Source organism: Cupriavidus basilensis (genome assembly GCF_008801925.2).
Classification (GTDB): Bacteria; Pseudomonadota; Gammaproteobacteria; order Burkholderiales; family Burkholderiaceae; genus Cupriavidus; species Cupriavidus basilensis.
In genome coordinates this window covers 563840-621023 of sequence record NZ_CP062803.1, presented here as the reverse complement: position 1 = coordinate 621023, position 57184 = coordinate 563840, and the positions used below count along the sequence as shown (strand labels likewise).

General features: G+C 65.4%; 51 protein-coding genes (2 of these 51 cut by a window edge). 12 read left to right on the top strand and 39 right to left on the bottom strand.

Translation table 11 applies throughout. The annotated features are described in order from the left end of the window. The 4 genes in view from F7R26_RS02745 to F7R26_RS02730 are tightly spaced (at most 46 nt apart) and all read right to left on the bottom strand, a layout consistent with a single transcriptional unit that may run on beyond the window. Positions 1–545: the 5' portion of a DUF3025 domain-containing protein gene (locus F7R26_RS02745; RefSeq protein ID WP_150987975.1), read on the bottom strand. It extends 316 nt beyond the left edge of the window; the window shows 545 of its 861 coding nt (coding positions 1–545); its start codon is at positions 543–545; its stop codon lies off the left edge, out of view. 20 nt (positions 546–565) lie between these two features. Continuing rightward, positions 566–1600, bottom strand: a complete 1035-nt coding sequence (gene pyrC / locus F7R26_RS02740) for a dihydroorotase (RefSeq protein ID WP_150987972.1) — start codon at positions 1598–1600, stop codon at positions 566–568. A gap of 46 nt (positions 1601–1646) precedes the next feature. Next, a complete protein-coding gene (locus F7R26_RS02735) occupies positions 1647–2987 on the bottom strand; it encodes a glycerate kinase type-2 family protein (RefSeq protein WP_241754407.1) in 1341 nt (446 codons plus the stop codon). Beyond that, entirely contained in the window at positions 2984–4072 is a 1089-nt protein-coding gene (locus tag F7R26_RS02730) for a tartrate dehydrogenase (RefSeq protein ID WP_150987969.1), read from the bottom strand. Before F7R26_RS02730 ends, F7R26_RS02735 begins: the two co-directional genes overlap by 4 nt. A 130-nt stretch (positions 4073–4202) precedes the next feature. Between F7R26_RS02730 and F7R26_RS02725 the strand changes: the two genes are divergently transcribed. Continuing rightward, positions 4203–5033: a class II glutamine amidotransferase gene (locus tag F7R26_RS02725; RefSeq protein WP_043343649.1), complete on the top strand. Its 831-nt coding sequence runs from the start codon at positions 4203–4205 to the stop codon at positions 5031–5033. A gap of 94 nt (positions 5034–5127) precedes the next feature. On the opposite strand, the gene F7R26_RS02720 is transcribed toward F7R26_RS02725, so the two are convergent. The 6 genes from F7R26_RS02720 to F7R26_RS02695 all read right to left on the bottom strand — a co-directional run bounded on the left by F7R26_RS02720 (position 5128) and on the right by F7R26_RS02695 (position 11068). Further along, positions 5128–5862 carry an amino acid ABC transporter ATP-binding protein gene (locus F7R26_RS02720; RefSeq protein WP_150987966.1) on the bottom strand — a complete coding sequence of 245 codons (735 nt, stop codon included), beginning with the start codon at positions 5860–5862 and terminating at the stop codon, positions 5128–5130. Next, a complete protein-coding gene (gltK, locus tag F7R26_RS02715; RefSeq protein ID WP_150987963.1) occupies positions 5859–6542 on the bottom strand; it encodes a glutamate/aspartate ABC transporter permease GltK in 684 nt (227 codons plus the stop codon). Before gltK ends, F7R26_RS02720 begins: the two co-directional genes overlap by 4 nt. A gap of 11 nt (positions 6543–6553) precedes the next feature. Further along, positions 6554–7282, bottom strand: coding sequence for an amino acid ABC transporter permease (locus F7R26_RS02710; RefSeq protein WP_150987960.1), 729 nt, complete (start codon positions 7280–7282; stop codon positions 6554–6556). Between the two features lie 63 nt (positions 7283–7345). Beyond that, positions 7346–8245, bottom strand: coding sequence for a glutamate/aspartate ABC transporter substrate-binding protein (locus F7R26_RS02705; protein ID WP_150987958.1), 900 nt, complete (start codon positions 8243–8245; stop codon positions 7346–7348). Between the two features lie 366 nt (positions 8246–8611). Continuing rightward, the gene (locus tag F7R26_RS02700; RefSeq protein ID WP_150987955.1) at positions 8612–9919 is read right to left on the bottom strand and encodes a Glu/Leu/Phe/Val family dehydrogenase; all 1308 of its coding nucleotides are present in this window, start codon (positions 9917–9919) and stop codon (positions 8612–8614) included. 177 nt (positions 9920–10096) lie between these two features. Then, entirely contained in the window at positions 10097–11068 is a 972-nt protein-coding gene (locus F7R26_RS02695) for a LysR family transcriptional regulator (RefSeq protein ID WP_150987952.1), read from the bottom strand. A 174-nt stretch (positions 11069–11242) separates the two neighbouring features. Here F7R26_RS02695 and F7R26_RS02690 point away from each other — a divergent pair, with 174 nt between their 5' ends. Together F7R26_RS02690 and F7R26_RS02685 are read left to right on the top strand one after the other, a co-directional pair. Then, positions 11243–11836: a cysteine dioxygenase family protein gene (locus F7R26_RS02690; RefSeq protein WP_150987949.1), complete on the top strand. Its 594-nt coding sequence runs from the start codon at positions 11243–11245 to the stop codon at positions 11834–11836. Between the two features lie 60 nt (positions 11837–11896). After that, positions 11897–12355: an Lrp/AsnC family transcriptional regulator gene (locus F7R26_RS02685; RefSeq protein ID WP_043343633.1), complete on the top strand. Its 459-nt coding sequence runs from the start codon at positions 11897–11899 to the stop codon at positions 12353–12355. Positions 12356–13127: 772 nt separating this feature from the next. Here the strand turns inward: F7R26_RS02685 and F7R26_RS02680 are convergent. The 4 genes from F7R26_RS02680 to F7R26_RS02665 form a co-directional block, all read right to left on the bottom strand. After that, complete coding sequence (locus tag F7R26_RS02680; protein ID WP_150987941.1) at positions 13128–13913, bottom strand: ABC transporter permease; 786 nt, start codon at positions 13911–13913, stop codon at positions 13128–13130. A gap of 2 nt (positions 13914–13915) precedes the next feature. Continuing rightward, on the bottom strand, positions 13916–14779 hold the full coding sequence (locus F7R26_RS02675; RefSeq protein WP_150987939.1) for an ABC transporter ATP-binding protein: 864 nt from the start codon (positions 14777–14779) through the stop codon (positions 13916–13918). Continuing rightward, positions 14776–15909, bottom strand: coding sequence for an ABC transporter substrate-binding protein (locus F7R26_RS02670; RefSeq protein WP_193692119.1), 1134 nt, complete (start codon positions 15907–15909; stop codon positions 14776–14778). The genes F7R26_RS02675 and F7R26_RS02670 overlap by 4 nt, the downstream gene beginning before the upstream one ends. Before the next feature lie 185 nt (positions 15910–16094). Next, complete coding sequence (locus F7R26_RS02665; protein ID WP_150987937.1) at positions 16095–17990, bottom strand: ABCB family ABC transporter ATP-binding protein/permease; 1896 nt, start codon at positions 17988–17990, stop codon at positions 16095–16097. A gap of 205 nt (positions 17991–18195) precedes the next feature. On the opposite strand from F7R26_RS02665, the gene F7R26_RS02660 reads away from it, so the two are divergent. The 3 genes from F7R26_RS02660 (at position 18196) to F7R26_RS02650 (ending at position 21671) form a co-directional block, all read left to right on the top strand. Continuing rightward, on the top strand, positions 18196–18600 hold the full coding sequence (locus F7R26_RS02660; RefSeq protein WP_150987934.1) for an acyl-CoA thioesterase: 405 nt from the start codon (positions 18196–18198) through the stop codon (positions 18598–18600). A 162-nt stretch (positions 18601–18762) separates the two neighbouring features. After that, positions 18763–20964: a TonB-dependent receptor gene (locus F7R26_RS02655; RefSeq protein ID WP_150987931.1), complete on the top strand. Its 2202-nt coding sequence runs from the start codon at positions 18763–18765 to the stop codon at positions 20962–20964. A 23-nt stretch (positions 20965–20987) separates the two neighbouring features. Then, a complete protein-coding gene (locus F7R26_RS02650; protein ID WP_150987928.1) occupies positions 20988–21671 on the top strand; it encodes a Fe2+-dependent dioxygenase in 684 nt (227 codons plus the stop codon). 85 nt (positions 21672–21756) lie between these two features. Here the strand turns inward: F7R26_RS02650 and F7R26_RS02645 are convergent, their stop codons facing one another. The 7 genes from F7R26_RS02645 to clsB form a co-directional block, all read right to left on the bottom strand. Further along, positions 21757–22533 (bottom strand): enoyl-CoA hydratase, encoded by a 777-nt coding sequence (locus F7R26_RS02645; protein ID WP_150987926.1) that lies wholly within the window; start codon positions 22531–22533, stop codon positions 21757–21759. A gap of 54 nt (positions 22534–22587) precedes the next feature. Beyond that, a complete protein-coding gene (locus F7R26_RS02640; RefSeq protein ID WP_150987923.1) occupies positions 22588–23544 on the bottom strand; it encodes a DegV family protein in 957 nt (318 codons plus the stop codon). Between the two features lie 143 nt (positions 23545–23687). Further along, the gene (locus F7R26_RS02635) at positions 23688–24887 is read right to left on the bottom strand and encodes an acetyl-CoA C-acyltransferase (RefSeq protein ID WP_150987920.1); all 1200 of its coding nucleotides are present in this window, start codon (positions 24885–24887) and stop codon (positions 23688–23690) included. Between the two features lie 18 nt (positions 24888–24905). After that, a complete protein-coding gene (locus tag F7R26_RS02630; protein ID WP_150987917.1) occupies positions 24906–27332 on the bottom strand; it encodes a 3-hydroxyacyl-CoA dehydrogenase/enoyl-CoA hydratase family protein in 2427 nt (808 codons plus the stop codon). Between the two features lie 209 nt (positions 27333–27541). Next, positions 27542–29329, bottom strand: coding sequence for an acyl-CoA dehydrogenase C-terminal domain-containing protein (locus tag F7R26_RS02625; RefSeq protein ID WP_150987914.1), 1788 nt, complete (start codon positions 29327–29329; stop codon positions 27542–27544). A gap of 73 nt (positions 29330–29402) precedes the next feature. Beyond that, positions 29403–29993: a TetR/AcrR family transcriptional regulator gene (locus tag F7R26_RS02620; RefSeq protein ID WP_043343612.1), complete on the bottom strand. Its 591-nt coding sequence runs from the start codon at positions 29991–29993 to the stop codon at positions 29403–29405. A 369-nt stretch (positions 29994–30362) separates the two neighbouring features. Next, entirely contained in the window at positions 30363–31679 is a 1317-nt protein-coding gene (clsB, locus tag F7R26_RS02615) for a cardiolipin synthase ClsB (RefSeq protein ID WP_150987912.1), read from the bottom strand. On the opposite strand from clsB, the gene F7R26_RS02610 reads away from it, so the two are divergent. Beyond that, positions 31678–31824: a hypothetical protein gene (locus F7R26_RS02610; RefSeq protein ID WP_170301929.1), complete on the top strand. Its 147-nt coding sequence runs from the start codon at positions 31678–31680 to the stop codon at positions 31822–31824. The two genes, clsB and F7R26_RS02610, sit on opposite strands and share 2 nt — an antisense overlap. Beyond that, the gene (gene mobB / locus F7R26_RS02605; RefSeq protein ID WP_150987910.1) at positions 31821–32378 is read left to right on the top strand and encodes a molybdopterin-guanine dinucleotide biosynthesis protein B; all 558 of its coding nucleotides are present in this window, start codon (positions 31821–31823) and stop codon (positions 32376–32378) included. Before F7R26_RS02610 ends, mobB begins: the two co-directional genes overlap by 4 nt. On the opposite strand, the gene F7R26_RS02600 is transcribed toward mobB, so the two are convergent. Next, positions 32363–32962, bottom strand: a complete 600-nt coding sequence (locus F7R26_RS02600; protein WP_150987907.1) for a short chain dehydrogenase — start codon at positions 32960–32962, stop codon at positions 32363–32365. The genes mobB and F7R26_RS02600 overlap by 16 nt on opposite strands. A 135-nt stretch (positions 32963–33097) precedes the next feature. Here F7R26_RS02600 and F7R26_RS02595 point away from each other — a divergent pair, with 135 nt between their 5' ends. Continuing rightward, positions 33098–33979, top strand: a complete 882-nt coding sequence (locus tag F7R26_RS02595; protein ID WP_150987904.1) for a LysR family transcriptional regulator — start codon at positions 33098–33100, stop codon at positions 33977–33979. A gap of 9 nt (positions 33980–33988) precedes the next feature. Here the strand turns inward: F7R26_RS02595 and F7R26_RS02590 are convergent, their stop codons facing one another. The 7 genes from F7R26_RS02590 to F7R26_RS02560 form a co-directional block, all read right to left on the bottom strand. After that, positions 33989–34777, bottom strand: a complete 789-nt coding sequence (locus F7R26_RS02590; RefSeq protein WP_150987901.1) for an endonuclease/exonuclease/phosphatase family protein — start codon at positions 34775–34777, stop codon at positions 33989–33991. Continuing rightward, entirely contained in the window at positions 34774–35247 is a 474-nt protein-coding gene (gene nudB, locus F7R26_RS02585) for a dihydroneopterin triphosphate diphosphatase (protein ID WP_150987898.1), read from the bottom strand. Before nudB ends, F7R26_RS02590 begins: the two co-directional genes overlap by 4 nt. Positions 35248–35352: 105 nt before the next feature. After that, positions 35353–36243, bottom strand: coding sequence for a hypothetical protein (locus F7R26_RS02580; protein ID WP_150987894.1), 891 nt, complete (start codon positions 36241–36243; stop codon positions 35353–35355). Positions 36244–36458: 215 nt separating this feature from the next. Then, on the bottom strand, positions 36459–38264 hold the full coding sequence (gene aspS, locus F7R26_RS02575) for an aspartate--tRNA ligase (protein WP_150987891.1): 1806 nt from the start codon (positions 38262–38264) through the stop codon (positions 36459–36461). A gap of 43 nt (positions 38265–38307) precedes the next feature. Then, positions 38308–39006: a DUF502 domain-containing protein gene (locus F7R26_RS02570; RefSeq protein ID WP_150987888.1), complete on the bottom strand. Its 699-nt coding sequence runs from the start codon at positions 39004–39006 to the stop codon at positions 38308–38310. Between the two features lie 14 nt (positions 39007–39020). Then, a complete protein-coding gene (locus F7R26_RS02565) occupies positions 39021–39380 on the bottom strand; it encodes an FmdB family zinc ribbon protein (protein WP_150987884.1) in 360 nt (119 codons plus the stop codon). 199 nt (positions 39381–39579) lie between these two features. Continuing rightward, positions 39580–41016, bottom strand: a complete 1437-nt coding sequence (locus F7R26_RS02560; RefSeq protein ID WP_150987881.1) for a high affinity choline transporter 1 — start codon at positions 41014–41016, stop codon at positions 39580–39582. Between the two features lie 459 nt (positions 41017–41475). Here F7R26_RS02560 and F7R26_RS02555 point away from each other — a divergent pair, with 459 nt between their 5' ends. Then, positions 41476–42084: a hypothetical protein gene (locus tag F7R26_RS02555; RefSeq protein WP_150987875.1), complete on the top strand. Its 609-nt coding sequence runs from the start codon at positions 41476–41478 to the stop codon at positions 42082–42084. A gap of 35 nt (positions 42085–42119) precedes the next feature. Here the strand turns inward: F7R26_RS02555 and F7R26_RS02550 are convergent, their stop codons facing one another. The 10 genes from F7R26_RS02550 to F7R26_RS02505 form a co-directional block, all read right to left on the bottom strand. Beyond that, complete coding sequence (locus F7R26_RS02550) at positions 42120–42779, bottom strand: methyltransferase domain-containing protein (protein WP_170301928.1); 660 nt, start codon at positions 42777–42779, stop codon at positions 42120–42122. 57 nt (positions 42780–42836) lie between these two features. Beyond that, positions 42837–44414 carry a ubiquinone biosynthesis regulatory protein kinase UbiB gene (ubiB, locus tag F7R26_RS02545; protein ID WP_150987869.1) on the bottom strand — a complete coding sequence of 526 codons (1578 nt, stop codon included), beginning with the start codon at positions 44412–44414 and terminating at the stop codon, positions 42837–42839. Positions 44415–44518: 104 nt separating this feature from the next. Then, the gene (locus tag F7R26_RS02540; RefSeq protein WP_150987866.1) at positions 44519–45193 is read right to left on the bottom strand and encodes a ubiquinone biosynthesis accessory factor UbiJ; all 675 of its coding nucleotides are present in this window, start codon (positions 45191–45193) and stop codon (positions 44519–44521) included. Between the two features lie 792 nt (positions 45194–45985). Then, the gene (locus F7R26_RS02535) at positions 45986–47011 is read right to left on the bottom strand and encodes a Tim44 domain-containing protein (RefSeq protein ID WP_193692118.1); all 1026 of its coding nucleotides are present in this window, start codon (positions 47009–47011) and stop codon (positions 45986–45988) included. Positions 47012–47063: 52 nt separating this feature from the next. Continuing rightward, positions 47064–47795, bottom strand: coding sequence for a bifunctional demethylmenaquinone methyltransferase/2-methoxy-6-polyprenyl-1,4-benzoquinol methylase UbiE (gene ubiE / locus F7R26_RS02530; protein WP_150987860.1), 732 nt, complete (start codon positions 47793–47795; stop codon positions 47064–47066). Between the two features lie 44 nt (positions 47796–47839). Next, complete coding sequence (locus tag F7R26_RS02525; protein ID WP_150987857.1) at positions 47840–48253, bottom strand: gamma-butyrobetaine hydroxylase family protein; 414 nt, start codon at positions 48251–48253, stop codon at positions 47840–47842. Between the two features lie 52 nt (positions 48254–48305). Beyond that, positions 48306–50183, bottom strand: coding sequence for an ABC transporter ATP-binding protein/permease (locus F7R26_RS02520; protein ID WP_150987854.1), 1878 nt, complete (start codon positions 50181–50183; stop codon positions 48306–48308). Between the two features lie 159 nt (positions 50184–50342). Continuing rightward, entirely contained in the window at positions 50343–50777 is a 435-nt protein-coding gene (locus F7R26_RS02515; RefSeq protein WP_150987851.1) for an HIT family protein, read from the bottom strand. Positions 50778–50889: 112 nt separating this feature from the next. Beyond that, on the bottom strand, positions 50890–54864 hold the full coding sequence (locus tag F7R26_RS02510; RefSeq protein WP_150987849.1) for a DUF3683 domain-containing protein: 3975 nt from the start codon (positions 54862–54864) through the stop codon (positions 50890–50892). Between the two features lie 157 nt (positions 54865–55021). Further along, positions 55022–55600 (bottom strand): YqaA family protein, encoded by a 579-nt coding sequence (locus F7R26_RS02505; protein WP_150987846.1) that lies wholly within the window; start codon positions 55598–55600, stop codon positions 55022–55024. Positions 55601–55989: 389 nt separating this feature from the next. On the opposite strand from F7R26_RS02505, the gene F7R26_RS02500 reads away from it, so the two are divergent. Together F7R26_RS02500 and F7R26_RS02495 are read left to right on the top strand one after the other, a co-directional pair. Further along, on the top strand, positions 55990–56472 hold the full coding sequence (locus F7R26_RS02500) for a (2Fe-2S)-binding protein (RefSeq protein ID WP_150987844.1): 483 nt from the start codon (positions 55990–55992) through the stop codon (positions 56470–56472). Positions 56473–56482: 10 nt separating this feature from the next. Then, a protein-coding gene (locus tag F7R26_RS02495; RefSeq protein WP_150987841.1) for a xanthine dehydrogenase family protein molybdopterin-binding subunit crosses the window boundary here: on the top strand, positions 56483–57184 show its 5' portion. 1689 nt of this gene lie beyond the right edge of the window; 702 of the gene's 2391 nt are visible here — the first part of the coding sequence; it begins with the start codon at positions 56483–56485; its stop codon lies off the right edge, out of view.

Sequence of the window (57184 nt, the reverse complement as noted above, 5' to 3'; positions counted from 1 at the left end):
GCATGCTCGCTACCGTCCCAGACATCCCGCCGCGCCACGAACAGGTGCTCCCAGCCAAAACCGCGCAAGACGGACTCCAGGCCACTGTCGGCACTCAGGAACAGAATGGCGTTCTCGTCGAACAAGGTCGCGGCATCGCGCAGGCTGCCACGGCGGCCCTGCACGCCTGCCACCGCGATAGCGTGGGCCTGCAGCCGGTTCAGCACGCCTTTGGAACGGGGAAAATGCAGCCAGATGAGCGCATTGAAGAAATCGTGCAGGTTGTCGCGCGTCGGCACGGCGCCGGTGGCGTAAATATGTGCCTCGTAGGCCGTGCCGGCGGGCAATTCGGCTTGCGCAACGAAACGCAGCGGCACGCCGCGGGCATTGCGCAGCGCGCGCTGCGTGGCCACTTCGCTGAGGACGGCGCGCAGGTCGGCGCCGCCTCGCAGCGCGCTGTCCAGCGCGGAGCCGATGGTGGCGAACGGCCGGAACCAAGGTTGCGTCCAGTCGATCTGCGCCACCGCCGCAGCCAGCGCCAGCCGGACCTGGCTCTCTGCTTGCACTTCCACTTCGCCAGCGCGGCTTAGCGGGCCTTCCAATGCAGCGTTTCGCCGCCGCGCAGCGGCACCAGCGTGGTGTCGCCATAGGGCAGTTCGGCCGGCAGCTCCCACGCCTCGCGGACCAGGGTGAGCGTGCCGCTATTGCGCGGCAGGCCGTAGAACGCCGGGCCGTTGAAGCTGGCAAAGGCTTCCAGCTTGTCCAGCGCGCCGGCGGCTTCGAAGGCCTCGGCGTAGAGCTCCATGGCGTGCAGCCCGGTATAGCAGCCGGCGCAGCCGCAGGCATGCTCCTTCAGCCCGCGCGCGTGCGGCGCGCTGTCTGTGCCGAGGAAGAAGCGCTCACTGCCGGACACGGCCGCGGCCACCAGGGCTTCGCGGTGGGTCTCGCGCTTGAGCACCGGCAGGCAGTAATAGTGCGGGCGGATGCCGCCGGTGAAGATGGCGTTGCGGTTGTACAGCAGGTGATGCGCAGTGATGGTGGCGGCGACGGGACCTTGCGCGTCGCGCACGTACTCGGCCGCATCCTTGGTGGTGATGTGCTCGAACACCACCTTGAGCGCCGGGAAGTCGCGGCGCAGCGGCGTCATGACCTTGTCGATGAAGACGGCTTCGCGGTCGAAGATATCGATCGCCGGATCGGTCACTTCGCCGTGCACCAGCAGCGGCAGGCCCACGCGCTGCATGGCTTCCAGTGCTGCCGCGCAGTGGCGCAGGTCGGTCACGCCGGCATCGCTGTTGGTGGTGGCGCCGGCCGGATACAGCTTGACCCCGTGCACGAAGCCGCTGGCCTTGGCAGCGACGATTTCCTCGGCGGTGGTCTTGTCGGTCAGGTACAGCGTCATCAGCGGCTCGAACGCCATGCCCGCCGGCAGCGCGGCCAGGATGCGGTCGCGGTAGGCCGCGGCCTGCGCCACCGTGGTCACGGGCGGCTTCAGGTTGGGCATGATGATGGCGCGGGCGAACTGGCGGGCGGTGTCCGGCAGGACGGCGGCGAGGGCCGTGCCGTCGCGCAGGTGCAGGTGCCAGTCGTCCGGGCGGGTAATGGTGAGAGTCTGGGTCATGGCTTTCGGGGGCCGGCCGGCAGTCGCGGCTGGCGCTTATCAGGGATTACAGAATCAGGATGGCGCGGTAGTCATTCACATTGGTCCGCGTGGGGCCCGTCACCACGAGGTCGCCGGCGGCTTCGAAGAAGCCCCAGGCATCATGCGCGTCGAGCCGCGCGCGCGCCGGTGCACCGGCAGCCTGCGCACGCGCGAGCGTGGACGGGTCCAGCAACGCGCCGGCATTATCCTCGGAGCCGTCGATGCCGTCGGTGTCCGCCGCGATAGCGTACACATGTTCAACGCCATCCAGCTCCAGGGCGAGTGACAGCAGGAACTCCGAGCACCTTCCGCCACGGGGCTTTCCAGCCGCCCCGCTACCGCCCTGCGGCAACGTGACGGTGCATTCACCACCGGAAATCAGCACCACGGGCACCGCGAATGGCGCATTGTACGCGCGTATCTCACGCACCAGCGCGGCGTAGACCCGGGCAACTTCCTGGGCCTCGCCGGTCACCGTGTCGCCCAGCACCACCGGCTGGATGCCGCGTGCGCGGAAGTGATCCGCTGCCGCCATCAGGCTGCCGTGGGCGGTGGCGATCACACGATTCTCAACCCGCGCGAACAGTGGATCGCCAGGCTTGGGCGTTTCCGCCACTTCGCCGCGCGCGCCGCGCTCCAGGTGCGCCTGCACCACCGGCGGGACCGCCGCGCCGTAGCGGCGCAGGACCGCCAGGGCATCAGCGTAGGTACTGGCGTCTGGCACGGTAGGGCCGGAGGCGATGGCGCTGGGGTCGTCCCCGGCAACGTCGGACACGATCAGCGTGGTCACCGGCGCGCGGCAGGCCTGGGCGAGGCGCCCGCCCTGGATGCGCGACAGGTGCTTGCGCACGATATTCATGTCCGTAATGGGAGCGCCGCAGCGCAGCAACTCCTGCGTGGTGGCCTTGAGGTCCGCCATGGCGATGCCCTCGGCCGGCAGCGACAGCAGGCTGGAACCGCCGCCGGACACCAGCACGATCAGCCTGTCATCCGGCCCGAGCTCGCCCGCCCGAGCCAGGATCTCGGCCGCGGCGCGCTCGCCGGCCTCGTCCGGCACCGGGTGGCCGGCCTCTATCACGCGCACGTGTTCGGTCGGCAGGCCGTGGGCGTAGCGCGTCACCACCAGCCCGTCGAGCTGCACCGCGCTGTTCTGGCTGGCATACGCCCGCTCCACGGCCAGCGCCATCGAGGCCGCAGCCTTGCCGGCGCCTACCACCAGGGTACGCCCGCCAGCCTGGGGCGGCGGCAGGTGGTCCGCCACGATGCGCAGCGGATCCGCTGCCGCCACCGCGGCATGGAAGCTATCGAGCAGCAGGGCGCGCGCGTCGGCCGCGGTGGCCGGCAAAGGTTGGGCGGTCGTGCTCACAGCGCTTGCGCGATGGCCTGGCCGAGGTCCGCCGTGCCGGCCTTGCCGCCAATGTCGCGGGTCAGCGGGGCATGCTCCGGCCCGGCCGACAGCACCTTCTCGATGGCACCCAGCACGGCCGCGCCGGCTTCCGGCTGGCCCAGATGCTCCAGCATCATGGCGCCGCACCAGATCTGGCCAATCGGGTTGGCCACGCCGCGCCCGGCGATGTCCGGCGCGGAGCCGTGCACCGGCTCGAACAGGCTGGGGAAGGTGCGGTCCGGGTTGATATTGCCCGAGGGCGCGATGCCGATGGTGCCGGTGCAGGCCGGGCCCAGGTCGGACAGGATGTCGCCGAACAGGTTGCTGGCAACCACCACGTCGAACCAGTCTGGATGCTGGACGAAGTGCGCGGTGAGGATGTCGATGTGGTACTTATCCACCTTCACGCCGGGGTAGTGGGTAGCCATGGCCTCCACCCGCTCGTCCCAGTACGGCATGGTGATGGAGATGCCGTTGGACTTGGTGGCCGAGGTCAGATGCCTGGCCGGACGCTTTTGCGCCAGATCGAAGGCGAACTTGAGGATGCGGTCCACGCCCGTTCGCGTCATCACCGTTTCCTGGATCACCACCTCGCGGTCGGTGCCGGGGAACATGCGCCCGCCGATGCTGGAGTACTCGCCCTCGGTGTTCTCGCGCACCACGTAGAAATCGATGTCGCCCGGTTTGCGCGCATTGCCGTCGCGGTCCACCAGCGGGCTGCGGATGCCGGGCATCAGCCGCACCGGGCGCAGGTTGACATACTGGTCGAAAGAGCGCCGGAACTGCAACAGCGAGCCCCACAGCGAGACATGATCAGGCACCGCGTCCGGCCAGCCCACCGCGCCAAAGTAGATGGCGTCGTACTTGACCAGGGTGTCGAACCAGTCGTCCGGCAGCATCTTGCCGTGGCGTGCGTAGTAGTCGCAGCTGGAGAAGTCGAAGTGATCGAACTGCATGTCGATGCCGAACCGGCGCGCGGCGGCGTCCATCACGCGCAGGCCCTCAGGCATCACTTCAGTGCCGATGCCATCGCCGGGGATGACTGCGATCTTGTATTTGCTCATGTCTCGAGGGCCCGCTGAATGGTATTGAAATCGGGGAAAAACGCGCTGCGCTTGGCAGATAACCCGGGCAGGCCGGATAATGGAACATTCTATTGCAATCCGGCAGCCCGCTGCCGGTCCGGTGCCCGCCATGTGCCAGCTGCTCGGCATGAACTGCGCCACGCCGACCGACGTGACGTTCTCCTTTACCGGCTTCGCCGCCCGCGGCGGCGTCACGGATCACCATGCCGATGGCTTTGGCGTGGCGTTCTTCGAGGACAAGGCCTGCCGCCTGTTCATCGACAACCAGTCCGCCGGCACCTCGCCCGTGGCTGAGCTGGTCAAGCGCTACCCGATCAAGTCCAAGAACGTCATCTCCCATATCCGCAAGGCGACCCAGGGCACGGTGCGGCTGGAAAACTGCCATCCCTTCATGCGCGAGCTGTGGGGGCGGCACTGGATCTTCGCCCACAACGGCGACCTGAAGGACTTTTCGCCTTTCCTGTCGGGGGTCTACCAGCCGGTCGGCGACACCGATAGTGAACTCGCCTTCTGCACGCTGATGCAGGGGCTGCGCAAGCGCTTCCCCGGCTCGCAGCCGCCGCTCAACGAGCTGTGCCACGCGCTGGCGGACATCACGCGCGAGATCACGCAGCACGGCGTGTTCAACTACCTGCTGTCCAATGGCCAGGCCTTGTTCTCCCACTGCTCCACGCGCCTGTACTACATCGTGCGCCAGTGGCCCTTCTCCACCGCCCACCTGATCGATGCCGATCTGTCGATCGATTTCGCCCAGGTCACCACGCCCGACGACCGCGTGGCGGTGATCGCCACCGCGCCACTGACCGACAACGAAACCTGGACCGCCTTTGCGCCCGGCGAGCTGATGATGTTCGAGGAAGGCCGCTCGGTGATGACGCTGACCGTGCCGATCCCGCCGGAAGTCCAGGCCAAGAACGCGGCCAACAGCGCCTGCACCTGAACCATTGCGGGCAAGCCATGCAAAAAGGGACGCCGAGGCGTCCCTTTTTGCATCCTGCCTGCCGCCCATCCGCGCGGCGGGGCGGCGACCCGCATCAGTGATGCAGGATCTTCGACAGGAACTGCCTGGCCCGCTCGGAGCGCGCTTCGATATTGCCGAAGAACTCTTCCTTGGCGCAGTCCTCGACGATCTTGCCCTGGTCCATGAAGATCACGCGGTTGGCGACCTTGCGCGCGAAACCCATTTCGTGGGTCACGCACATCATGGTCATGCCTTCCTGCGCCAGCTGCACCATCACGTCCAGCACTTCGTTGACCATCTCCGGGTCCAGCGCGGAGGTCGGCTCGTCGAACAACATGCAGATCGGATCCATCGACAGCGCGCGGGCAATTGCCACGCGCTGCTGCTGGCCGCCCGACAGCTGGCCCGGGAACTTGGCTGCCTGGGCTTTGAGGCCCACGCGATCCAGGTACTTCAGGCCCTTCGCCGTCGCCTCTTCCTTCGAGCGGCCGAGCACCTTCATCTGCGCGATGGTCAGGTTCTCGGTGATCGACAGGTGGGGGAACAGCTCGAAGTTCTGGAACACCATGCCCACGCGCGAACGCAGCTTGGGCAGGTTGGTCTTGGGCGAGCCCACCGAGGTGCCGTCCACCGTGATGTCGCCCTTCTGGAAGGGCTCCAGCGCGTTGACAGTCTTGATCAGCGTCGACTTGCCCGAACCCGAGGGGCCGCACACCACCACAACTTCGCCCTTGGCGACCTTGGTGGTGCAATCGGTCAGCACCTGGAAGGCGCCATACCACTTGGAGACGTTATTGATTTCAATCATACGGCCACCTTTTTCTGGTAACGCTTGACCAGCAGCGATGCGGAGAAACAGATAATGAAATACACCAGCCCGGCGAACAGCAGCATCTCCACGATGCGGCCGTCACGCTCGCCGATACCGTAGGCCTGGCCAAAGAAGTCCGCCAGCGCGCTCACGTAGACCAGCGACGTATCCTGGAACAGGATGATGCCTTGCGTGAGCAGCAGCGGCACCATGTTGCGGAAGGCCTGCGGCAGGATCACCAGCCGCATCGCCTGCCCGTAGGTCATGCCCATGGCCTGCGCGGCGAACATCTGCCCGCGCGACACGCTCTGGATACCCGCGCGGATGATCTCCGAATAGTACGCCGCCTCGAACAAGGCAAAGGCAATCAGTGCCGAGGTCATGCGCAGGTCGGATGCCTGCGACAGGTTGAACGTCTTTTGCAGCAGCTGCGGGATGATCAGGAAGAACCACAACAGCACCATCACCAGCGGAATCGACCGGAAGATGGTGACGTAGCCCTGCGCGAACCAGTTCAGCAGCTTGACGGAGGACAGCCGCATCATCGCCAGGATGGTGCCCCAGACGATGCCGACCACCACCGCGGTGACGGTGATCTTGAGCGAGACCAGCATCCCCTCGCCCAGCACCTCCAGCGTGGTCGCGTTGATCGAGCTGAAATCGAATGTATATGCCATGACGTGTCCTCTTACTTGCCGCCGATGAAGCCGGGCACGCGGGTGCGGCCTTCGACCCAGCGCATGAGCAGCATGACCACGATATTGATCAGCGCGTACATGATGGTCACCGCAATGAAGGACTCATACGGGCGCGCCGTGTAGTCCACCAGTTGGCGCCCCTGCGCCGCCAGTTCCAGCAGCCCGATGGTCGACGCTACAGCAGAGTTCTTGAAGATGTTCAGGAACTCCGAGGTCAGCGGCGGCACGATGACGCGGAACGACATCGGCAACAGCACATAACGGTAAGTCTGGGCCAGCGTGAAACCCATCGCCAGGCCGGCGTTGCGCTGGCCGGGCGGCAGCGAGTTGATCCCGGAGCGCACCTGCTCGCAGACCCGGGCCGCGGTAAAGGTGCCCAGGCACAGCACGGCCGCCAGGAACTGCTGGGCAAACGGGTTCATCTGCTTGAACGACTCGCCGCCGGGCAACAGCTCGGGCATGACGAAATACCAGATGAACAACTGCACCAGCAGCGGAATATTGCGGAAGATCTCGACGTAGGTCGCGGCCACGCCGGACAGCCACTTGTTGGGCACCGTGCGCAGCACGCCGAGCACGGAGCCGATGATGAGGGCGATGATCCACGACGAGAGCCCGAGTGCAATGGTGACCTTCAGGCCGGAAATCATCCAGTCCAGGTAGGTCTCGTTCTGGGCCGCTTGTTCGAGGAATACACCCCAATGCCAGCTGTAGTTCATGATGTGTCCTCAAAAAGAAACGGAAGGACATGCCTTCCGTTTCACACAACCGGAATCCCAGTATCAGTCGAGTGCCTTGTCGTTCGGCGTCTTGAACAGTGCCTTCATGTCTTCCGACAGCGGGAAGTCCAGGTTCAGGCCCTTGGGCGGGACCGGCTGCTGGAACCACTTGGTGTACAGCGTGTTGATCGAGCCATCCTTCATCATGCCCGTGATCACGGTGTCCGACAGCTTCTTGAACTGTGCATCGTCCTTGCGGATCATGCAGCCATACGATTCGCGCGATTGCGGCTTGCCCACCACGATCCAGTCGGCCGGGTTCTTGGCCTTGGCGCGTTCGCCATACAGCAGTGCATCGTCCATCATGAAGGCCACGGCACGGCCCGATTCCAGCGTCAGGAACGACTGGCCATGGTCCTTGGTGCTGATGATGTTCATGCCCAGCTTCTGGTCATCGTTCATCTTGCGCAGCAGGCGTTCCGAGGTGGTGCCGGCAGTCGTCACCACGTTCTTGCCCTTGAGATCGGCCCAGTCCTTGATGCCGCCATCCTTCTTCACCATGATGCGGGTGCCGATGATGAAGATGCTGGTGGTAAACGATGCCTGCTTCTGGCGCTCGAGGTTGTTGGTGGTCGAGCCGCACTCGATGTCGATGGTGCCGTTCTGCAGGAGGGTGATGCGGTTCTGCGAGGTGATCGGGATTTCCTTGACCTGCAGGTTCGGCAGCTTCAGCTGATCCTTGATCGCTTCCACGATCTTGACATTGATGTCGTAGGAATAGCCGACCTGGCGCACGCCGCCGAGGTTGTAGTTGAACGGAATCGACGACTCACGAACGCCAAGCGTAATCACACCGGTGTCTTTGATCTTCTGCAGCGTGCCCGTCAGTTGCTCGGCAGCTTGCGCGGTACCGCATAGCACGCCAGCAGCAATCATCAGGGAAGCCAACTTGGCAACATTCATAACATCTCCTTGACCATGAAGAGAAAGGCGGGACTCTAACAAAAAACCACCCGCCGACGAAATAGTATTGCGCAGGCAAGCACTCAAGACAACGGGTTTTTCCCCTAACAGCGCCATCTAAGGCATGGTTTGCAAGGCAAACGAGGCATGCATCCACTGCCGTAAACCGTTGCGCCAGCGCGTCGGACCGCGCCTTGCGGCAACGCCTCGCCAGCACGGGAGCCCCCCTGGCGTGCGCGGGGCAGCGAGCGCATACGACAACGCGGCTGCCGGGAAGCCCGGCAGCCGCGTTACCAATCCTGGATAAGCTTGTTGCACCGCAGCATCGCCAGGTAGCGACGCTGCGGCGCCAAGCCGCGTCAGGCATCAGGGATAGAGACCACGCATTTCGCGCGCCTGAAGAATCCGCGTGCACGCCACGATGAAGGCGGCCGTGCGCAAGGTAACCTTGTTGTCCTGAGCGACCTGCCAGATCGCCCGGAATGCCTCTTGCATGATTCGTACCAGGCGCTGGTTGATTTCCTCTTCGGTCCAGAAGAAGCTGGAAAAGTCCTGTACCCATTCGAAATAGGAGACCGTAACGCCGCCAGCATTGGCGATAACGTCGGGCGCCACCAGGATATTGCGCTCGCGCAGGATGTCGTCGGCCTCGGGCGTGGTCGGGCCGTTCGCACCTTCGATGACCATGCGTGCCTTGATGTGGGGCGCGTTCTGGGCTGTGATCTGGCCTTCCAGCGCGGCCGGGATCAGGATTTCGCAATCCACCTGCCAGAATTGCTCGGCGGAGATGGTCTCGCCGTGGAAACCTTCGATGGTGCCGCTGTGCGAGGCATATTCCATCATGGCGGGCACATCCAGGCCGGCCGGGTTGTACAGCGCGGTGCGGTGGTCCTGCACCGCCACCACCTTGGCGCCAGCCTCATGGAACAGCTTGGCGGCCACGGCGCCGACATTGCCAAAGCCCTGCACGGCAATGCGTGCGCCCTTGATCTCAAGGCCGAGGTTGCGCGCCGCCTCGGAACCCACCACGAACACGCCGCGGCCGGTTGCCTCGCGGCGACCCAGCGAGCCGCCCAGCGAGATCGGCTTGCCGGTCACCACGCCGGTGGCGGTGCTGCCGGAATTCATCGAGTAGGTGTCCATCATCCATGCCATCACCTGTTCATTGGTGTTGACGTCGGGCGCCGGGATGTCCTTGTTGGGCCCGATGATGAAGTTGATTTCGCTGGTATAGCGGCGCGTGACGCGCTCCAGCTCCGAGCGCGAGAGCGTGCGCGGATCGACGCGGATACCGCCCTTGGCGCCGCCGTACGGCACGTTGACCGCGGCGTTCTTGACCGACATCCAGGCCGACAGGGCCATCACTTCCGACAAGGTCACGTCCTGGTGGAAGCGCACGCCGCCCTTGCCCGGGCCGCGCGACATGTTGTGCTGCACGCGATAGCCTTCGAAGTGGGCAATGGTGCCGTTATCCATCTCGATCGGCACGTCCACCACCAGCGCGCGCTTGGGGCGCTTCAGGGTCTCGACCCAGCGGGCCAGCGAGCCCAGGTAAGGCGTGACACGATCGACCTGCTGCAGGTAGATGCCCCAGGGCCCGAGCGCATCGGCGTTCAGGTAGGAAGGCAAGGTGTGGTTCTTGACGGCAGGATTGGACGGCGCTGCGGAAGACATCGTTTGGTTCCGGTATGAAGGTGCCGCCAGCTTAGGGGAGGCGGCCCCGCCGAAGCCAATGCCGTTTGATTATCCCGTTATGCATGCTTTGCATAACCTTTGACCAAGGGCCTATGGCGCCCCGTGCCGACCTTCCCGACAATGTGGCCGTGTACCCGGCGCGCCAGCTGCGCGCCTTCAGGGCTTCGGCAGTGCTGGCAACGCCTGCGCCGCCAGCGAAGACCACACGCGCTCCACCAGCTGGCGCTTGTTGCGAACCTGCGCACTGCGCCGCTCGTTGACGTGTTCGCCCGGCTTCTCCCGGTAAAGCCGGATTTCCATGTCGATCGACAACGGCGCGCCGCGCGCGGCCTCCGCGCGCACCAGCCGGTGCTGGACCAGTTCCTCGCGCACCGCGCTCTCCGGCAGGAAGGCCATGCCATGCCCGGACAGCGCCATCACCTTGAGCGCCTCGGCCATATCGGTCTCGTAGCATTTGTCGAGCTTGAGCGCGTCGGTGGTCTCCGACAGCAGCATGTCGACCATGCGGCCGAGGAAGGCATTGGGCGTATAGCTGAGGAAGGGCACCGGCTTCTTGTCCGTGCCCGGCAGCCGGTACAGCGGCTTGCCGGTAGCGTCCGGCACGCTGTATGGCGACAGCCGCTCGGTGCCCAGCACCATCATGTCGTAGTGCGCGGGATCGAGCTGGATAGCCTGGCGCGCATGGTGGTAGACCATCACCAGATCGCAGCCGCCATCGACCAGCGCCAGCACGGCATCATGCACGTTGAGCGCACGCAGCCGGCACGGCAGCGTGCCGATCTCGCGCTCCACCGCCTTGAGCCATTCGGGGAAAAACGTCAGCGACAGCGTGTGCGGCACCGCGAATTCCAGCACCTGGGCATTGGCCGAACGCTGCCCCCGCATCAGCGCGCGGGTCTCGCTGACCTGCGCCAGCATGGCCAGGGCCTGCTCGTAGAACACCTTGCCCGCCGGCGTCAGGCTGGTGGGATAGCTGGAGCGGTCAATCAGCTCCGTGCCCACCCAGGACTCCAGCGACTGGATCCGGCGCGAGAACGCGGGCTGCGTCACATGACGCTGCTCGGCCGAGCGCGAGAAGCTGTGCGTCTCGGCCAGGCTGACGAAGTCTTCAAGCCACTTGATTTCCATGAGGCGGCATTATCCACCGGCTTCCCGCAGTTTCGCCACCGCCAGGAATAATATTCTATATGGTTGAGTTTTATTGGAATGCGATTACACTTACACGCGAATTTGCACGACAAGACGCACGTGCTTGCTACGGGACGGACGCTATGATGGTCGCAAACCAACAAGGAGCCCTTCATGGCCACCCAGCAAGCCGTTACCGATATTGCCAGCCACGCACGCAGCGCCGGCGTCCTTGGCACCCTCGACACGGCCGACGGCCAGCCGGATCTCTTTGCCCCGCTGTCCGACGGCATGTCGACCGCCTTTGCCGCCAGCGCGCGCATGGTGGCGCAAGGCATCGAAGCCAGCCTGCCGGACGCCGCCACGCTGCTGGCGCTGCTGCCGGAGTCGCTGCGCGAAGGCTCGGCTGAGGGCTATGTGCGCCACCTGGTGCACGCCGATCCGCTGGCGCGCTTCTCCGCCATGCTGATCGTCTGGCGGCCGGGGCAGCACAGCCCGGTGCACGGACACCAGACCTGGTGCGCCTACCGGGTGCTGCGCGGCACGCTGCACGAGCGCCACTACCGCTGGGACGCGCAAGCGCGGCAGGCGCATCCGTGCGGCGAGATCACGCGCACGGTGGGCGATACCTTCAGCGTGCCGGCCGGGCTGCGCCATATCCATGCGCTCGGCAACGACAGCGACACGGTGGCCGTGTCGCTGCATATCTATGGGGTGGACCAGGAACACATCTGCAGCGGTGTGAACCTGCTGGTGGACGCGGCCTGAGCCTTGCGGGCGGCAGGCGGCCAGGCACCCGGACGACGCTGCGCGCCAACAGGATTTGCCATGGACCGATACGACCGCCAGATACTTGCCGCTCTCCAGGAAGACGCCACCGTGCCGGTGGCCGAGCTGGGCGAGCGGGTGGGCCTCACCTCCACGCCGTGCTGGAGGCGCGTGCAGAAGCTCGAGGAAAGCGGCGTGATACGCAAGCGCGTGGCGCTGCTGGACCCCGCGCTGCTGAATGTGGGCGTGACGGTATTCGTCTCGGTCCGCACCAGCCAGCACAGCGTCAAATGGCTCAAGACCTTTCATGACCTGGTCGCCTCGATCCCCGAGGTGACTGAGTTCTACCGCATGGCCGGGGATACCGATTACCTGCTGCGCGTGGTGGTGCCGGATATCGCTGCGTATGATCGGGTCTACAAGAAGCTGATCCAGGGGGCTGAGCTGGCGGATGTTAGTTCTAGTTTTGCCATGGAGCAGATCAAGTACACGACGGCTTTGCCTTTGGATTATGCGTGATTGGGGTTGGTCTGCTGTTTCTTTGAGCGGTGTTGGTTGTTGCACCCAACAGCCGTACGACATCCCCCTGCGGGGGCTGCCGGTCACTCTTCTTTGCGTCGGCAAAGAAGACTAACGAGAAGAAAGCCGACCCTGCCGGGGGCAGAGCAATCGCGGGTGCGAGGGACGCTGGTTTCGTCGTATGGCCTCAGTTCTGCGGGCATCTGCCGGTACCGGTTTGACCGGCCACGACGCTGCCGATTTCCGGGATGCGTGGTGCGGCCCCCGGTAGTGGAGTCTGTGCCCGTTCGCCAATCTGCCGTTACCGGCGCGCGCCATCACGACACATCGCCCGTCAATGGTTTCGTGGTGGGGCGGGCGCGGTGGTCAAGGCCTTGGGCTAATCAAGGCGGTGCCACCGCGCCCACGACGGAACCGGTGCGCCTGCAACTTCGTGGCCGGTTACTCCGCGAGCGACAGACGGCTTGAAGCAAGTGATATCGGCTACCGGGGGCCTCACCACGAATCCTGGAGGCTGGCAGATTCGTGGGCAGTCAAGCCGGTACCGGCAGATGCCCGCCAACACTCCGGGCCGTACGACGCAACCACAGCCCCACATAAGCCCGATTGCTCTGCCCCCGGCAGGGTCGGCTTTCTTCTCGTTAGTCTTCTTTGCCGACGCAAAGAAGAGTGACCGGCAGCCCCCGCAGGGGGATGTCGTACGGCTGTTGGGTGCAAAAACTATCACCGCTCAAAGAAACAGCCAAAGACGCAAGCCCCCCTTCATCCCCCCTCACCCCCGATGCGCCCACCCCGTCATCCGCCTCTCCACCACCGCAAAAAACTCATACATCACCATCGCCATTACGGCAATCACCACCAGCCCGGCAAACGCCAGCGGCATCTTCATCGCCGATCCGGCGGACACCAGCAGATAGCCGATGCCTTCATTGGCGGCACTCATCTCGGACACGGTAGTGCCGACGAAAGCCAGCGTGATCGCCACCTTGAGCGATGCAAAGAAGTAAGGCATCGACCGCGGCAGCCCGACCTTGAGCAACACATCGGTGCGCTTTGCACCAAGTACGCGCAGGACATCCTCCAGTTCGGGCTCCAGCGTAGCCAGCCCCGTAGCGATATTGACCATGATCGGGAAGAACGAGATCAGGAAGGCGGTCAGGATCGCCGGGCCGGCGCCCAGGCCGAACCACACCACCAGGATCGGCACGAAGGCTGCCTTCGGCAACGCATTGAACGCCGTCATCAGCGGATACCCGGCGGCGTACGCCAGCTTGGACGAGCCCATCAGCAAACCCAGCACCACGCCCACGATGATGGCGAGGCCAAAGCCGACCATGGTGGTCCAGAAGGTACGCCAGGCGTGGCCGGCAATCACATCCCAGTATTCGAACAGCGACGTGACGATCGCACTGGGGCTGGGCAGGATGAAGTCCGACACATTGAACACAAGGCACGCGCCCTGCCACAGCAGCAGGAACGTGCCCAGCAACAGCCACGGCGCCACGCGCTGCACACGGCGTTGCTGAGCCGCGCTCATCGAGGAAGAAAAAGTGCTCATGGTCAGTGCTGCCGTACGTGGCCGATCTTCTCGCGCAGCGAATGCACGAGGTCGGCAAAGGGTTCGGTATAGGTCAGGTCGAGGTCGCGCGGACGCGGCAGGTCGATCTCCTTGCGCGTGAGGATGCGCCCCGGGCGCTGGCTCATCACGTAGACGGTGTCGGCCAGGAACACGGCCTCGCGCAGGTCGTGGGTGACCAGGATCACGTTGAAGCGCTGGGCCTGCCACAGGTCGCGCAGCACGCACCACAGCTCCTCGCGGGTAAAGGCATCGAGCGCGCCGAAGGGCTCGTCGAGCAGCAGCATGCGCGGCTCGTGGATCAGCGCGCGGCAGATCGAGGCACGCTGCTGCATGCCGCCGGAGAGCTGCCACGGGTACTTGTCCTCGTAGCCGGCCAGGCCCACGGTGCGCAGCAGCTCGCGTGCGCGCGCCGTGTACTCATCCCGCTTCTGGCGCAGCGTGGAGCGGTAGGGCTCGACGATCTCCAGTGGCAACATGACGTTCTGCAACGTGGTGCGCCAGGGCAGCAGCGTCGGCGCCTGGAAGGCCATGCCAACCATCTTGAGCGGGCCAGCGACCTTCTCGCCGGCGATCTTGACCACGCCGCGCGTGGCCGGCTTGAGCCCGGTCGCCAGCTTCATGAAGGTGGACTTGCCGCAGCCGGATGGCCCGACGATGGCGATGAACTCGCCCGGCTCGACCTGCAGCGAGATGTCCTCGATGGCGAACTCACCCTGGCGGGCGAGCTCGTCGTTATAGGCGAGCCAGACCCGGTTGAACTCGACGAAGGGTTGCGCCGCCGGCTCGCCCGGCAGGTCAGGAGGGAGCGCTGCCCCTGTGCGCAGTGAGGTAGTGCCCACCGTCATCGCAGCACATCCAGTTCGGCTGCGGACGGCAGGTAGGCGTCGGTCCACAGGTTGTCGGGGTTGATGCGGCCCTTGGTGCCGAAGGCGTCAGCCACTTGCGAAGCCATCAGCGACAGGCGCGGCTTGTTGACGCGGCCAAAGCCCTCGGCGCGCGCGTCGGGCGATTTGACCACGCTGTCCAGCGCCAACTTCAGGCGCTTGGTCTCGAGCTTCTCGTCGATGATGCCGTCGCGCGCCTTGACCGCCTTGATGCCCTCTTCCGGCTTGGCGATCACGTCCTTGGCCGATTTGGCGAAGGCACGCAGGAAGGCCTTGACCGCCTCCGGGTTCTTCTTGAGGAAGTCTTCCGAGGCGATCACGGCGTTGCCGTACAGCTTCACGCCGTATTGCGGGTAAGGCAGCACCACGATGTCCTCATCCTTCACGCCGCGCGCATTCAGGTTGAGGATGGAGGTGAAGGAGAAGCCCGTGATGGCGTCGAGGTCGCCGCGCGTGAGCATGGTCTCGCGCAGGGTCGGGTCCATCGCCTGCCAGTTGAAGCTCGATGCCTGCAGGCCGTTGGCCTTGGCGAAGATCGGGAAGGCGCGGCGGCCGGCGTCGAATACCGGTGCGCCGAGCTTCTTGCCGGCCAGGTCGTGCGGGGTCTTGATGCCGGACTTCTTCAGCGCGAGCACGGCGGCGGGGGTGTTGTTGTAGACCATCATCACGGCCACCGGCTTGTTCTTGGCATCCGGGTTGTTGCCGTAGAACTCCATCACCGAGGCCAGGTCGGCAAAGCCCATGTCGTAGGTGCCGGAGGCCACGCGGTTGACCACGTTGCCCGATCCGTTGCCGGCGTCGATCGACACATCGAGCTTCTCGGCCTTGTAGTAGCCCTTCTGCTCGCCCAGCAGGAACAGCGCCGACGGGCCTTCGAAGCGCCAGTCGAGCTGGAAGCGGACCTTGGTCTGGGCGTGTGCCTCGCCGGCAAATTGTGTCGACAGCACCAGGGCGGTGCCCAGCGCCATGCCAAGCTGCAGCCAGCGGCGGCGCGCGGTGGATGCGGCAGCGCCAAACGCGGCGTGGGCGGGCTCGGCGCCGGCGTGAGCGGCAGTGGCCTCGAACGGGGTGGCGGCACGGAATAGCGGCATTGAACTCTCTCCAGTTAGTCGTCTTCCTGGATAGTTCGTCTGCAAGGCGCGTGCCATGCAAACACGCACCACGATGGGGCGGATACGCCACCTATTGTCGAACCAAATTCGTGCAACCGGATGTTTCGGGACGGTTTGCCGCAATGGATTGTTGACAATCCATTGCGGTCCCGGCGATTGCCGTGTCAGGCGTCCTGGGTTGCGTCGCCAGCTTCGATGGCCAGCGCGGCATCTTCCACGGGGGCCTCGCTCTGTGCCGCGCTGCGCGCCTGGATGTGCCACATCTCGGCGTAGCGGCCGTCGAGCCGCATCAGTTCGGCATGGGTGCCGCGCTCGATGATGCGGCCGCGGTCCATCACCAGGATCTGGTCGGCATGCACCACCGTCGAGAGCCGGTGCGCGATCAGCAGCGTGGTGCGGTTCTGCGCCAGCCGCATCAGCTCGGCCTGGATGGCCTGCTCGGTACGGGAGTCCAGCGCCGAGGTGGCTTCATCGAAGACCAGGATCGGCGGGTTCTTCAGCAGCGTGCGGGCAATGGCGACGCGCTGCTTCTCCCCGCCCGACAGCTTGAGGCCGCGCTCGCCCACCGGCGTGTCGTAGCCCTGCGGCAGCTCGCGGATAAAGCCGTCGATCTGGGCCGCGCGCGCGGCCTCGATGACTTCGTCGCGGCTGGCGTCGGGGCGGCCATAGGCGATGTTGTAGTAGATGCTGTCGTTGAACAGCACAGTGTCCTGCGGCACGATGCCGATGGCGCGGCGCAGGCTGTCCTGCGTGATCGTGCGGATATCCTGGCCGTCGATCTCGATGCCGCCGCTGCTCACGTCATAGAAGCGGAACAAGAGCCGCGCCAGCGTGGACTTGCCCGAACCGCTGTGGCCTACCACTGCGGTAGTGGTACCGGCGGCGATGGCGAAGTCCACGTCGTCCAGGATCACGCGGTTGCTCTCGTAGCCAAAGCCGACATGGTTGAAACGCACCGCCGCGCCCTGCACGCGCAGGGCCGCGGCGTCCGGCGCGTCGGCGACCTCGCGGTTGGTGCCCAGCAGCACGAACATGCGGTCCATGTCAGTGGTGGCCTGCTTGATCTCGCGATAGATCACGCCGAGGAAGTTCAGCGGAATGTACAGCTGGATCATCAGCGTGTTGACCAGCACCAGGTCGCCCAGCGTGAGCTTGCCCGCCGCCACGCCCACGGTGGCGCGCCACAGGATCAGGATCAGGCCGGTGGCGATGATGGCCTGCTGGCCGAAATTGAGGAACGACAGTGAATTTTGCGAGCGGATCGCCGCGGTGCGGTACTTGCGCAGGTTCTCGTCATAGCGGCCGGCCTCGTACTCCTCGTTGCCGAAGTACTTGACGGTCTCGAAGTTGAGCAGGGAATCGATCGCCTTCTGGTTGGCGCGCGAATCCAGCTCGTTCATCTTGCGCCGGAAGTGCGTGCGCCACTCGGTCACCACGATGGTGAACACGATGTAGCTCAGCAGCGCGCAGCCCGTGATGGCGGCGAACCAGATGTCGTAGTGCAGGATGAAGAAGCCCATCACCAGCCCCATCTCGACCAGGGTCGGCAGGATGCTGTAGAGCGAGTAGGAGATCAGCGACTGGATGCCGCGCGTGCCACGCTCGATATCGCGGCTCATGCCGCCGGTCTGGCGGTCCAGGTGAAAGCGCAGCGACAGCGCGTGGAGGTGGCGAAACACCTGCAGCGCGATCTCGCGCACCGCGCTCTGCGTGACCTTGGAGAACAGGATCTCGCGCAACTCGGTAAACAGCGTGCCGGACAAGCGCAGTATCCCGTAGGCGACGATCAGCCCCACCGGCACCACCAGCAGCGCGCTCGCGCTGCCGGCGGGAACATTCATGTTGTCCACCAGCTTCTTCATCAGGACCGGCACGCCCAGGTTGGCCACCTTGGCCGCCACCAGGCACACCAGCGCCAGGATCACTCGCCACTTGTAATGCCAGACATAGGGCAACAGGTTGCGCACGGTCTGCCAATCGCTGCGGGGAACGTTGGATTTGCCGAAGAGGGAGGAAGGCTGGGCGGGGGACGGCTCGGCCGACGTAGAGTAGCGTCGCATACGTTAGAATTCGGGCGAATATGCGATTGTGGCAGAGATCGACATAATTAGCCGGCGCCACGCCGCTTATCCCCGTCACGGAACCGCCTCGACGCCCGGACCGCACGGCGGCAAGGTCACTCCGGCATGCGCACCGGCGCGCCGGCACCCCGCCGCAGCCTTGCTACCCCGCCCCAACCCTATCCAGCCTCATCAAGCAGCCATCATGAATCAACCCAACGTCCTCCCCTGCCTGCCCCCTGGCAAGAATCCCGCACTGCGCGTGGTCCCCATGCCGGCGGATGCCAATGTGCATGGCGACGTCTTCGGAGGCTGGATCATGGCCCAGGTGGACATCGCCGGATCGATTCCGGCGGTAGAGCGCGCCCAAGGCCGCGTGGCCACCGTGGCGGTGAACTCCTTCCTGTTCAAGCATCCGGTCTTTGTCGGCGACCTGGTGAGTTTCTACGCCGATATCGAGAAGACGGGCCGCACCTCGATCACCGTATCGGTGGAGGTCTATGCACAACGCATGCGCCACAGCAACGAGATCGTCAAGGTAACCGAAGCCACCCTGACCTATGTGGCGACGGACGACACAAGGCAACCGCGGGTGTTGCCAGCGATATAAGCGGCCGCCTGAAGCCGGCTCCCCTGTCAGGCATTCCCGGCAGGGCGCCGGCGTGAGAAGAATCGGAAATTTCCGCACACACATGCAGCCGTTTCCGATTGTTTCGGCTCGCCTCACACCCTTAAATGAGAATGATTATCATTTTTATTTAAGGAGAGTTGCATGCGTTCGTACATCAGGTCTGCCGCGCTGCCGCCACGGCGCCCTCTCGCTTCCGTCGTCCTGGCCGCGGCCTGCACCACACCAGTCCTGGCAGACGATCTGCAACGGCAAGGCAAACCCATCGAACTGGCGCCAGTCACGGTCACGGGAACGCAAGCACCCAGCGCCAAGGTTGAAGCCTCCGGCTCGGCCAAATACGCGGCACCGCTGCTCGATACGCCCCAGACCATCACGGTGGTGCCGCAGCACGTGCTGGAGGAGCAGAGCGCCCTGAGCTTGCGGCAAGCGCTTTCCAACGTTTCGGGCATCACCTTCAACGCCGGCGAGGGCGGCGGCGGCTCCGGCGACAGCATCAATATCCGCGGCTTCAGCGCCAACGCGAACATGCAGATCGACGGTTTGCGCGACAGCGGGCAGAACAACCGTTCCGACCTCTTCAACCTCGAAGCGGTCGAGGTGATCAAGGGGCCCAATTCGGTCTTCGGCGGCGCCGGTACCACCGGCGGCAGCATCAACATGATCAGCAAGCAACCCAAGGCGGACAGGTTCACGCACGTCGGCGGCGGGCTCGGCACGGCCAGCTTCCACCGCCTGACCCTGGATACCAACCAGCCGCTGCCGTGGGACGGGCCCGCAGCAGTCGTCCGCCTGAACCTGATGGCGCACGAAAACAACGTGCCGGGGCGCGAAGTCCTCGAACGCCGCCGCTGGGGCATCGCGCCGTCGATCACCTTCGGCATGCAATCGCCGACACGCCTCACGCTGAGCTATTTCCACCAGAGCGACGACAACCTGCCCGACTACGGCGTGCCGGCGCTGAACGGCCAGCCGCTCGCGGGCGTCAGCCGCCACGGCTACTTCGGCTGGCGCAACGTGGACCGGGAGAACATCACCACCGACGCAGCCACCGTCAGGTTCGAACACGAATTCAACGACAGCCTCAAGCTGCAGAACCTGACCCGCTATGCGCACCTGCACCGCGACACCGTGATCTCGGCCTCGCACGTGAAGCAGGCAGGGCTGCCGCCGGGCCGCTACCTGCCGGCAGGACCCCAGGGCTATGGCCGCGACGCGGCCACCGAGCTGTGGATCAACCAGACCAACCTGACCAGCCGCTTCGCCACCCTGGGACTGGGGCACACCCTGGTCAGTGGCTTCGAGATCTCGCGCGAGACTTACGACCGGACCACCTATTCCTACAATCTCGCCAATTACTATCCCGCCAACGGATTCGATCTCTCCAGCCCGCCCGGCTACTGGAGCGCGCCCACCGACCGGCTCGACAGCGCGCGCAACAAGACGTGGCTGGACGTCAAGGCGCTGTACGCGCTTGACACCATCGCCCTGGACAAGCACTGGGACCTGAACCTCGGTCTGCGCTACGACTGGATCGATGGCAGTGCCGAGAGCACGCCGCTGGGCAAGGCGACCGACCGCGCGGACAGCACCACCAACCAGCTCAGCAGCCGGGCGGGCCTGGTGTTCAAACCCACGGACAATGGCAGGATCTATTTCGCCTACGGCACCTCCTTCAACCCGTCCGCCGAGTTCCTGGTCAGTACCGGCTCGGGCGTGAACAAGGCCACGGGGGGACTGGCGCCCGAGAAAAACAAAACCTATGAGCTCGGCAGCAAATGGGAGTTCAGCGAGCGGCGCCTGGGGCTGAACGCGGCGCTGTTCCAGGTCGACAAGGACAACACGCGCGAACGCCTCTCCGATGGCAGCTATGCGCTGGCCGGCGAGCAGCGCGTGCGCGGCGTCGAGCTGGGCGCGGCTGGCAAGGTGACGCCGAACTGGGACGTTTTCGCCAACTACACTTACCTGAACAGCAAGACACACAAGTCACTGTCGCTGCCCGAGCGCGAAGGCAAGGCGCTGGCCAACACACCGGCGCACTCCTTCAGCCTGTGGACCACCTACCAGTTGCCGGCAGGCTGGACGCTGGGCTACGGCGCGCGCTTTATCGGCAGGCGCAATGTGACATCGGTGGGAGACGGCACGCTTGGTGCCTACCTGGTGCACAACGCCATGCTCGGCTATGCACCGAACAAGAGTCTCAAGTTCCAGCTCAACATCGACAACCTGTTCAACAAGGCCTATGTGGAACGGGTGCGCCAGACGCTTGGCAGCGCATCGCGCTCGTCCGCGATCGAATATGGCGATGGCCGGTTCGCGGTGCTGTCGGTCGTCTACGCCTTCTAACGCGACGCGCCGGGGTCAGCCAAATGATGATTCACATACCCGGCGTTCTGACGCCGGAACAGGTGCGGGAAAGCGTAAGCCTGCTGGCGCAGGCCAACTGGGCCGACGGCAAGGCGACCGCAGGATTCCAGTCCTCCCTCGCCAAGGACAATCTGCAATTGCCGCACGACTCGCCGCAGGGCAAGCACATCGCCGCGATGGTCGAGCAGGCCTTGCGGCGCCATCCCCTGTTCTTCTCGGCGGCGCTGCCGGCCAGGATCTACCCCAAGATGTTCAACGCCTATGCGGGCGGACAATCCTTCGGCACGCATGTGGACAATGCCATCCGCTACCTTCCGGACGGCTCGGACTGTATCCGCACGGACATCTCGGCCACACTCTTCCTGTGCGGTCCCGACGACTACGACGGCGGCGAACTGATCGTCGAAGATACCTATGGGACGCACTCGGTCAAGCTTCCCGCCGGCGACATGATCCTGTATCCGGCTTCCAGCCTGCACCGTGTCAGCCCGGTGACCCGCGGCACGCGGCTATGCGCGTTCTTCTGGATCCAGAGCCTGCTGCGGGACGCTCGCCAGCGCGGCCTCCTGTTCGACCTGGACACCGCCATCCAGGAAATCGGGCATGCACTTGGCCATGGACATGCCACCGTGGTGCGCCTCACCGGCGTCTACCACAATCTGCTGCGCGAATGGGCGACGCCCTAACCCTGGCCTCGGCCTTGATGCCGCACAAATCGCGGCAGCGGCGGGGGCGGCCCATCCGCCGTATCGGCCAGGGACGCCCGCAGGCTCAACTGAAGCGCGAGAAGTCCGGGCGGCGCTTCTCGAAGAACGCCTTGAACGCCTCCTTGGCTTCCGGCGCCTGCAGCATGCGCCGGAACACTTCGCCCTCCTCCGCCATCTTTGCCTGCACGGCCGCCTTGTCGCCGCCCTTCATCAGGCGCTTGGTTTCCCTCAGCGACGAGGCCGGCAGCGCGGCTAGCTTGCGCGCCTGCTGGTGCACGAACTCGTTGAGCTCCGCCACCGGCAGCACGCGCGTGGCCAGGCCAATCTGTAGCGCTTCCTGCGCGCTGAACGGCTCACCCAGCATCAGTTTCTCGGCAGCGCGCTGGTGGCCCAGCAGGCGCGGCAACAGCATGCTCGATGCCGCCTCCGGGCACAGGCCCAGTTGCACGAACGGCAGCGACAGCTTGGCCGTCTCGGAGACATAGACCAGGTCGCAATGCAGCAGCATGGTGGTGCCCACGCCCACCGCCGGGCCGCTTACCGCAGCCACCAGCGGCTTGCTGGCCTGGCTGATCTGCTGCAGGAACTGGAATACCGGCGCCGGCTGGTCACCCTCGCCCGCGGTCGGCGGACGCTGCATGAAGTCTTCCAGGTCATTGCCCGCGGTGAACACTTCCGGCTTGCCGCGGATCACGATCACGCGCACGGCAGGGTCGGCATCGGCCGCGCGCAGCGCATCGGCCATGGCCTGGTACATCGCCGCCGTGATGGCGTTCTTCTTGTCGAGGCGATCGAACTCAAGGGTCAGGATGCCTTGCTCGATGGTGGTCAGGATGCTCATGAAATCGTCTTCTCCTTACTGCTTGGTTGACTTGTGCGCCGTGCCGAAAGCCGTTCATTCGAACGCCGGCGGATTCTCGCAAAGATAGCTCATCCCGAACGCCTTTGCGCCGACGTTGAGCGCCACCGTCAAGCTCATCGGCGCCAGCATCAGGGCCACGTCATGCTGCTGCGCGGTGCGTGCGAGCGACTGATAGGCAGGCAACGCTTGAATCGCCCCGGGCGGCCCGGCATAGCTCAGTGCGACCGCAGGACTCAGCAAGCGGCCGCTGCGAATGCACTGCTCCGCATGCGCCATCACACGGCGCATGCCTTCATCCGCGCCGCGCGCCTTGGCCACCGGCTCGGTCTGGCCGCGATGCATATGCACGACGGGGCGGATATTGAACGCGCTGCCGAGCATGTAGCGGCCCCAGGTGATGCTGTTCTCGCCCTTGTGCCTGGCCCGCGTGTACATGTAGAGCAACTCGTCAGGCACCAGGAACATATGCGCGGCGTCACGCAGGCGTGTCTCCACGGCCTGCACCACCGTTTGCGCGTTGGCGCCGCCGCCCAGCAGGCGCGCTGCCTCGCGCACGATCAGCGCCTGGCCCGGGCCGATCGCGCCGGTATCGATCACCGTCAGCTCGAACAACCCCGTGCGCCCCGCATCCTTGCGTGCCTTGAAGCTCTTGGCCACGGTGCCAACCACAGCGCCCGTGGCATGCGCATACAGCTTGCTGCGGCTGCTGGCGATGGTGAGCAGCAGCGCGCGGTCGCACGAGGTCACCACATGCTTGAGCAGATGATCTTCGATCTCACGTTCGAGCAAGGGAACGGATTCGGCGTAGTGGTCCTGCTTGCCGACCAGATACTGCTCGTACAGCGACGGCAAGGCTGGCTCGTCACGCACGTCGGCCACAAAGCGGTCGCCCGCGCGAATGCGGAACGGCACCGTGCGCACGCCGAGTTCGGCCATCAGCGCGCGCGGCATATCGCACGCGGCGTCGGCCAGGATAAGTGTCTCCTGCATCTTGTTGTTTCCTCCCGGTCAGGTGAGCCGCATCGAGGCGGCAGCTGTCTCCTTGTGATGGCACTGCTTTCTTCACCTGATCGAGAGTCGGGGCAGGCAGCACGAACGCACATGGCGCTCAGGCTGCCTGCCCCGCGGCGCGTTTAGACGCGCTCGAAAATACCTGCCGCGCCCATGCCGGTGCCGACGCACATGGTGACCATGCCGTACTTCAGGTTGTTACGGCGCAGCGCATGCACCACGGTGGCCGAACGGATCGCGCCAGTGGCGCCCAGCGGGTGGCCCAGTGCAATCGCGCCGCCCATCTGGTTGACCTTGGCCGGGTCCAGCTGCAGGTCGCGCATCACCGCCAGCGACTGCGCGGCGAAGGCTTCGTTCAGCTCGATCCAGTCCATCTGGTCCTGCGTGAGGCCGGCTGCCTTGAGCGCCGCGGGAATCGCTTCCTTGGGGCCGATGCCCATGATCTCGGGCGGCACGCCGCGCACCGCGAACGACACGAAGCGCGCCAGCGGCACCAGGTTGAACTGCTTGAGGATCTTTTCCGAAACCAGGATCAGCGCGCCAGCGCCATCCGAAGTCTGCGAGCTGTTGCCGGCGGTGACGCTGCCCTTGTTGGCAAACACCGGGCGCAGCTTGCCCAGGCCTTCGATCGAGGTCTCCGGACGCGGGCCTTCGTCCAGCGAGATGGTGCGTGTCTTCACGTCGACCTGGCCGCTGGCCAGGTTGGGGAACTTCTCGACGATCTCGATCGGGGTGATTTCGTCCTTGAAGTCGCCCGCCTGCTGCGCGCGGATCGCCTTCTGGTGCGAAGCGAGCGAGAAAGCATCCTGGTCTTCGCGGCTGACCTGCCACTTCTGCGCCACCTTCTCGGCGGTCAGGCCCATGCCGTAGGCGATGCCGATGTTCTCGTCGCGCTCGAAGATTGCCGGCGACATCGACGGCGAATTGCCCATCATCGGCACCATGCTCATGGATTCCACGCCGGCGGCGATCATCACGTCGGACTCGCCCACGCGGATGCGGTCAGCAGCCATGGCCACGGCAGACAGGCCAGAGGCGCAGAAGCGGTTGACGGTGATGCCGCCCACGGTGTTCGGCAGGCCCGACAACAGCGCGCCGATGCGCGCGACGTTCAGGCCCTGCTGCGCCTCGGGGATGGCGCAGCCAACGATGGCGTCTTCGATCAGCCCGGGATCGAGGTTAGGCACCTGCGCCACGGCCGCGCGCAGGATGGTGGCCAGCAGGTCGTCCGGGCGGGTGTTCTTGAACGCGCCCTTGGGAGCCTTGCCGATCGGCGTGCGGGTCGCGGCAACGATGTATGCGTCTTGCAGTTGTTTCATGATGTCGGTTCCTCGCTTGCCTTAGTTGCGCACCGGCTTGCCGGTCTGCAGCATGCCCATGATGCGTTCCTGGGTCTTGCCCGTGCCGAGCAGGTCGACAAAGGCCTTGCGTTCCAGCGCCAGCAGCCATTCCTCGCTGACCAGCGAGCCGGCTTCCACGTCGCCGCCGCACACTGCCTCGGCAATGCGGCTGGCAATCAGGAAGTCGTGCGCGGAGATGAAGCCGCCGTCGCGCATATTGGCCAGCGACGCCTTGATGGTGGCAATGCCCGAGCGGCCCGCCACCGGCACCAGCGTGCCCGGTACCGGGGCGCGGTAGCCAGCGTTGGACAGCGCGCGCACTTCGTTCTGCGCCACGTAGAGCAGCTCATGCACGTTGAACACGATGGTGTCCGACGGCTGCAGGTAGCCCATCTTCTGCGCGTCCAGCGCCGAAGCCGAAACCTTCGCCATGGCGGCTGCCTGGAAGCGGTTGGTGAGGAACTGCAGGTAGTTGGTGCTGCCAGCGGCTTGTGCCGCGCGTGCAGCCGCCAGGGCCGCTTCCTTCAGCCCGCCACCGGCCGGCACCAGGCCCACGCCCACTTCCACCAGGCCGATATAGGTTTCCAGCGCGGCCACGCGCTTGGCCGAATGCAGCATCAGCTCACAGCCGCCGCCCAGCGCGATGCCGGATGCCGCCGCCACCACTGGCACTGCGGAATACTTCACCCGCATCATGCCGTCCTGGAATTTCTTGACGAAGGGCTCGATGCCCTTGGCGCCGCCCATCATGAAGGCCGGCATCGCGGCTTCCAGGTTGGCGCCCGCGGAGAACGGGCCGCCCGGCGCGCCCAGTTGCAGCGACGTCGGCTGCCACACGACCAGGCCCTTGTACTCGGCTTCCGCCAGGTCGATGGCGCGCGTCAGGCCATCGATCACGTCCGGGCCGATGGTGTTCATCTTGCTCTTGAACGAAACCACCAGCACATCGTCCTGGCCCTCGCTCACCCAGATGCGTACCGCATCGTTTTCTTCCACGGTGCGGCCAGCCTTGCGCGGATCGGTTGCTGCGGTGCCCTTGACCGCGGCGCGGAACACCTGGCGCTCGTACACCGGCAACGCATTGCGCTGCACGAAGGCTTGCGTGGCGGGCGACCACGAACCCTGCGCGCCATGCACGCCCTGGTTCTCGGCCACCGGGCCTTCGAAGACCCATGCGGGCAGCGCCACGTTGGCCAGGCCCTTGCCGGCTTCGATGTCTTCCTTCACCCACTCGGCCACCTGCTTCCAGCCGGCCGATTGCCAGTCCTCGAAGGGGCCGGAGTTCCAGCCGAAGCCCCAGCGGATCGCCAGGTCGATATCGGCGGCGGAGCCGGCGATCTGCTCCAGGTAGACGCCGATGTAGTGGAACACGTCGCGAAACACCGCCCACAGGAATTGCGCCTGCGGGTTGGTGGATTCGCGCAGCAGCTTGATGCGCTCGGCCGGCTCCTTCTTCAGCATGCGCACCACGATCTCGTCGGCCTTCTTGCCCGAGTCGACGTATTGGCCCGTCTTGGGGTCCAGCACCTTGATGGCCTTGCCTTCCTTCTTGTAGAAGCCGGCGCCGGTCTTCTGGCCCAATGCGCCCGCGTCCACCAGCCCCTTGAGCACGGCGGGCGTCTTGTACACAGGCGCAAACGGATCATCCAGCAGGGTGTCCTGCATGGTCTTGATCACGTGGGCCATGGTGTCCAGGCCCACCACGTCGGCAGTGCGGAAGGTGGCGGACTTGGCGCGGCCCAGCTTGGCGCCGGTCAGGTCGTCGACCACGTCAAAGGGGATGCCGTACTTCTCGGCTTCCGCGAACACCGCCAGGATCGAGAAGATGCCAACGCGGTTGGCGATGAAGTTCGGTGTGTCCTTGGCGCGCACCACGCCCTTGCCGAGCGTGGAGGTCAGGAAGGTTTCCAGGCGGTCCAGGATCGCGGGCTGCGTGGTGGCGGTCGGGATCAGTTCCACCAGGTGCATGTAGCGCGGCGGGTTGAAGAAGTGCACGCCGCAAAAGCGCGACTTCAGGTCCGCGTCGAAACCATCGGACAGCGCGGTGATCGACAGGCCCGAGGTGTTGGTGGCGAAGATCGCGTGCGATGCCAGGTGCGGCGCGACCTTCTTGTACAGGTCGTGCTTCCAGTCCATGCGCTCGGCGATGGCCTCGATCACCACGTCGCACTCCTTGAGCAGCGCGAGGTCGTCCTCGTAGTTGGCGGTCTGGATCAGGCCGGCTTCGTCCTTGATGCCCAGCGGTGCCGGCGAGAGTTTCTTCAGGTTCTCGATGGCTCGCAGCGAGATGCCGTTCTTGGGGCCTTCCTTGGCCGGCAGGTCGAACAGCACCACGGGCACGCGGGCGTTGACGAGATGGGCGGCGATCTGCGCCCCCATGACGCCGGCACCTAGCACGGCGACCTTCTTGACGATGAAATTGGACATGCGCGCTCCTAGGAAAGTGAGCGTTGAGATGAGGTGGGTTGGCGCCGCGTGGCGCTGGTGTTGCTGCTGTTTCTGCTGCTGCCGGTGTGCTCCCCTCTCCCGCTTGCGGGAGAGGGGAGCACACCATCGGCATCGGCATCGGCATCGCCGTAGCAAACAGCTTGCGCCCGCGCTAAGACAACCGCATTAATTCAGGACAAACAATCCGATCAGAACAGATCCGCGTCCAGCGCCATCAGCGTGGCCGAACCAGCGCGTGCCATGCGGATCTGCGATGCCGTCTCCGGCAGCAGCTTGGCAAAGTAAAAGCGTGCGGTCGCCAGCTTGGTCGTGTAGAACTTGTCGCCGCTGGCTTCCTTCTCCAGCGCGATCTTGGCCATGCGGGCCCAGAAGTACGAGAACACCAGGTGGCCCACCACGCGCAGGTAAGGCACGGCAGCAGCGCCGACTTCGTCGGGGTTGCCCATGGCCTTCATGCCGATTTCCATGGTGAGCTTCTGCACCTTGTCGCCCAGGTCGGCCAGCGGGTTGACGAACTCCTGCATGGCTTCGTTGGTGCCCTCTTCCTCGACGAACGCTTGCACGATCTTGCCAAACGCCTTCATCTTGGCGCCCATGTCGCCCAGGATCTTGCGGCCCAGCAGGTCCAGCGCCTGGATGGTGTTGGTGCCTTCGTAGATCATGTTGATGCGCGCGTCGCGCACATACTGCTCCATGCCCCACTCGGCGATGTAGCCGTGGCCGCCGAACACCTGCATGCCTTCGTTGGTGGCGGTGAACGCGTTATCGGTCAGGAAAGCCTTGATCACGGGCGTGAGCAACGCAACCAGGTCGCCCGCTTCCTTGCGCACGGACTCGTCCGGGTGCGACAGTTCGCGGTCGATCTGCAGCGCGGTCCAGTAGCTGAACGCACGGCCGCCTTCGGCAAAGGCCTTCTGCGTCAGCAGCATGCGGCGCACGTCCGGGTGCACGATGATCGGGTCGGCCGGCTTGTCCGGTGCCTTGGGACCGGTCAGCGCGCGCATCTGCAGGCGGTCCTTGGCATACGCCAGCGAGTTCTGGTAGGCCACTTCGGTCAGCCCGAGGCCTTGCATGCCCACGCCCAGGCGGGCGGCGTTCATCATCACGAACATGGCGTTCAGGCCCTTGTTGGGCTCGCCCACCATCCAGCCGCGCGCGCCGTCCAGGTTCATCACGCAGGTGGCGTTGCCGTGGATGCCCATCTTGTGCTCGATCGAGCCGCACTTGATGCCATTGCGCTCGCCCGGGTTGCCGCTCGCATCGGGGATGAACTTCGGCACCACGAACAGCGAGATGCCCTTGGTGCCCTGCGGCGCATCCGGCAGCCGTGCCAGCACCAGGTGGATGATGTTGGCGGAGAGATCGTGCTCGCCGGCCGAGATGAAGATCTTGGTGCCGGTAATGGTGTAGGAGCCATCGGCCTGCGGCTCGGCCTTGCTGCGCAGGATGCCCAGGTCGGTGCCGCAGTGCGGCTCGGTCAGGCACATGGTGCCGGTCCATTCGCCGGAGACCAGCTTGGGCAGGTAGACCTTCTGCAGCTCGGGCGTGCCGTGCGCGTGCAGCGCTTCGTACGCGCCGTGCGACAGGCCGGGGTACATGGTCCACGCCTGGTTGGCCGAGTTCAGCATCTCGTACAGGGCGTTGTTGACCAGGATAGGCAGGCCCTGGCCGCCGTATTCGGGGTCGCAGCCCAGTGCCGGCCAGCCGGCTTCCACGTATTGCTTGTACGCTTCCTTGAAGCCTTTGGGCGCCGTCACCACGCCGTCGCCGACGTAGGTACAGCCCTCGCGGTCGCCGCTCTGGTTGAGCGGGAACACGACCTCGGAGCAGAACTTGCCGGCTTCCTCAAGCACCTGGTTGATGGTGTCCGCGTCAACGTCGGCGTGCTTCGGCAGCGCCTTGAGTTCGGCTTCCACGCCGAGCAATTCATGGAGCACGAACTGCATGTCGCGCAACGGTGCGGTGTACTGGCCCATCAAAGACTCCTTGGAGGTTTGCAAAGCCGCTACGCCGCCCGTGCACGATCCGGCACGGGACGCCGCGGCGGCGTCAGGTACGGTAGGACTGAATCAGTTTATTGAGCGCGACCATGGCAAGCTCGGCACTCGCGGGCAAGCGCAGGAATCGGGCGTCATGATGCAAGCCTAGTTCAAGGCTGTACATTTCAAACAGCATCAGGCGCGGATCGCAATCCGCGCGCAGGTGCCCCTCTTCCCGTGCCTGGTCGATGGCGCGCGTCAGCGCGGCGCGCCAGATGGTGACGCTCTTGACGAGTTCGTCACGCACCGGGCTTTCCGCGCGGTCGTCGTACTCCACCGCCCCGCTGATGTAGATGCATCCAGTGGTCACTTCCTGGATGCGCTTTTCCATCCAGCGGCGCACCATGGACTGCAGGCGCGGCAGGCCACGCGGCTCGTGCAGCGAGGGATAGAAAACCTCCTGCTCGAACCGGCGGTGATACTCGCGCACCACTTCCACCTGCAAGTCCTCGCGCGAACCGAAATGCGCGAACACGCCGCTTTTGCTCATCTGCATGCGTTCCGCGAGCAGCCCGATGGTCAAGCCTTCGAGCCCGTCGCGGGACGACAATTCCAGCGCGGCATCCAGAATGGCCACGCGCGTCATTTCCCCCTTGCGCATGGGCGCGGGGGACGCGGATGTGGCGGATTCGAGACGAGCTGACTGGTGTCGCATGATTTTTTCTCCGTTCTTCGCGGCGCGATACGGATCGCGCCGCCTATGACCCTGACGTAATGCATTTTTTTTCGCTGCCCGGCTGGCTGCTTCACCGCCTGGCAGACCCGAATGCACGCAGTCTAAGGCAAAAAAGAACGACCGTTCAGATTATTGTGATCGCGCCCGCTGGCAGCAAGCTTTTAATTAGATCGGGGTTTCTAAACGCAGCGCCCGCGCTCCCGCGCCGCAACATGCCGCGGCGCAGCGAGATAGCGGTCATTGCTGCCGCGCGTGATGCACGGCAGCATCGCCCCACCCGGCATTGTCCCGCGATCAGTAGCGCCCTGTCACGCCGGCGATGATCACGCCGACACGCAGCACCATATAGGCGGCCCAGCTCGCCATCCGGCGCACCGCCGAACGGCGCGCATGCGTGGCGGCCTTGACCTCGATGCTGCGCGAGGCAATGGCATGCTCCAGCTCTTGGCGCAGCTCGGCGCAAAACGCGCCGTCATAGACCGCGACATTGGCCTCGCGGGCCAGCAGCAGGCTGAACGGGTCCATGTTGCTGGAGCCCACCGTGGCCCAGGCATCGTCGACCACGGCCACCTTGGCGTGCAGGAAACTATCGGCGTATTCGTAGATTTCCACGCCGGCGCCGAGCAAGGTCGCATAAAGCGAATGGGTTGCATAGTGCTGCAAACGGTACTCGACCCTGCCCTGGAGCAACAGCCGCACGCGCACGCCGCGCTTGCGGCACGCCAGCAGCGCACGGCGCATCTTGTGCCCAGGCAGGAAGTAGGCGTTGGCAATGATCACTTCCCGGCGCGCACCGCCCAACGCCTGCAGGTACTCGCGTTCGATCGTGCGCCGGTTGCGCAGGTTGTCGCGCAGCAGCAGCGCGGCGCGCATGCCGCCGGCCTGGTCCTGGCGCGGCAGCGGCAGGTCGGTGATCAGCGGAAACTCCGCCGCCACCCCCGCCAGGCCAACGCTGCGCATTTCGCCGCGCAGCGATAGCTGCCACCACAGGCGCTCGGCGGTCAGCGCGATCTGGTTGACCAGCGGGCCCCGCACCTCCACCGCGAAGTCGTAGCGGGGGCCGAGCCCGGCGCTCTCGAAGGGCCCATGGTTGTGGTCGTCGATGATGTTGATGCCGCCAACAAAGCCGATCTGCTGGTCGATCACTGCCAGCTTGCGGTGCAGCCGGCGCAGGTTGCGCCGCGCCAGGCTGAAGCGGCGCAGCGGACGGAAGATCTTGAGGCACGCCCCGCCCTCGCGCAGGCGCTCGGCAAGCCCGGCCGGCATGTCGCCGGCGCCGAAACCGTCCACCACCAGGTGCACGGCCACGCCCCGCCCGGCGGCACTGATCAGCGCGTCGCTCACCGCCGCACCGACCGCGTCGTCGGCGTAAATGTAGGTCTCTAGCGATACCGAGAATACAGCTTGGTCAATCGCGGCGACCAAGGCCGGGAAGAACGCATTGCCGCCGCGCAGCAAACGGATCGCGTTGCCGCCCAGAGGCCTGCCGCGGCGCCATTCGGAGCGCAGTGGGCCGGCATGCCGCGGCGCGCTTGCGCGGGCATCGTCGCGGCTCGCGGTGAGCCCGGTAGGCGGCACACTGGGCGGGCGTGGGGGCGGAATCGATGACATGAGCCACATTATCAGGCACGCCGATGTCCTGTGCGTGCGCCAGGCGACGCGCGCGGCGCACACAGCGTGTGGGGCCATGCGCGCCACGGCGCGCTTTCTCTGCTATCGTCGCCGCTTCATCCCCTCGCAAGCCCCGACATCGTGAAGGTTTTTGGCATCTCCGGTGCATCCGGCAGCGGCAAGACCACGTTGCTGGATCAAGTGATCCCGCGCTTCGCCGCCGCCGGCCTGCGCGTGGCCGGCGTCAAGCACACCCACCATGGCTTTGACCCGGACACGCCAGGCAAGGACTCCTGGCGCATGCGCCAGGCCGGCTGCGCCAATGTCGTGCTGGTGGGCGCGCGACACCTCACGCTGATGCGCCACTATCCCGAGACCGAGGCCTCGCCTGAGCTGGCCGATGCGCTGGCCGTGCTGCCCACCGACACGGACCTGGTGCTGGTGGAAGGTTACAAGCGCAGCGATTTCCCCAAGCTGGAAGTGTTCCGCCCGGACCTGGGCAGGCCGCCGCTATGGCCGGAAGTGCCGAGCATCATGGCCGTCGCCAGCGACCAGCCGCAGGCGGTGGCCGCGCTCACCGCCTTGCCCGTGCTGGACCTGGCGGACCTTGACGCGATCTGCCAGCTCATCCGCGACAGCGCGCTCGAACTCACGCCCGCGCTGGCCGCCGCCTTGGCGCAGCCTCACCAGACCCGATAGACATGCCCGCTGCGCGGCCCTTCCACGCTGCGCTGGAAGGCCAGCGCGACGCGCGCCGCCGGCACCGGCTCAAAGCCAGGGAAGAAATCGCCGTACGCGGGCCATGACTCCTGCACTACCGTCGGGCTGACCACATTGATGCGCAGGCCGCGCTCCAGTTCGGGCGCCGCGCTGCGCACGAACCCCTCCAGCGCCGCATTGACGCTGCCGGCATTGGCGCCCATGCGGATCGGCTCGCTGCCGACAATGCCGCTGGTGAGCGTGATCGAGCCGCCATCGTTCAGGAAATGCTGGCCAACCAGCGCCAGCCGCACCTGCCCGAGCAACTTGTCCCGCAGCCCGATTTCGAAGTCTTCGGCCCGCATCTGCGCGAGTGGCCCGAAAAACAGGCTTCCGGTCGTGGCGACGATGGCGTCGACCCGGCCGGTCGCGTCGAACAAGGCCTGCACGGATTCTGGCCGGGTCAGGTCGACCCGATGATCGCCGCGCGACTTGCCGACCCGCACTACGTCGTGGCGAGCCGACAGGTTCTGTACAACCGCCTGCCCGAGCGTTCCGCTGGCTCCGATCACAACAATCTTCATCGCATTCCCCTTGCTTCTGGTTGTTTAGGAAGACGGCATTCCTTCTGCTGCCATCAGGAATGCATTGTGAAAGTGGATTCAAGAGGGATAAATGGGCTAGGATTTCGCGCATCCCTAATTTTTAATTAGCAATCCATGGACAAGCTGCGCAGCATGGAAGTGTTTGCCGCCGCTGCCGAAGCCGGCAGCTTCAGCGCCTGCGCCGATGCACTTGGCCTGTCGGCGGTCATGGTAGGCAAGCATGTCGGCCAGCTGGAGCGGCATCTGGGCGTGCGCCTGCTGCAACGCAGCACACGCCGCCAGAGCCTGACCGAAGCCGGCCACCTGTTCCTGGAGGAATGCCGGCAGATCCTGGAGCGCGTGCGCAATGCGGAGACCGTGGCCGAACGCCTGCACAGCCAGCCACGCGGCCGCCTGCGCGTGACCGCGCCGGTGACGTTGGGGGAGACGGCGGTCGCCGAAGCGGTATCGGCCTACCTGCTGCGCTACCCGGAAGTCACCGTGGAACTGGTGCTCGACGACGCTTTCACCGACCTGATTGCCGACGGTTTCGACGCCGCCGTGCGCATCGGCGCACTGGCCAGCTCCGACCATCTGGTGGCGCGGCCATTGCGGCCGTATCGCATGGCGATCTGCGCGGCGCCGGCCTACCTCGCGCAAGCGGGCCACCCGCGCACGCTCGCAGAGCTGGCCGGGCACCGCTGCCTGAATCATTTGTTGTGGCCGCAAGGCATGGGGTGGCCGGCCCCCGAGGACGGCGCGGCGTCCATGTCATCGGCGCCGCTGGCGGCCAACAACGGCCAGGCGCTGCGGCGCGCGGCGCTAGCTGGCTGTGGGGTGGTGATGCAGCCGGAAGTGCTGCTGGCCGCAGACATAGCCGCCGGGCTGCTGGTCCCGTTGCTGGAAGACGCCATGCCAGCGCCAAGGCCGGTCCACCTGCTTTATCCGCGCGACCCACGGCCGCTGCCCAAGCAGGCCTGCTTTGTCGACGTCATGCTGGAGAAAATGGGCGCCTGAAGATTGCCCTCAGGAAATCGTGCCTGCCTTGGCCTTGTGGACAACCGGCCGCTCCGGTACGGCAATGCGCGCAAGCTCCGCCATCAATGGCACGTGGTCGGAGCGTTGGGCCCAGTCGCGGCCGGTCAGCGCGCTGGCGTGCTCGATCTCGAAGCCGCGCACATAGATGCGGTCGAGTTGCCACCAGGGCATGTGGCTGGGAAAGGTGTGCAGCCGCGCGCCCCCCGCGGAGGACACCTCCGTCGCCCCAAGCGTGTTGCAGATCAGGTTGTCGAGCCGGTGGTTCCAGTCATTGAAATCCCCCGCGATCACCAGCGGCGCATCGGCTGGCACCACATCCTGCACCCGCTTGACCAGTGCTTCTGCCTGGCGCGCGCGGCTGCGCGCGAACAAGCCGAAATGCACGCAGATCAGGTGGGCCTCGACCCCGTTCATATCCGCCACCGCGTGCAGCAGGCCGCGCTGCTCGAAGCGATGATCGGAAATGTCGAGGTTTTCCGACATCAGGATCGGGTGGCGCGACAGGATGGCATTGCCGTGGTGCCCATGGTCGTACACCGCATTGCGGCCGTAGACCGAATGCGGATACGCGTCGGTCGCCAAATAGTTGAGCTGGGTGTAATCCGGGTCGAACAAGGCGGCCGCCACCAGGCGGTCATTGCGATCCTGCACCTCCTGCAGGAAGACGATGTCGGCATTCACCACGTGCAGGCCATCGCGCACGTTATGGATACGCGACTTGCCCTTGATGCCGGTCACGCCTTTGTGAATGTTGTAGGTGACGACGCGCAGCCTCATAGGTCCGCTCCGCAGGCCGCACGCTGCCCCCGCACCCGCCAGCCCAACTGCAGCACCGCCTCGGCATTGCTGGTCGAGAAGCAAAGCGCAGCGGCCTCCCGCCACGGTAGCCACTGATACTGCAAGTGCTCGCGCGGCGCCAGCGTCACCGGCAGCGGCTGCGCGACACGCAGGCCAAACCAGTGCTCGGTGTTGCGTGTTACGCCCGGTGCGTAGCGGTGGCGCCACTGCGGGTAGATTTCGTACTCGATGGTGTGGTTCCAGTCGTCCAGCTGGTGCTCGGCGGCGATCAGGCCGGTTTCCTCGGCCACCTCGCGCGCGGCCGTCAGCGCCAGCGGCTCGTCGGGCGTGTCCAGGCTGCCGGTAACCGACTGCCAGTAGCCCGGCCGGTCGGCGCGCTCGATCAACAGCACTTGCAGGTCTGGCGTGTGGATCACAACCAAGACGGATTCAGGGATTTTGTAGGACATGGGGATTGGACAAACGGCGTCCCCAAGCTTACCGCAGATGCGCCCGGGCGCCATGGGAAACATGGCGGCCATGGCGGACATGACGATCTTGCTGCCCAGGCCCATTCATGCTGCATGGACGCTGGATGGCGCCGGCGTCTCGCGCAGCCAGGTCTCGAATACGCCCGGCGAGTCGCCGTGGCCCCACGCGGCGCGCAGTTGCTGCATCAACGGGGTCAGCGCGCGCGTGTACTCGCGCGAAGCCACCTGCGCATGCGCGGCCAGGCGGTCCGCGCATTGCTGCACCTGCGCCTGCAACTGCGCGCGCTCGTGCGCGATCTCTTTTTCGCGCACGCCGAGCGTGTTGTACTTCTGGATCAGGAAGCGCTGGTAGTCTCCGGCTTCCACACCTTGGGCGGCCTGTGCATTGACCTGCTCGAAGCGCATCACGATGCTGCCAGTTTCCTGTTCGATATGCGTGGCCTCCGCGGCCAGCGCCTGCAAGCCGTCCTGCAGCCGCAGCGCTTCGCGACGCTCGTCGCGCAGCTTCACGACGTACTCATCGAAGCTGCGCTGGGCCGTCAGGTAAGCCTGCACCACCGGCTGCGGCGCCACCACCAGCAACGGATCCGCGCCGCCCGCGCGGCTGCCCGGCAGCAAGGCGTCATCGGGCAGCCTCAGGTTGCCGAGGTCCTCCAGCCAGCGCCCGCGCGCCATGACGGTGCCCACCGTATCCAGCGCCACCCGGCGCAGGGCTTCGGCGCGCTGCATCTCCACCGGCTCCAGCATCGGCACGCCCCCAACGCCGCCGGATATCGCAGCATGCGCGATATCCGGCACACAGGCCGCCACCGTGGTCGCGACAGACTCCGACATGGCCACCGCCGAGCGGCGCACCGCGCGCCGCAGCTCGAAACGCGCCAGCAGCATCATCACCAGCCCGGCCGCCAGCCAGGTGAGGATGGTCTCGGCATGGGCCAGTAAAAACTGGCGAATCAGTTCTACATCCAGGTGCACGGCAAAATCCTCCCGCGCGGCCGTCGTGCCTTCGAATTGGGCTTGCGGCTTGGCGCTATAAAGGGAGAAGACTGGACGGAAAGGGCTTCGTTCCGCGATGTAACAATTGGAAACCAGGGATTGGGTGCCGGCTGTGGCACCTGGCATGTATCGCGGCCGCCAATGCAAAAAGGCCGCGCTGTCGCGCGGCCCTTTCAAGCAGTCCGAACCCCGGCTCAGGCCGTCTTCGGCTCCGCAGCACGCAAGCGGATATGCAGCTCGCGCAGTTGCTTCTCGTCGACCGCGCTCGGCGCTTGCGTGAGCAGGTCTTGCGCGCGCTGGGTCTTGGGGAAGGCGATCACGTCGCGGATCGAATCGGCGCCGGCCATCATGGTGACGATGCGGTCCAGGCCGAAGGCCAGGCCGCCGTGCGGGGGCGCGCCGTATTGCAGCGCGTCCAGCAGGTAGCCGAACTTGGCACGGGCTTCTTCCTCGCCGATCTTCAGGGCGCGGAACACCTTGCTTTGCACGTCCTCACGGAAGATCCGCACCGAGCCACCGCCCATTTCCCAGCCGTTCAGGACCATGTCATAAGCCTTGGCGATGCACTTGCCCGGATCGGTTTCCAGGTATTGCAGGTGCTCGTCCTTGGGGCTGGTGAACGGGTGGTGCATGGCGACCCAGCGGGCATCTTCCTCGTCGTACTCGAACATCGGGAAGTCGATCACCCACAGCGGCTTCCACACGTCCTCGAACAGGCCATGGGTCTTGCCGAACTCGGAGTGCCCGATCTTCAGGCGCAGGCCGCCGATGGCGTCGTTGACGACCTTGGCCTTGTCCGCGCCGAAGAAGATGATGTCGCCGTCCTTGGCGCCGGTGCGCTTCAGGATCTCGGCGATGGCCGCGTCGTGCAGGTTCTTGACGATCGGCGATTGCAAGCCGTCGCGGCCCTTGGCCACTTCGTTGACCTTGATCCAGGCCAGGCCCTTGGCGCCATAGATGGCGACGAACTGGGTGTAAGCATCGATCTCGCTGCGCGAGATGGCGGCTCCGCCCGGCACGCACAGGCCGACCACGCGGCCGTTCTCGCTGTTGGCGGGGCCGGAGAACACCTTGAAGTCGACGTCCTTCATGGCGTCGGTCAGTTCGGTGAACTCGAGCTTGACGCGCAGGTCGGGCTTGTCCGAACCGAAGCGGGCCATGGCCTCGCGGAATTCCATCACGGGGAAGCTGGCGTCCAGGTCGACGTCGATGGCGTTCTTGAACACCGTGCGCATCATGTCCTCGAACAGGTCGCGGATCTCCTGCTCGTTCAGGAACGAGGTCTCGCAGTCGATCTGCGTGAACTCGGGCTGGCGGTCGGCACGCAGGTCCTCGTCGCGGAAGCACTTGGTGATCTGGTAGTAGCGGTCGAAGCCCGACACCATCAGCATCTGCTTGAAGATCTGCGGCGATTGCGGCAACGCGAAGAAGTGGCCCGGGTTGGTCCGCGACGGCACCAGGTAGTCCCGCGCGCCTTCGGGCGTGCTCTTGCCCAGCATCGGGGTCTCGATGTCGATGAAGCCTTGCGCGTCCAGGTACTTGCGCACTTCCATGGCCACCTTGTAGCGCAGGCGCAGGTTGTACTGCATCTGCGGGCGGCGCAGGTCCAGCACGCGGTGCGTCAGGCGGGTGGTCTCGGACAGGTTGTCGTCGTCGAGCTGGAACGGGGGCGTGACCGACGGGTTGAGCACGGTCAGCTCATGGCACAGCACCTCGATCTTGCCGGAGGTCAGGTTGGCGTTCTCTGTGCCGGCCGGGCGCGGGCGCACCTTGCCGGTGATGCGCACGCAGAACTCGTTGCGGATCTCTTCGGCAGCCTTGAACATCTCGGGACGATCGGGATCGCAAACCACCTGCACCAGGCCTTCGCGGTCGCGCAGGTCGATGAAGATCACGCCACCGTGATCGCGGCGACGCTGCACCCAGCCGGTGAGAGCCACTTCTTGGCCCGACAGTTGTTCGGTCACAAGACCGCAATAGTGAGTACGCATGGAGGACATAAGAGAATTCCCGGAATAACGCGGCCGCCGATGCGGCCGGCGATCAATTTGAATGCGATGAGCCGGCGGACTCGGCGAGGGCTTCTGCCTCCGCCTCGCCGGCGCGCACCGAACCGCTCTTGCGCGGCAGCTCGGTCGGCGCCACCACGCCCATCGAGACGATGTACTTCAGCGCGGCGTCGACGGTCATGTCGAGTTCGATGGTATCGGCCTTGGGCATCATCAGGAAGAAGCCCGAGGTCGGATTAGGCGTGGTCGGCACGTAGACGCTGACATACTCGCCCTGCAGGTGATTCTGCACATCGCCGCCGGGACGGCCGGTGAGGAATGCGATGGTCCACGAGCCCTCACGCGGGTACTGCACCAGCAGCGCCTTGCGAAAGGCATTGCCGGACGACGAGAGCAGCGTATCCGAGACCTGCTTGACGCTGGTGTAGATCGGCCCGACCACCGGGATATGGCGCAGCAGCGCTTCCCACCAGCGCACCAGGCGCTGGCCGATGAAGTTGTGGGTCAGCAGGCCGACCAGCAGGATGAACACCACCGTCAGGATGGCGCCCAGGCCCGGGATGCGCACCTTGAACAGCTGGACCGGCTGCCAGGCTTCAGGCAGCAGCGCCAGGCTCTGGTCCATGGTGCTGATGACCAGGTTCAACACCCACAGCGTGATGCCCAGCGGCACCAGCACCAACAGCCCGGTGAGGAACCAGGTCTTGAGGGCGGAAGTCTTCTTCGCCGGCACGGTGCGTTCTGCCTTCAATGGCTGGCGACGGCACTGCCGGAACCGCCGGCAGTACTGGTCGGCGCCGTGCTGACGGTGCTGGAGGAATCCGTGGCTGCACCGGACGAGGCCGGTGCAGCTGCGTCGCTCTTGCCCTCGGTGGCGCTGCCCGCGGCCGCCGTGGCGGGCGCAGCGGACGTGCCGCTGTTGCCACCGCGGAAATCGGTGACGTACCAGCCCGACCCCTTGAGCTGGAAGCCCGCGGCGGTCAGTTGTTTCTTGAACGTGCCCTTCGCGCCGCAGGATGTGCAGTCGGTGAGCGGCGCATCGCTCATTTTCTGCAGCACATCGCGCCCGTGGCCGCAGGCGTCGCAACGATAGGCATAGATCGGCATAGTGGCTCTCCGCTAGGAGTCTGGAACGGAAATTGGATGGAACCGCATGGCCGCGCCGAGCGGGAAGTTGCCACTCCCGTGCGCGCGCCTTGCGGTGCAAAGCCTTGAATTATAAACCGTTCTGAGAACGCCGGGCCGGCGGAAAAAGAGCCGAAAATGCCTTCGAAGCCACGCGTGAGCCGCCGGATGCCCGCAACGCTCAGGCCAGATGGACTTCCTTGACGCGCGGATGGTCATTGATCCACTGCGGCAGCAGCGAGCCGAACACCATGCCGCCGATGGAAACCAGCAGGCCGACCATCTGCGGCGGCACCGCCGCGTCGGCGAAGGCGATTTCGCAGCACAGCCAGGAAACCAAGCCGAGGATGATCGCGGCAAGGCCGCCCTGGCGCGTGGCCGGCTTCCAGAACATGCCAAAGGCCAGCGGGACGAATGACGACACCAAAGTGACCTTATATGCATTTTCCACCATATGGAAAATGGACAGATGCGAGTTCAGCGCGAACAACGTCACCATCACGGCGAACACCAGCACCACGGCCTGCATCACGCGCAGGAAGCGGCGGTCGTCGAGATGGCGGAAATAGGGCCGCAGGATATTCTCGGCAAAGGTGACCGACGGTGCCAGCAGCGTCGCCGAGGCACAGCTCTTGATGGCGGACAGCAGCGCGCCGAAGAACATCACCTGAGCGAACATGGGCGCGTGCGTCAGGATCAGCTTGGGCAGGATCAGCTGCGAATCGGTGTCGATGTACTTCTGCACCATCTCCGGGTCGATCATGGTGGCCGAATAGGCCAGGAACATCGGGATGAAGGCAAAGCAGAAGTAAAGCACGCCGCCCAGCACCGAAGCGCGCCCGGCAATCTTCTCGGTGCGCGACGAGGTCACGCGCTGGAAGACATCCTGCTGCGGGATCGATCCCAGCATCATGGTGAACAGCGCGGCCGCGAAGCCGATGATCTGGATCAGGTCCAGCGAAGGCAGGAATTCGAACTTGCCGGCCGCCGCCGCATGCGACACCACCGCGGCCACGCCGCCGGCCTGGCCGCTGACTTCATAGCCGATATACAGCATCCCGATCACGATGATGATCATCTGGAGGAAGTCGGTCACCGCCACGGCCCACATGCCGCCGAACAGGGTGTACACCAGCACGCTGGCGGCCCCGATCATCATGCCGGTTTCCTGCGACAGCGCGCCGTCCGAGACGGTGAAGAACACCAGCCCGAGCGCCTTGATCTGCGCGGCGACCCAGCCCAGGTAGGACATCACGATGCACAGCGTGGTCAGCACCTCGGCCAGCCGCCCGTAGCGATTGTGATAGTAATCGCCGATGGTGAGCAGGTTCATCCGGTACAGCGGGCGCGCAAAGAACAGGCCGACCAGGATCAGGCACAGCGAGGAACCGAAAGGATCGGACACCACCCCGGACAAGCCTTCCTTGAGGAAGACCGCGGGGATGCCGAGCACCGTCTCCGAGCCAAACCATGTGGCGAACACGGTGGCGGTGACGATATAGAACGGCAGGCTGCGGCCGGCGACCGCGAAGTCGGTGGCGTTGCGCACGCGCAGCGCGGCCCACAGGCCAATGCCGACGGAGATGACCCAATAGATGATGACGAACCAGATCAGCATGCTGCTGCCCTATCCCAAAGTGCCCTTGCGGCGAGAAACCGGTTGCCGGTGAGGCGGGATTTGCGGCCAGCCTGCCCGGAGTCCAATTCATCGGTCGGGGCCGCAAGGGTGGCTGAGCTAGCCTGCGGTCGTAGCCGAATCAAAACGCGGATTATAACGACGCCTGCCGCGCGGCGAGAAAAAAACCCGCCGTCGCGCGGAAATTGCCCGGGACGGTGCAGCCCCGGCGCCACAGGTGACGTGGACTGCGCCGTGGATGCCCGCCACGGCCGCGGCGCCCCGCCATGGTGCGCAAGGCTTGCGGCTTACGGGTGGGCTTACGCGCGGTTACACAGCTTACAAACCCTGCGTCAGCGCGCCGTGCCCGGCGCGCATTAAGGAAGCCAAGGCAGCAACATCGGGCGCCGCGCCCACGAGCCACGCTGCCGCACACGGCCCAACGAGGAAAAGGAGAACACCATGTCGAACCGCCAAACCAAGATGCTCAAGACCCTGATGATTGCCGCAGGCCTGCTCGGCGCCGGCCTGGCCAGCGCCCAGACCGCGGCGGTCTCGCAGGATGTGCAGCGCAACGTCAACCAGGAACAGCGCATCGAGAACGGCCTGAAATCCGGCACCCTGAGCACGCGCGAAGCCGCCAGCCTGGAAAAGCAGACCGCACGCGTGGACCACATGGAAGCGCACGCCCTGGCCAACGGCTCGGTCTCGCCGCGCGAGCAGGCGTCGATCCAGCGTGCCGAGAACAACGTGAGCCGCGACATCGCGCATGACACGCATAACGGCATCACCGGCAACCCCGCCAGCGCCTCGTCGCAGCGCATGCAGGCCGACGTGCAGCGCAATATCAACCAAGAGCAGCGCATCAAGAACGGCGTGGCCAACGGCTCGCTCACCAACCGCGAGGCCGGCAGCCTCGAGCGCGGCCAGGCCCACGTGGATCGGCGCGAAGCGCGTGCCGGCGCCAACGGCCATGTCAGCGCGGGCGAGCAGCGTGGCATCCAGCGCGCCGAAAACCGCGACAGCCGGGCGATCTACCACGACAAGCACAACGCTCGCGTGCGCGGCTGAAGCAAAGGCTGGCGCCTGCGGCTGAATCCTGGGATCTAAGCCCTGCGGCGCCAGACCTGCCACTGCTCGCGGCCGGCAAATACCGGCAGCGAGCCAGTGGCGGCCCGCGCCTCCACCAGCTCGAAGGCCGGCGCAAGCAGCGCGCGCAGTTCTGCCTCGGGAATGGCGAAAGGCGGCCCGCCGCGCGTCTCGTCCAGGAAGAAGTAGCCGGCCAGCAGGCCGCCCGGCGGCAGCAGTTGCGCCACGCGAGCAGCGTAGCCGGCCCGCATGGCTGGCGGCAAGGCGCAAAGGAAGGCCCGCTCGTAGATCCACTGGCAGGCAGGCTCGGGCACGAAGGCAAAGAAATCCGCCTCCTGCACGACGGCCCCGCCCGGCCCCAGCGCGCGGCGCGCGCTGGCCACGGCCTCGGGTGAGAAATCAATAGCGGTCACCGTCCAGCCGCGCGCATGGAGCCACCCCGCTTCCCAGCCGTTGCCACAGCCAGGGATTAGCGTTGGGCACGGCGCCATCGCGCTGGCGAAGGCCTCGAAATCGGCCGGCACGCCGCCCAGGTCCCAGGGCATGAAGCCCTTCTCGAAGCGCTCATCCCAGAAAGCCGGATCCCCCGCGTTACGCGTGGCGAAGGCTGGCGGGGCTGCGGCCTTGTTCGGCGCGTTATCGGATTTGGTCAAGCTAGCCTCCACTCTCCACTGCATTGCATTTCATCGACCTTGCACTCGCCACCCAGGCGATTCGGGGCACGATCCCGTGCGCTACCAGTAGCCAACCCAGGCCAGCAACTCGGTCAGCACCACCCCGGCGACGAATCCGCCAACCAGCAACAAGGCGGTGCCGACCAGGCGGTTGGTGCGGCGCTGCTCGGCGACCAGGGCGGCGAGCAGCTTCTCCTGCTGGCCATTGTCGACCAATGCGCGGCGCTCGAGGAACTGGTGCGCCAGGCGCGGGAAGTCAGGCAGCATCTTGGCCCATTGCGGGGCCTCCACCTGGATGCGCTCCCAGGCACCCTTCCAGCCGACCTGCTCGTGCATCCATTTCTCGAGGAAGGGCTTGGCGGTCTTCCACAGGTCCAGGTCCGGATCGAGCTGGCGCCCCAGCCCTTCGATATTGAGCAAGGTCTTCTGCAACAGGACCAGTTGCGGCTGGATCTCGACATTGAAGCGGCGCGAGGTCTGGAACAGGCGCATCAGCACCATGCCCAGCGAGATCTCCTTGAGCGGCTTGTCGAAATAGGGCTCGCAGCACGCCCGTACCGCGCTCTCCAGTTCCTCCACCCGCGTATGGGCCGGCACCCAGCCCGACTCCACGTGCAGCAACGCCACACGATGGTAGTCGCGGCGGAAGAAGGCGATGAAGTTCTGCGCCAGGTAGTTCTTGTCGAACTCGGACAGCGCGCCGACGATGCCGAAGTCCAGCGCGATATAGCGCCCAAAACTCTGCGGCGCCACCGACACCAGGATGTTGCCCGGGTGCATGTCGGCATGGAAGAACCCGTCGCGGAACACCTGCGTGAAGAAGATCTCCACGCCCTCCTCCGCCAGCAGGTGCATGTCGACGCCAGCCGCCCTGAGCGACTCGGTGCGCGAGATGGGGATCCCGTGCATGCGCTCCATCACGAAGACCTCGCTGCTGCACCAGTCCCAGAACACCTCGGGCACCAGCAGCAGCTTGGTGTCGGCAAAGTTGCGGCGCAGCTGGCTGGCGTTGGCGGCCTCGATCATCAGGTCGAGCTCGTCGTGCAGGTATTTGTCGAACTCGGCGACGACCTCGCGCGGCTTCAGGCGCTTGCCGTCAGCCCAGAAACGCTCAAGCCAGGCAGCCAGGTCCCGCATCAGGGCCAGGTCGCTGTCGATGACCGGCAGCATGCCCGGGCGCAGGACCTTCACCGCAACTTCGCGGCCGTGGTTGGGGCCGCCCTTCAGGATGGCGAAATGAACCTGGGCAATGGACGCGCTGGCCACCGGCTTGTGGTCGAAGCTCTCGAACAGCGTCTCCAGTTTCCGGCCCAGCGAGCGCTCGATGATCTTGACCGCCACGACGGAATCGAACGGCGGCACCTGGTCCTGCAGCTTGGCGAGCTCGTCGGCGATGTCCTCGGGCATCAGGTCGCGCCGGGTGGAGAGCACCTGGCCAAACTTGACGAATATCGGGCCCAGGCGCGTCAACGCCAGGCGCAGGCGTTCGCCACGGGGCATGTCGAGCTTGCGGCCAATGGTAATGACACGCACCAGGAAACGGATGCGGCGGCTCTTGAAGCCAGACAGCACGAGCTCGTCGAGGCCGTAGTAGAGGATGACGAAAACGATCTTGCAAAGGCGCAGGAAGCGGGTCATGCAGGTTCTTCAGTGTTGAGGCCGTGCTGCTTGGCCGGTCTGGCATTGGATAAGCCGTGAATGCGCAATTGGGCAGGGCTCTGGCGGCGGCAAGCCGCGGGCGATCAGCGATGGGCGGACGGCAGCGTACCAGTTCCACGCTCGGAGCGGGCGCGCTGCTCCAGCTTTTCCAGCCGCTTTTCCAGCCGGGCGAGGTCGTCGCGCAGCGCGCTCACACCGGCGCCGAACTCGTCGAGCGCCGCGTGGCGCACCAGGGTCGGCTGCTCGTCGAGCAAATACTCGGTCACGTTATCGACCAGCGCGCGGCCCACCCGCGTGGCCTGGGCATGCACCTGCTGCACGCCATCCACCACCCGTTGCGCCACGCTGTCGCTCACCGGGCCGCCCAGGATGCCGCGCAATGCGCGCGACAGGTCCTCGGCCGCATCCCAGCGCAGGTTGCGGGCCAGCGTGGAGACCGTGTTGGCGAGTTCGGCATCGCCCTCGATGCGCACATGCTTCATCGCCGCCGCCTGGCCACCGCCCGCCACGTCCGAGGCCACCAGCGGCCACTGCTGCAGCGGCACGGTCAGCGTAACCGCCGGGGTTTCATCCACCGGGGCCAGCGCCGTCAGGCCCTGCTCCGTCACCTTCAATGCGAGCGTGAACGCGGCCGCATCAAAGCGGATGATGCGGCCGGCGAAGGGCTGGAGCATGGTGGTTGCCCAAGGCTCCTGTTCCAGCAGGTGGTTCAGGGCGGTGATCGGAGGGGTGGCCAGGGGGGTGGGGAGGGTGGTCATGATTGGGTGGGGCTGGGGGCGGGCCTTTCAGGGGAGTGGGTTGGTCGGTTCTAAAGTCAAAATCAACATCAACGGGACTTCAACGTGCTTAACGTCAAAGGCAACTGCAGTTTCACCGCCCCTGCGGGGCGGCGACCTACTTTTTTGTCTTGCCAAAAAAGTAGGCAAAAAAGGCGCGCCGGATGGGGCGACACCCCCTCGGGATCCGGCGAAAAGAGCGGCCGGGACCCAAACTCGCATCGCCTTAAGGCGATACTCAAACATGGGTCCCTCTTTTCCGCTCTTTTCGCCGGATCCCGAGGCGCCCCATACGGCCTTGGCACACCTCCACGGCTCGCTTCGCATCGCGCTGGGGTGTGGCCCGCCCTGCGGGCGGGCCACACGGCTACCAATCGTTACTTTGGTGGACCGGCTCTTGCAAAGGCCTGCCCTCTCCCCCCCGCAAGCGGGACAGGGGAGCAAATTAGACCACCACAAATCAATAGTCGACTCAAACCTTGCAGGTTGTAGCCGTGTTTTCCGCCCGTGGGGCGGCAAACACCGTCCCGCGATGCGAAGCGAGCCGTGGAGGTGTGCCTAGCCCGTATGGGGCGACCTACTTTCTTGGCGAGACAAGAAAGTAGGTCGCCCCCCGCAGGGGGGTGAAACCGCCTTTGACTTTGACTTCAACTTCCAAGTCAAACAACAGAATCCCCCCAAACCCCACAAACAAAAAAAGCCCACGTTTTCACGTGGGCCTCCATTCTATGCCACCTGCCGGCCTTGAACCTGCCGGCGAGGCACTCCCTGCACTCAGGAAGTTTGCTGGATCCCTGCCAGCAGCCAGCCGCCAGGGCCGCTTACCGGCTTGGCCAGGTTCCAGACTTCAGCGAAAGGCTGTGCCGGATCGCCGGCCTTTTCGCGGATCATGCCGGAGAAGCGCACGCTGGCCAGATGCTGGGCCGGGCTGTCTTCGATGCCGAGCAGTTCCGCTTCCAGCGTGACCACGTCGGTCTTGTTGACCTCGGCGCCGCGTTCGGACAGGTCCATCTTGATCTCGGCGAACATTTCCGGCGTGGTGAACTCGCGGATGTCCTCGAGATTGCCGGCGTCCCAGGCTGCCTGGAGGCGGACGTAGTAGATCTTGGCGTTGCGCAGGAAGGCGTCGGTGTCGAAATCGGCCGGCACGCCCCAGGGCTGTGCCGCGCCTGCCGCTGCACCAACGGCGGCGCCAGCCATCACCGGTGCGGCGGACTGCGTCGAGGCGACGGAACCGGGTGCGGGCATCACCGGATTGGGTGCGCCAACCGGCACTTGTTGACGCAAGACCGGTTCGTTGCTGCCACCAAATCCGTTACCCGAGCCGCTGCCGGCACCGGCTGCCGCACCGGCATAGGCCGGTTGCTGCGGCGCCTTGGCGCCGCCGCGGAACTTGCGGATCAGCCAGATTGCGGCGAATGCCACCAGGGCGATCAGGATCAGGTTGGACAGGAAGCCCATGGCGGCGCCGCCCAGGCCGAAGTGCGACAGCAGCCAGCCAATGCCCAGGCCGGCGGCGATGCCGCCGAGCATGCCACCCCAGTTACGCTTGGGCGCGGCAGCAGCGGCTGCACCGGCGCCTGCTGCTGCGGGCGCGGCTTGCTGGGCCGGTGCCTGCTGCGCGGGCGTCTGGTTCGGCGATTGCTGTGCCGGTGCCTGCTGGCGTTGCGTCACGCCGGACGATTGCTTGCCGATGCTGCGCGACCCGCCGAGGCGTTTGGCATTGGCGTCGAGCGCCATGCCGAGGGCAAGCGTGCCAATCAGCACACCTGCCATAAATTTTGCGCGAAATAGCGACATATCAGTGCTTCCCCTGTTAAGTTCGCTCATTTTTCTTTGAGCCTATATCAGTCTAGTACTTTCGCCCGACGTGGAGTGCCACCACTCCCGCTGTCAGGTTGAAGTATTCGACATTCTCCAGGCCCGCATGTTCCATAAGACGTACAAGTGAAGCCTGGTCTGGATGCATTCTGATCGATTCGGCCAGATAGCGATAGCTATCGGAATCCTGTACCACGCGCTGCCCCAGCCACGGCAGGAACTTCAGCGAATACATGTCGTAGGCCTTTTCCAGCGGCTTCCACACCTTGGAGAACTCCAGCACCATGACTTTGCCGCCCGGCTTGATCACCCGGCGCATCTCTGACAGCGCCACCTCCTTGTGCGTCATGTTGCGCAGCCCGAAGGACACAGTGACCAGGTCGAAGTGGTTGTCCGGGAACGGAATCCGCTCGGCATCACAGAGACAGGTGGGGATGACGATGCCTTTATTCAACAAGCGGTCGCGCCCAACCCGCAGCATCGACTCATTGATGTCGGTCAGCCAGACCTCGCCGGTGGGCCCGGCCTGGCGTGCGAAGGCCTTGGCCAGGTCGCCGGTGCCGCCGGCGATGTCGAGCACCTTGAAGCCGGGCCGCACGCCGGCCTGGGCGATGGTGAACATCTTCCACAGCCGGTGCATGCCGCCGGACATCAGGTCGTTCATGACGTCGTACTTATTGGCCACCGAATGGAAGACTTCGGCTACCTTGCCGGCCTTCTCTTCTTCCTTGACCTTCTCGAACCCGAAGTGGGTCTCGCTCATAACTCGCTCCAGAACTCAGTAATGGCCCGCGGGGGCACGCAATCTCAATGGCTGCCGCAGGCATGGCCGCCGGGGGCCACCATGGGGGTGTCGCGATCGACGCCGGCCGCTTCCAGCCGCTCCAGGTAGGACTGCCAGATGGCGTCCTGCTGGGCGCCCAGGCGGTAAAGCAGTTCCCAGGAATAGATGCCGGTATCGTGGCCGTCGGAAAACCGGATCAGGATGGCGTAGTTGCCGACCGGCTCCACCGCGGCGATGGTGACGTCGCGCTTGCCGGTCTGCAGCACTTCCTGGCCCGGGCCGTGGCCCTGCACCTCGGCCGAGGGGGAGTTCACCCTCAGGTATTCGAACGGCAGCCGGAAGCTGGAACCGTTGTCAAAACCCACCTCCAGCACGCGCGACTGGGTGTGCACGGTAAGAGCGGTGGGATGGGGAGTATCTTTTTCTAGGCCTGCCATGATGGGTGGCGTGCGGCTGTGTGCGAGCCGCAGGTTGCGGCCACACCGGCCTTTACGCTTCGTGTACGACCCGATAGCTTACCGCAGCCGCCTCACCTTGCCCATCGTGCTCCGCCTCCCAGTGCGCCCCGTCGGCCGCGACATAGCGCAGGCGCTTGCCATGGAAGGCAGCAACCGTGCTGCGGTGGGCGATGCTGATGATCGCCGCGCCGGGCAGGGAGTCCACCATCAGACGGTACATCGCGCTTTCGGTTTCCTCGTCGAGCGCGCTGGTGGCCTCGTCCAGGAACAGGTAATCGGGCTTTTGCAGCAGGGCGCGCGCAAAGGCCAGGCGTTGCTGCTCGCCCGGCGACAGCCGCAGCGACCAGTTGTCGAACACGTCGAGCTGCTCGGCCAGGGCGCCGAGCCGGGCTTCGCGCAGCACCTGCTGCAAGGCTTCACGGCTATGCACGGTGCCGGCGTCGGGATAAGCCAGCGCATCGGCCAGCGAACCGATCGGCAGGTAGCTGCGCTGCGGCAGGAACAGCATGCGAGCCGCGCCGGGCATGGCAACCGTGCCGCTGCCGTAGGGCCAGATCCCGGCCAGCGCGCGGAACAGCACGCTCTTGCCGCAACCCGAGGGGCCGCTGACCAGCCAGCGATCGCCGGGCGCGATCCGCAGCGAGAACGGCGCCACCAGCGGCCGCTGCTGGATCTCGCCGCCGTTGCCGGTGCGCACCGGCAGCGCCAGCGCGAGGGTGTCGATGCGGATACCGCCGGAATCGGTACCGGCGCCAGCCTGGACCACCTCGATGTCGCGCACGCCGGTGTGCTCCTGGTCCTGGCGCTCCGCCACGCGGATGGCGTCGCGGAAGTCGATCAGCCGGTTGGCCGCGGCCTTCCAGCCAACCAGCGTGGAATAGTTGTCGACGAACCACGACAGCGCACCTTGCACCTGGCCGAAGGCCTGGCTCACCTGCATCAGCCCACCCAGCGTCATCTTGCCGGCGAAGTAGCGTGGCGCGGCCACGAGCAGCGGAAAGATGATGGCGAACTGGCCGTAGCCGGAACTGACAAAGGTCAGGCGACGCGTATAGCGCATCAACTGTTTCCAGTTGGCGCGAATGCGGTCAAAACGCGAGCGCAGGCCCGCCTGTTCGGTAGGCTCGCCCCGGTAAAGCGCCACCGGCTCGCTGTTCTCGCGCAAGCGCACCAGCATGAAACGGAAATCCGCCTCGTACTGCTCTTGCTGGAAACTCAAGCCGATCAGCGGCCGGCCCACCACGTGGGCAATCAGCGAGCCGATCACGGCATAGCCCACCGCGAACCACACCATATAGCCGGGAATCGTGATCTCGGTGCCGCCCAGCATGAAGCTGATCGGCCCGGAAACAGCCCACAGGATGCCGACGAAAGACACCAGCGTCACCACCGAATTGAGCAGCCCGAGCGAAAGAGACAGCGCGCCATCGGTAAACGAGCGCAGGTCGTCCGCAAGCCGCTGGTCGGGATTGTCCGTGGCGTGCGTCTGTTCGATGCGGTAGTAGGCCTGGTGGCTGAGCCAGTGGTCCATGAAGCGGTCGGTCATCCAGGTACGCCAGCGCATCTGCAGCATCATGGTGTAGTACTGCCGGGATATGGCCGCCACGATAAAGAAGCCGGCGATCCAGGAGAACCGGATCAGCAGCGCCTTGAAGGAGGTGTAGTCATGCTGCTCCAGCGCGTTGTAGAACACGCGGTTCCATTCGTTGAGCAGCACATTGATATAGACGATGCCGAGATTGAGCGCGACCACGAAGGCCAGCAGCCCGAGGCCGGCCTTGCGGTCCTCGGATTTCCAGTAAGGCTTGATCAGGTCCCACGTCTCGGCCACCCGCAGGCGGCTCTGGATCTTGAGGGCACGGGCCGGCACGGCCGGGCCTGGAACGGTAACGGAAGTCGGTGTGGACATGGCACCTTTCGCGCAAGCGGGCCATGGCAGATCCACCGGCCCCGCTCTTGTGGGAATGAAGACAACGGGTGTTAGAAGACGGCGCTGCCCGGCTGGTTCCGGAAATTCAAAAAAACCGACGGCAACGCCAGCACGGCCCGGGTACGGCTACGCCAGGCGTCAGCCTGCTTCGTCCAGTTTCGCCAGGGCCGCGCGTAACGCCGGCAGGCGCTGCGCAAGGCCGGCCAGGCGCTCGGCATCAGGCTCGCGCTGCACAGCCGCCCAGACGGCTTCGGGAAAATGGGTATCCCAGCGGTAACGTGGAATGATATGCCAGTGCAGGTGCGGCACCATATTGCCGAAGGCGGCCAGGTTGACCTTGTCGGGCACCATGGTCTCGCGCACCGCGCGCTCCACCCGCGCCACCAGCCGCATCAGCCAGGCCTGGTCGTCCTCGGGCAGGTCGGTCTGCTCGGCAACGTGGCCATTCCATACCACCCGGCAGAAGCCGGGAAAGCGCGCATGCTCGACCAGGATGACCCGGGCGCGCTCGCCACGCCAGACCAGCTCGCCGCCGTCGGTCTCGCACAGCGGGCAGTTGGGGACGAGGTTCATGCGGGCGCTCCCGGGACTCCGAGGGCGTCAGTCAAGTACCCAGGGTTGGCTCCCCTCTCTCCCGCAAGCGGGAGAAGGGAGAAAACCAGTGGCACCGCCCTCGCCTCCCCCATCACACCAGCACCCGCTCGATGCCGCCCGAGTTGGCCTTGGCCACGTAGTCCGGCATCCAGTTCTCGCCCAGCAGGTGCTTGGCCATCTCCACCACGATGTAGTCCGCCGTGACCGTGGCGTCTTCCTTGTAGCGCGACAAACCCTGCAGGCAGGACGGGCAGCTGGTCAGGATCTTGACGTCGCCCACGAAGCCGTCGGTGCGCAACTTGTCCGCGCCCTTGGTCATTTCCTCTTCCTTGCGGAAGCGGATCTGGGTGGAGACGTCGGGGCGCGACACCGCCAGCGTGCCGGACTCGCCGCAGCAACGCTCGTTCTTCTCGATCTTGCCGCCGCCTTCATTGCCGCCCATCAGCTCGTTGACGAGCTTGGTCGGGTCCATGGTCTTGATCGGGGTGTGGCAGGGGTCGTGGTACATATAGCGCGTACCGGTCACGCCCTCCAGCTTGACGCCCTTCTCCAGCAGGTATTCGTGGATGTCGATGATGCGGCAGCCCGGGAAGATCTTGTCGAACTCATACCCGGCAAGCTGGTCGTAGCAGGTCCCGCAGCTCACCACCACGGTCTTGATATCGAGGTAGTTGAGCGTGTTGGCAACCCGGTGGAACAACACCCGGTTGTCGGTGACCATCTTCTCGGCCTTGTCGAACTGGCCGTTGCCGCGCTGCGGATAGCCGCAGCACAGGTAGCCCGGCGGCAGCACGGTCTGCACGCCCACATGCCACAGCATGGCTTGCGTGGCGAGGCCCACCTGCGAGAACAGCCGCTCCGAGCCGCAGCCCGGGAAGTAGAACACCGCCTCGGTCTCGGGCGAAGTCCGCTTCGGGTCGCGGATGATCGGCACGATCTCGTTGTCTTCGATGTCCAGCAGTGCGCGCGCGGTCTTCTTGGGCAGGTTGCCCGGCATCTTCTTGTTGATGAAGTGGATCACCTGCTCCTGCACCGGCGCGCGGCCCACCGTGGCGGGCGGATGCGCGGTCTGCTTCCTGGCGAACTTCTTGAGCACGTCGTTGCCCAGGCGCTGCGCCTTGTAGCCCCAGTCGATCATGACCTTGCGGGTCATGTTGATGGTCTGCGGGTTGGTGGCGTTGAGGAAGAACATCGACGCGGCGGTGCCGGGATTGAACTTCTTCTGCCCCATCTTGCGCAGCAGGTTGCGCATGTTCATCGACACGTCGCCGAAGTCGATCTTGACCGGGCACGGCGTCACGCACTTGTGGCAGACCGTGCAATGGTCGGCCACGTCGGAGAACTCGTCCCAGTGCTTGATCGAGATGCCGCGGCGGGTCTGCTCCTCGTACAGGAAGGCCTCCACCAGCAGCGAGGTCGCCAGGATCTTGTTGCGCGGGCTGTACAGCAGGTTGGCGCGCGGCACGTGGGTGGCGCACACCGGCTTGCACTTGCCGCAGCGCAGGCAGTCCTTGACGCTGTCGGCAATGGCGCCGATATCGCTCTGCTGCATGATGATGGACTCATGCCCCATCAGCCCGAACGACGGCGTATAGGCATTGCGCAGGTCAGCGCCGGGCAACAGCTTGCCCTTATTGAAGCGGCCCTGCGGATCCACGCGCTGCTTGTACTCGCGGAATTCGCCGATCTCGTCCTCGGTCAGGAACTCCAGCTTGGTGATGCCGATGCCGTGCTCGCCGGAAATCACGCCGTCCAGCGAGCGCGCCAGCGCCATGATGCGGGCCACCGCGCGGTGGGCGTCCTGCAGCATGTCGTAGTCATCCGAGTTGACCGGGATATTGGTGTGCACGTTGCCGTCGCCGGCGTGCATGTGCAGCGCCACGAAGACGCGCCCGCGCAGCACCTGCTTGTGGATCTTCTGCGCTTCGTCGAGGATGGGCTTGAACTCGCCGCCGTTGAAGATATTGCGCAGCTCGGCGCGCACTTCGCTCTTCCAGGACACGCGGATGGTGCGGTCCTGCAGCAGGTGGAACACGGTGGCATCCGGCTGCTGCTCGAGGCGCGCCTCGAAAGCCTGGCCGAGCAGGCCCAGGCCATGGCCGATCAGCGACGCGCGCGCGGTGGCCAGCGGCGTATCCAGGTGGTCCTGCAGGTAGGTCCAGCGCGAGCGGATCTCGCGCAGCAGCTGCAGCGCGTGCTGCACGCGGTCTTCCAGCAGTTCGGCGCTGGGGATCTCGTTGGCATCGTCGCTGCGGCCCAGCGGCAGGTTTCCGCGCGCGAAGAAGGCTTCCAGCGCATCGGTCAGCTGGAGCTTGTTCTTGATCGACAGCTCGATATTGATGCGCTCGATGCCATCGGTGTACTCGCCCATGCGCGGCAGCGGGATCACCACGTCTTCATTGATCTTGAAGGCGTTGGTGTGCTTGGCGATGGCAGCGGTGCGCGAGCGGTCCAGCCAGAACTTCTTGCGGGCTTCCGGGCTGACCGCGACGAAGCCTTCGCCGCTCTTGCCGTTGGCCATGCGGATGACTTCCGAGGTGGCGCGGGCGACCGCGTCCTGGTCGTCGCCGACGATGTCGCCGATCAGCACCATCTTGGGGAAGGCGTTGCGCTTGCTCTTGGTGGCATATCCCACCGCGCGCAGGTAGCGCTCGTCCAGGTGCTCCAGGCCGGCCAGGATGGCGCCGCCGGGGGTGCGCGATTCGGCGTCGAGGTAATCCTTGATTTCCACGATGCTCGGAATGGCGTCGCGCGCCTGGCCGAAGAACTCCAGGCAGACGGTGCGCACATGCGCCGGCATGCGGTGCAGGATCCAGCGCGCGCTGGTGATGATGCCGTCGCAGCCTTCCTTCTGGATGCCGGGCAGGCCCGCCAGGAACTTGTCGGTGACGTCCTTGCCCAGGCCTTCCTTGCGGAACTTGCGCCCTTCGATGGCCAGGGTTTCCGTGCGCAGCGGCTTTTCGCCGGGCGCGCGGTTGCCGTCCGACCACTTGAGCTCGAAGGTGGCGACCGCCACGTCATGGATCTTGCCCAGGTTGTGGTCCAGGCGCGTGACTTCCAGCCAGTTGCCTTCCGGGTCCACCATGCGCCACCAGGCCAGGTTGTCCAGCGCGGTGCCCCACAGCACGGCCTTCTTGCCGCCGGCGTTCATGGCCACGTTGCCACCGATGCAGGAGGCGTCGATCGAGGTCGGGTCGACCGCGAACACCAGCCCGGCCTTGTCCGCCGCATCCGCCACGCGGCGCGTCACCACGCCAGCGCCGGAGAAGATGGTGCCGACTTTGTGCGACACGCCCGGCAGGTCGGTCTGCTCGACCGGCCCGAGTTGTTCCAGCTTCTCGGTGTTGATGACCGCGCTCATCGGCGTCAGCGGCACGGCGCCGCCGGTATAGCCGGTGCCGCCTCCGCGCGGGATGATGGTCAGGCCCAGCTCGAAGCAGCCCTTGACCATGCCTGCGATCTCTTCCTCGGTGTCCGGGGTGAGGACCACGAAGGGATATTCCACGCGCCAGTCGGTCGCGTCGGTCACATGCGAGACGCGGGACAGGCCGTCGAACTTGATGTTGTCCTTCTGCGTGATGCGGCCCAGCACACGCTGGGTGCGCTTGCGCAGGTCATAGGCATCCGCGAACTCCTGCTTGAAGTCCTCGATGGCCTGCTTGGCAAAGCTGACCAGCTGCTCGACCCGGTGGGAGCGGTCCTCGGCGGCCGGCTCGGCGTGCTCGGCACGGTCGGCGGCACGGCGCTTTTCCACCTCGGAGAGCCGGTGATGAAGTGCCGTAATCAGCATCTGACGGCGCTTGGGGTTCTCCAGCAGGTCGTCCTGCAGGTAGGGATTGCGGCGCACCACCCAGATGTCGCCCAGCACTTCGTACAGCATGCGGGCGGAGCGGCCGGTGCGGCGTTCGCCGCGCAGCTCGGCCAGGATACGCCAGGCTTCTTCGCCTAGCAGCCTGATGACAATCTCGCGATCCGAGAATGACGTGTAGTTATAAGGGATCTCTCGCAGGCGCGCGGGCGCATCCTGCGCGGCGAGTTTGGCATCGAGCACGAGTGGGGCGTTCATGGGGAGGGGACCGCTTCCTGTAGCGCACGGAGACGGTGCGCCGGATCGTCTTTAAAGGGCAATTGTACTTCAAGGCCTGCTTTCGCCGCACCGCAACATGGCAGAACCTTGCTTGGGCAAGGGTTGCCTTACCCTGCCGTGCCGCGAGAGGCGCTAGCTAGAACAGGCTTTTGAGGCTGGCGGCGATGCCGTGCCAGAAACTATCCGGGATCCAGAGCAGGGCAATCGTCATGGCAAGGTAGCGCAGAAACTTGCCAATCGCCATGTAAACCAGGCTCGGCCAGAACGGCAACCGGAGCCAGCCCGCCAAAGTACACAAAGGATCACCAATCCCGGGCAACCACGATACCAGCAGGGTCGGCGGCCCCAGCCGGCGCATCCACCGGAAGTAGCGTGCATCCAGCGACGGTTTGCGCGGCTGGCGGGGATGGCGGCGGTGCTCGGCGTGCTCTTCCTCGTGCGCGCGCAACTGGCGCCGCTTGCGAAAGCGCACCACGGCCAGCTTGGCCGCGTAGCCAAGCCACCAGTCGATGGCGCCGCCCGCGGTATTGCCGAGCGTGGCGACGACGATGGCCGGCCAGAACAGATGTGGATTGAGCTTGATATACGCGAAGACCGCTGGCTCCGAGCCCAGGGGCAGCAAGGTGGCGGACACCAGGCTGATCACGAAGATAGCCGGCAAGCCCACCTTGGGCAGGGCAACGGTTTCGAACAGCCAGTCGATGAAGCCTTCCATATAGTGCGCTTTGGTGCCGGAGCGAGGTGAATGCGGTGTGGCGGCCGGACGGCGGGCCATTCTAGCAGCGCCATCCTGCTCGCCCGCGCCCGACGCCGTCCGCGACCTCCGGCAGCGCCAGGTGGCGAAGGGGCAACCCGCATGGCATGCGCCGGAGATTTGTGATTAACTGTTAGAGCATGTCGCAGCCAAACGTTCGCGGCACGGCATTGTCAGGCCATTGCCAGGCCAACGTCAGGCATTGACCGGCAGCACCGCATCACCGCAGTACCAACATCACGAAATAGCCGTACCCAACAAACGGCAGTAACGCGTCGTGGCCAGTCCCGCGCAGTTTTTTCGGGATTCAGGGATTGGTCGTGCACGTGTCCACCCACATGGAGACAAGCATGGCGATTCCTATCCGCCTGACCGTCAACGGCCGCGCCGTCGACGCACAGGTAGAACCCCACACCCTTCTCGTCCAGTTCCTGCGCGAACAACTCCGCCTGACCGGCACCCATGTCGGCTGCGACACCGCCCAGTGCGGCGCCTGCACCGTGCACATGGACGGCCGCGCGGTCAAGTCGTGCAACATGCTGGCGCTGCAGGCGGATGGCGCCAGCATCACCACCATCGAAGGGCTCGCCCCGGAGGGCCAGCTCCACCCCATGCAGGAAGCCTTCCGCAACTGCCACGGCCTGCAGTGCGGCTTCTGCACGCCCGGCATGGTGATGAGCGCCATCGCGCTGGTCAAGCAGCAGCCCAATGCCGACGCCACCGCCATCCGCGAGCAGCTCGACGGCAACCTGTGCCGCTGTACCGGCTATCACAACATCGTGCGCGCGGTGCAGCAAGGCCAGTCCGCGATGCATGGCGTCAGCGCTGAATAAGGGGACCGCCATGAACGCACCTGACAGCCAGCACAACCAGCACCTGATCGGCGCCTCGGTCAAGCGCAAGGAAGACTACCGCTTTCTCACCGGCAACGGCCAGTACACCGACGACATCGTGCTGCCGCAGCAAAGCTACGGCTACTTCCTGCGCTCGCCGCACGCGCACGCCCGCATCGTCTCCATCGACAAGACCGAAGCCCTCGCCTCGCCCGGCGTGGTCGCCGTCTTCACCGGCGACGACGTGGCGGCCGACAAGGTCGGCGGCCTGCCCTGCGGCTGGCTGATCCACAGCATCGACGGCAGCCCGATGAAGGAGCCGCCGCACCCCGTGCTGGCGCAGGGCAAGGCCCGCCACGTGGGCGACCAGGTCGCGCTGGTGATCGCCGAAACGCTGCAGCAAGCCAAGGACGCCGCCGAGAGGATCGACGTGCAATACGATGAGCTGCCCGCCGTGGTGAGCACCGCCCACGCTGCCTCGGCCACCTCGCTGGTGCACGACGATGTGCCCGAGAACACCAGCTATGTCTGGGGCCACGGCGACCGCGCCGCCACCGACGCCGCCTTTGCCAAGGCCGCCCACGTGACCACATTGGAGATCGTCAACAACCGGCTGATCCCCAACGCCATCGAGCCGCGTGCCGTCAATGCCAGCTACACCCGGCAGGACGACAGCTACACGGTCTATGTATCGAACCAGAATCCCCACGTG

Excerpts from the sequence above, each read along its gene's own strand:
- pyrC (WP_150987972.1), bottom strand. The coding sequence starts at position 1,600 with ATGACCCAGACTCTCACCATTACCCGCCCGGACGACTGGCACCTGCAC.
- F7R26_RS02730 (WP_150987969.1), bottom strand. The coding sequence starts at position 4,072 with ATGAGCAAATACAAGATCGCAGTCATCCCCGGCGATGGCATCGGCACT.
- F7R26_RS02725 (WP_043343649.1), top strand. The coding sequence starts at position 4,203 with ATGTGCCAGCTGCTCGGCATGAACTGCGCCACGCCGACCGACGTGACG.
- F7R26_RS02720 (WP_150987966.1), bottom strand. The coding sequence starts at position 5,862 with ATGATTGAAATCAATAACGTCTCCAAGTGGTATGGCGCCTTCCAGGTG.
- gltK (WP_150987963.1), bottom strand. The coding sequence starts at position 6,542 with ATGGCATATACATTCGATTTCAGCTCGATCAACGCGACCACGCTGGAG.
- F7R26_RS02710 (WP_150987960.1), bottom strand. The coding sequence starts at position 7,282 with ATGAACTACAGCTGGCATTGGGGTGTATTCCTCGAACAAGCGGCCCAG.
- F7R26_RS02705 (WP_150987958.1), bottom strand. The coding sequence starts at position 8,245 with ATGAATGTTGCCAAGTTGGCTTCCCTGATGATTGCTGCTGGCGTGCTA.
- F7R26_RS02700 (WP_150987955.1), bottom strand. The coding sequence starts at position 9,919 with ATGTCTTCCGCAGCGCCGTCCAATCCTGCCGTCAAGAACCACACCTTG.
- F7R26_RS02695 (WP_150987952.1), bottom strand. The coding sequence starts at position 11,068 with ATGGAAATCAAGTGGCTTGAAGACTTCGTCAGCCTGGCCGAGACGCAC.
- F7R26_RS02690 (WP_150987949.1), top strand. The coding sequence starts at position 11,243 with ATGGCCACCCAGCAAGCCGTTACCGATATTGCCAGCCACGCACGCAGC.
- F7R26_RS02685 (WP_043343633.1), top strand. The coding sequence starts at position 11,897 with ATGGACCGATACGACCGCCAGATACTTGCCGCTCTCCAGGAAGACGCC.
- F7R26_RS02680 (WP_150987941.1), bottom strand. The coding sequence starts at position 13,913 with ATGAGCACTTTTTCTTCCTCGATGAGCGCGGCTCAGCAACGCCGTGTG.
- F7R26_RS02675 (WP_150987939.1), bottom strand. The coding sequence starts at position 14,779 with ATGACGGTGGGCACTACCTCACTGCGCACAGGGGCAGCGCTCCCTCCT.
- F7R26_RS02670 (WP_193692119.1), bottom strand. The coding sequence starts at position 15,909 with ATGCCGCTATTCCGTGCCGCCACCCCGTTCGAGGCCACTGCCGCTCAC.
- F7R26_RS02665 (WP_150987937.1), bottom strand. The coding sequence starts at position 17,990 with ATGCGACGCTACTCTACGTCGGCCGAGCCGTCCCCCGCCCAGCCTTCC.
- F7R26_RS02660 (WP_150987934.1), top strand. The coding sequence starts at position 18,196 with ATGAATCAACCCAACGTCCTCCCCTGCCTGCCCCCTGGCAAGAATCCC.
- F7R26_RS02655 (WP_150987931.1), top strand. The coding sequence starts at position 18,763 with ATGCGTTCGTACATCAGGTCTGCCGCGCTGCCGCCACGGCGCCCTCTC.
- F7R26_RS02650 (WP_150987928.1), top strand. The coding sequence starts at position 20,988 with ATGATGATTCACATACCCGGCGTTCTGACGCCGGAACAGGTGCGGGAA.
- F7R26_RS02645 (WP_150987926.1), bottom strand. The coding sequence starts at position 22,533 with ATGAGCATCCTGACCACCATCGAGCAAGGCATCCTGACCCTTGAGTTC.
- F7R26_RS02640 (WP_150987923.1), bottom strand. The coding sequence starts at position 23,544 with ATGCAGGAGACACTTATCCTGGCCGACGCCGCGTGCGATATGCCGCGC.
- F7R26_RS02630 (WP_150987917.1), bottom strand. The coding sequence starts at position 27,332 with ATGTCCAATTTCATCGTCAAGAAGGTCGCCGTGCTAGGTGCCGGCGTC.
- F7R26_RS02625 (WP_150987914.1), bottom strand. The coding sequence starts at position 29,329 with ATGGGCCAGTACACCGCACCGTTGCGCGACATGCAGTTCGTGCTCCAT.
- F7R26_RS02620 (WP_043343612.1), bottom strand. The coding sequence starts at position 29,993 with ATGCGCAAGGGGGAAATGACGCGCGTGGCCATTCTGGATGCCGCGCTG.
- F7R26_RS02610 (WP_170301929.1), top strand. The coding sequence starts at position 31,678 with ATGAGCCACATTATCAGGCACGCCGATGTCCTGTGCGTGCGCCAGGCG.
- clsB (WP_150987912.1), bottom strand. The coding sequence starts at position 31,679 with ATGTCATCGATTCCGCCCCCACGCCCGCCCAGTGTGCCGCCTACCGGG.
- F7R26_RS02600 (WP_150987907.1), bottom strand. The coding sequence starts at position 32,962 with ATGAAGATTGTTGTGATCGGAGCCAGCGGAACGCTCGGGCAGGCGGTT.
- F7R26_RS02595 (WP_150987904.1), top strand. The coding sequence starts at position 33,098 with ATGGACAAGCTGCGCAGCATGGAAGTGTTTGCCGCCGCTGCCGAAGCC.
- F7R26_RS02590 (WP_150987901.1), bottom strand. The coding sequence starts at position 34,777 with ATGAGGCTGCGCGTCGTCACCTACAACATTCACAAAGGCGTGACCGGC.
- nudB (WP_150987898.1), bottom strand. The coding sequence starts at position 35,247 with ATGTCCTACAAAATCCCTGAATCCGTCTTGGTTGTGATCCACACGCCA.
- aspS (WP_150987891.1), bottom strand. The coding sequence starts at position 38,264 with ATGTCCTCCATGCGTACTCACTATTGCGGTCTTGTGACCGAACAACTG.
- F7R26_RS02565 (WP_150987884.1), bottom strand. The coding sequence starts at position 39,380 with ATGCCGATCTATGCCTATCGTTGCGACGCCTGCGGCCACGGGCGCGAT.
- F7R26_RS02560 (WP_150987881.1), bottom strand. The coding sequence starts at position 41,016 with ATGCTGATCTGGTTCGTCATCATCTATTGGGTCATCTCCGTCGGCATT.
- F7R26_RS02555 (WP_150987875.1), top strand. The coding sequence starts at position 41,476 with ATGTCGAACCGCCAAACCAAGATGCTCAAGACCCTGATGATTGCCGCA.
- F7R26_RS02550 (WP_170301928.1), bottom strand. The coding sequence starts at position 42,779 with ATGCAGTGGAGAGTGGAGGCTAGCTTGACCAAATCCGATAACGCGCCG.
- ubiB (WP_150987869.1), bottom strand. The coding sequence starts at position 44,414 with ATGACCCGCTTCCTGCGCCTTTGCAAGATCGTTTTCGTCATCCTCTAC.
- F7R26_RS02540 (WP_150987866.1), bottom strand. The coding sequence starts at position 45,193 with ATGACCACCCTCCCCACCCCCCTGGCCACCCCTCCGATCACCGCCCTG.
- F7R26_RS02535 (WP_193692118.1), bottom strand. The coding sequence starts at position 47,011 with ATGTCGCTATTTCGCGCAAAATTTATGGCAGGTGTGCTGATTGGCACG.
- ubiE (WP_150987860.1), bottom strand. The coding sequence starts at position 47,795 with ATGAGCGAGACCCACTTCGGGTTCGAGAAGGTCAAGGAAGAAGAGAAG.
- F7R26_RS02525 (WP_150987857.1), bottom strand. The coding sequence starts at position 48,253 with ATGGCAGGCCTAGAAAAAGATACTCCCCATCCCACCGCTCTTACCGTG.
- F7R26_RS02520 (WP_150987854.1), bottom strand. The coding sequence starts at position 50,183 with ATGTCCACACCGACTTCCGTTACCGTTCCAGGCCCGGCCGTGCCGGCC.
- F7R26_RS02515 (WP_150987851.1), bottom strand. The coding sequence starts at position 50,777 with ATGAACCTCGTCCCCAACTGCCCGCTGTGCGAGACCGACGGCGGCGAG.
- F7R26_RS02510 (WP_150987849.1), bottom strand. The coding sequence starts at position 54,864 with ATGAACGCCCCACTCGTGCTCGATGCCAAACTCGCCGCGCAGGATGCG.
- F7R26_RS02505 (WP_150987846.1), bottom strand. The coding sequence starts at position 55,600 with ATGGAAGGCTTCATCGACTGGCTGTTCGAAACCGTTGCCCTGCCCAAG.
- F7R26_RS02500 (WP_150987844.1), top strand. The coding sequence starts at position 55,990 with ATGGCGATTCCTATCCGCCTGACCGTCAACGGCCGCGCCGTCGACGCA.